Raw genomic sequence first — 53,213 nt, 5'->3', positions numbered from 1 at the left:
TCGTTTCCGCTCGACTTGCATGTGTTAGGCCTGCCGCCAGCGTTCAATCTGAGCCATGATCAAACTCTTCAATTTAAGATTTTGTCGGCTCAATGAATACTGACTTCAAAACTAATATTCATGTAAACATGAACATATAATTCTAAAGCTATTACCCCTCTCTTCTTAAATAAATAGGAACAGAATGGTAATGAATTGACTGTGCCGAATAATTTCTTTCTACAAGAGAAAGTAGTTATTCGTATTGGTCACTCAGTTCATTGAAACCAAAGTTGATTCCGAGGAATCTGTTTTACTTCTCTTTATAAAAAGGGAAAATAAAACGTTTTGATATTCATCAACGAGTGCCCACACAGATTGATAGGTTTAAATTGTTAAAGAGCTTTGCTTATCGAAACTTTCTTTTTACAAAGAAACCTTTGACAGCGGACGTGAATTCTAGCGATTTAATCTTAAGTGTCAAACACTTTTTAAAATTAATTTCTTTCGAACTTTCCGTCTTACTGATTACCGCTGAAGCCTTGTAGCGTCTGCCGTGTCAGTGAGGCGGCATTATAGAGATCATCGAAAACATGGCAACCCCTATTTTAATAAAAATTCAAAAAAGTTGCTTAAGCGGCTACTTTTACGTCAAAACCCTCTTTCACAGGTTAAAGCTCATACAATCAAGAGCATATAACTTAGAATTTTGCGACTAGATCTTTCGAAAATGCCTCTATATCCAGTTCGATACTCCACTTTTCACTTAGCTCCACTATGTTATCTAGCGATTGCTGAACCGTTTTTATCGTCAATGTATTGTTATCTAGGTCGTATACCTGTTTTTGCGTAGTGTAATAGAAGTAAAGGATCGTTAATGCTTCTCGATCACCCTGCTCAGCTTTTGGTTGAATACGCTTAAGCTTACGATAGATTTGATTGTGAACTTGTTTAAGGTTCCACACATAAAGTGCTTCTTTAAAGTAATCATGCCCTTTCACACGGCTCGCGATAAAGGCATTCAGTGCGACTGATAAAATCACGCCAAGTACATTCAAATGGAAATTACCTGTCGCTTCCCCAGTAACGGATCCAACTGAACCAAAAAGTTCAATCAGAATGCTACCGAATACGATGGCAAACAAGGCGAGCGACCCAACCAATGAAACCAACAGTAGGTTCATCTTCTTTCTATATTCTTCTTTATTAATCTTCTGTAACTTCATCACCTACTTCCTTATGTAAGTCACCTAATAATTTGCGCATACTATCTATGTAAACCTTGGTTCGCTTCAACCTTTACCATCTTGTAATGTGGTCACTCTCTATTTAATACGTAGAGTTATTCCGATCAGTACTATACATAACTCCATTTGACTTCATTAATAGAAAAGAGTTACATACCGCCATAATTTTGGTTATTCATCAATTCATGTTGATAAAGTCTGTTTCGTTTTATCACATACTGACAAGGTACATTCCATGCGTTCATTTGTATTACGCGCTCGCGCAGCCCCTACAGAGAGTAAACTTATCTTAGAAGGTGTTGGGCAAGACGCTCATACTGAGATTCTGGCTCATACTCTGATGAACACGATCTTCGTTGCTCAATCTCACCGTGAGAATGTCACCGTGCACCTTGTGCTAGAAAGTACTAAAGACTTTTCACGTACCATTACATTCGATTCAAATGAAATCACCAACATTGGCGGCTTTCATGAATCTGCACTGTTATCTGCGGTAGTAAGAGCGGTTGACGCTTCTCAAGGCATGACAAAAGAGCAAACACGTCAGGTAGAACCGGGCATCACTGTTCGTACCATGAGCTTTGAAAAATTGGTCAAAGAACTGGCCGAAGACCACCAGCTGTATATGATGGATAAAAAAGGCGACTTTATCCGTGATGCAGAGATTGCGGAAAACCCATGTTTCCTTCTCACTGACCATATCCCTATGCCGAAGAAAAGCTACAACAGCTTGAAACGTTTAGGGACAGAGAAAATCAGCTTAGGTCCAAACATGTTGTTTGCTTCTCAGTGTGTTGTGTTGATCAACAATGAGCTTGATATAAGGGGGTTCTAACCTCCGAACTAATAGTCTAGACAAAAAAAGAGCTCAACTATGTGAGCTCTTTTAATTGTCTATCTCTTGGTATCGATGGTGTTATCACACAATCAGGCCTGATTAACCAAAGATGAAGCTGTATAGGAAGCCTGCACCCATCGCCATGCTTAGGATAACGAATAGGAATGCTGCAATCATTTGGTTCTTGAAGATTGATTTAAGTAGGATAACTTCTGTCAAACTTGCACCTGCACTACCGATAATCAATGCCATTACTGAACCCAACGCCATACCTTTCTGAACTAGAGCAGCACTTAATGGGATTACCGCTTCAGCACGAATGTACAGTGGGATACCAATTACAGCGGCTACAGGAATCGCATACCACATACCTTCACCAGCGTACTGTGCAATTAAGTCTGTAGGAATGAAGCCGTAGATGAATGAACCAATCGCGATACCCATCATCAGGTAAGGGAAAACTTGTTTGAAGTCTTTCCAAGTTGAGAACCAAATTCTCATCCAACGGCTAGGTTCTTTCTTCTCTACGATTTCAGCTGTTACGCTTCCATCCGCTGAACAGCATGAAACAGTGACTTGTGGCTCTTCTTTTTTCGAATCGCAGCAAGATGTCTCCTTAGTCATTACTGGTGCAGGTTCGCCACATACACTTGTACCACATGAAGATTCCGCTTTAGCTGGCGCTGCTTTTCGAGGAGCAGAGTCACCACAGCTAGTACCACAGCTTGAAGCTGAACCTGTTGATTCATACGCTTCAGGTTTTACGTAACGCTCAAAGCCAAGCTTCTCAAGTGCGTAACCAGCCACTACAGACACCGTCATTGCTACAAGGAAGTAGAACACAGCAACTTGCCAGCCGAAGGTAATCACAAACAAACCAATGATCACTGGGTTCAATAGCGGGCTACCGAATAGGAACACCATCATTGGACCGAAACCCGCTCTTGCACGCAGCAATCCTTTTAAGAAAGGAATGGTCGAACATGAACAGAAAGGTGTAATTGCCCCCAGTAGTGCTGCTACTACATAACCCTTACCATTACGTGAGCTCAGGATAGATTGAATCTTTTCTGGTGTAAGGAACTCTTGAAGAATCCCAACAATGTAGCTGATCGCTAAGAAAAGGATAATTAGCTCTACTGCTAAGAAAGCGAACATATCAAGTGCGTCTTTTAGCATTGTTAACATTTCATTGCTCATAATTAACTCCAAACTGGATTGAAGGTCGGGCTCTATGAGAAAAGTAACCAACCCTTAATTTCGAATATTCTCGAATTATAGAAATAAACAGCTCCAGATCAAGCTTTATTTCGATAAAAATCGAAATGATTTTCTAAAACACATTTTTTCAATGACTTACACAGCCACCGTTTTTAAATTTGAATTCGACATACATTTCGACTAATATCGAAATTAAATCTTGAGGAGTTAATATGAACTTAGAAGTCGTTGCGAAAGCACTTAAAGAGTTGGGGCACCCTATTCGCCTAACCATTTATAAGAGTGTCGTTAAAGCTGGCTATCAAGGCATTGCAGTTGGCGGCCTACAAGAAGAACTAGGCATTCCCGGTTCTACCTTGTCTCACCACATATCAAGCTTGGCGTCTGCGGGCCTAATCAGCCAAAGACGAGAAGGAAGAACTCTATTCTGCGTGGCGGAGTATGAGTGTCTAGAAGGCGTGATTGATTTCTTACAAGACGAGTGTTGCGTAAATGAACAGTGCAACTGATGCACCTTTGAACGGGGCACCTTTGAATAAGGCACCTTTAAAGCTCGAACAAGTCTGGGCCGAATATCAGCAAGCATTAAAGTCATTCCTGCATTCAAAGATCAACAATTCAGCGGATGTAGACGACTTGCTCCAAGATATCTTGATTAAGACCTATCAGAACTTAGACAAGGTACAAGATGCGAGCAGTGTTAAGGCTTGGCTGTTCCAGTTAGCCAACAACACCATTATCGACTTCTACCGTAAGCATGCACGCCAACAACGCGATAGCCAAATTGATGCTGAAGATCTGTGGTTTACCGATTTAGACCACGACTCTGAATTTAAGCAGAAGCTCTCATTGTGTATTGAACCTTTTATTCAGGCACTGCCAGAACAAAGTTCATCGCTACTGCTTGCTGTCGATATCAAAGGCCAAAGCCAAAAAGAGATCGCAGAGGCTCAAAACATCAGCTACTCAACCGTTAAGTCTCGTGTTCAGAAAAGCCGCGGGGATCTTAAGAACTTGTTTGAAGAGTGCTGTAACTTGTCCCTTGATCAACAAGGCAATGTGATTGATTGCGAGCTTAAGCGGGACGCTAGCTGCGGCAAGTGTTAATCGCTACATCGAACCCGTTATTTCAATAGAACAAAGCCAGCAATTGATGCTGGCTTTGTTGTTTCATAATCTGCAAATCACGCTTTGTTTATGCGAATCGAGTGCTTAAGCGAACCTAGTGCTTGATCGAACCGAACTATGCTGCTTCCGCTTTTACCACAGGTTGATAGCGCCCCGGTTTATGATTCATTGCTAGAATCAAGTTGGTGACTATCGCACCAAGCACAGACAGGAGAACCAATGACACATCAACAATGAACAGAGAAAGCACAACAATCGTGCAGTCTAGTGCCATCTGAACCTTACCTGCTCGAATCCCAAAACGTTCTTGTAAGAACAACGCCAGAATGTTGAAGCCACCTAAGCTCATCTTATGACGGAAAATCACCAACATGCCGGTACCAATCAAGCCACCACCAATTAACGCTGCATACAATGCATGTATTTCGGCAATCTGAATCACGTGATACAAGTGATCCACAGCGAACGAAACAATCGAAACCGCGATAAAGGTATTGATGGTGAAGCGCCAGCCCATACGAGCAACCGACAAAATATAGAAAGGTAAGTTAAGTGCGAAGAACACTTGGCCAAAGCTTAGGTCTGTTACTTTGGTAATGAAGATCGCTAGACCAGCCGTGCCTCCGGTGAGCAAACCGACTTGGTTGAAAAAGATAACGCCGAGTGAAACCAGTGCGCTACCTAAGAGCAGTGCCAGTAAATTTTCGCGAAGGTTATGATCTTTATCCATGTGAATGACTCTCCCTGAATCTTTTAACATCGCGTTTCAGTAATTTTGAAACGATTTATGCCCAAATTTACGATGTTTGACAGATAAGTCGAGTGAATGGCCAATGTTGATTAGTGATTAGTTTGTATATTAGTTTTTACAGTTTTGTGAAATCTTCAATTAAACAGACAGTTACAATCTTGCATTTGAGCTTTCATTCTTAATTACATACTTCTATCTATTAACCAGTAAACTTCGAGTTTTCCTATTTATTGGTCACGTTTCGCCCCAATTCTAACGACGCATAAATCTATGCGTAAAACGCATAGACTAAATCACAAATGGTCATTTGATACATACCCTACTCGTCATTATGATGCGCGACTTCTTACAACATTGAGCGCATGTAAACACCTTATGTTTTCACAATCTCTTTTTGCCCAACTGGCCAGAATGACGCTATTTCTCGTCATTAGTTTGGTTATTGTGCATCACAGTCAGCCATTGATTGATCTCTTGGCTCAGCATGCCGTGAGCAGTGGCTGCCACCAGCAATCAGCGCATGAGCATTCTGGGCACGAACATCACCATGAGATGACTGACCAACATATGTCAGCGCAAGACCACTCACATCACCACCATTAATTTAAGAGTATTAGAATGAGCATTTTCCGTTTTCCTTTACTGGTATGGCTTGGGATAGGCACACTTATTATCAGTCTAGGGATCAGACAATCATTCGGCATTTTCATGATGCCAATTTCAGAACATTTCGGTACAGGTCGCGAGTTTTTCAGCTTCGCGATTGCGCTACAAAACCTATTGTTTGGCGTGTTCCAACCTTTTGTTGGTATGGCTGCTGACAAATGGGGAGCAAGACGCATCATTATTGCTGGCGCATGTGCTTACGGTTTGGGTTTACTTCTTACCTCTATTTCTACCGAATCAAGCATGCTTTACGTTTCACTAGGCGCGCTCGTTGGCCTTGGATTAAGTGCGACGAGCTATGTGATCGTATTAGGTGCCGTAGCAAAAGTAGTACCTGCAGAGCACGCAGCTAAGGCATTTGGTTTAACCACAGCAGCAGGTTCATTTGGTATGTTCGCGGTAATTCCGGGCGCGCAATACATGTTGAACGAATTTGACTGGCAGAGTGCGATGCAAGTCTTTGGCGTACTTTGTTGTTTCATGATCTCTTTTGCGCTGTTTATGCGAGCGCCTAAAGCAGCCTCAAACAAACAAGCGCAAGCTGAAGAGAACCAAACGCTAAAAGAAGCGCTGTCTGAGGCGTTTGCGAGCAAAAGTTACTGGTTAATTCACGCGGGCTTCTTCGTGTGTGGTTTCCACGTAATGTTCATTGCGACGCACCTACCAAGTTACTTAGCAGACAAAAACCTACCCGCGAGCAGCGCAGCAATGGCACTGGCTTACGTTGGCATCTTCAACATCTTCGGGTCTTACTTCTGGGGTGTGATGGGCGACAAGTTCAGCAAACGCCATGTAATGTCGGCACTGTACTTAGTGCGTACTGTGGTTATCGGTGCGTTTGTCACTTTGCCTGTGACTGAGTCAACCGCGGCTATCTTCGGCGCGGCGATTGGTTTTTGTTGGTTGGGTACAGTTCCGCTAACGTCTGGCTTAGTTCGTCAGATCTTCGGTGCCCGTTACCTATCAACGTTGTACGGTTTGGTGTTCTTTACTCACCAAGTGGGTAGCTTCTTAGGCGCTTGGGTTGGCGGTCGTATTTACGATTACTACGGTTCTTACGAGCCAATCTGGTGGTCAACCGTGGTACTTGCATTTGCGGCAGCGCTTATCCATTTACCAATCAATGACAAGCCGATTGAGCGACTGAAATTGGCAATGGCTTAACGTTTAACGCTGACTCCCCCACTAGCGTAAACAACAAGTCGTTCCAATAAAGCGAGTGAGTATTGAAGGAAAACATCCTGATATACTCACTCGCTTTTTTGTTAGTCACTATTTCACCAATTAAAACGGCCGATATTTGCATAAACCTCACTGAATAATAAGACTATCCTTTTCGTTTTAATTTATAGTATCCACTCGCTCCTTTAAAACTAATCCGCAGGCTTATGGAATACATAGATCAGACTGTCCTTATCGCAATGGCACTCATTTTTGCTGGCTCATTTGTGCAAACCGCAATCGGCTTTGGTTTGGCTATTGTTGCAGCCCCACTGCTGTTTTTGGTTTCACCAGACTATGTACCTGCGCCTATCTGCTTGGTTGGCCTGTTTATCTCTTTATTCAACGCCTTTAAACACCGTGCAAACATTTCTATTGGCGGGTTAAAAATCGCATTGCTGGGCCGCATTCCGGGCTCATTGGCAGGCGGAGCATTATTGGTGATGGTTTCAACGAGCGTGTTGTCATTATGGTTAGGCTTATTGGTGGTATTTGCCGTGATTGTTAGCCTACTGCCATTCAGACTCGAACCAACCCCAATCAAGATGGGTATTGCAGGGTTCTTCTCTGGGTTCTTTGGCACCAGTTCTGGTATTGGTGGTCCACCGATGGCACTGCTACTCCAACACCAAGATGCCAATCAGCTTCGTGGTAACCTTTCTGCGTTTTTCGTGTTTAGTTCGATCATTTCATTGGTTGTACAGATCCCAATTGGCTTCTTCACGCTACACCACTTGATCATCACTATACCTTTGCTGCCTGCTGCTTGGTTGGGTTACAAAGTGGCGTTAATGACGACACAAAGCATCCCTAAAGAGAAGATACGCATTGGTTCATTACTGCTATGTTCTCTCAGTGGCTTTACGGCAATCTGGCAGGGTTTAGCTGGCTAGTTATTGACGATAAAGACCGGAAAAGACATCTTAGAAAACCAACACAGATCAAACACCCAATAGATAAAAGGACGCTCTATGACTTACGACGAATTCAATGCATTCTGCAAGTCACTGCCTGCAACCAGTTATGTGATGCAGTGGAATAACTCGCACGTTTGGAAAGTGGGTGGCAAGGTGTTTGCGATTGGTGGTTGGGGACCGAAAGATGAGACTGCGTTTATCTTTAAGGCATCCGATCAGAACTTCGACTTTCTGAAAGAGGAACTTGGCTATAAACCCGCGCCCTACTTTGCTTCGCGCGGAATGAAGTGGATTCAGCTTTTTGAAAGCACATCAGAAAGGGATGAGGAGCTGAGATACTACCTCACTGAATCACACCGAATTGTTTCATTAGGGCTAACCAAAAAGAAACAAGCAGAACTAGGGCTCAATCAATAACGTTTATCACGTATTGCTAATCTGAGCCCTCTTTCGGAGTGAGGAAGGATCCCTAAGAAGTCCGTTTCAAAAATGCAGGTAAATAGCGTTCTATTTTTTGCTCTGAGATAAGCGGCACCAATAGATAGATAAGACCTGCAAAAGCGATAGATCCGGCTAAGTCTTCTGGGCGGTGCATGCCAAGCCAAACTCGGCTGTAAGCGACACCACCAGCCCAAACCAGTAAACCACCTACCAAATAAAAACGCTTCGCTTCTAAAAACAATCCACCGAAGAACGCCAAACACACACCGACGAAAATCATGTGTCCAGATGGGAAAGAATAGTCAGTCTCACCCAACCAGTGGCGCGTTCGCCACTCACTCACCTTATCTTGCACAGATGCAATCGCTGCGTTCTTTTCTACCAGTGGCAGTTCATAAAACACTTCTGGCATTTCGACAACTTCTTGCGTCACCAAATACTCAGAATAAGGTCGAGGGCTTTCTGTTGAATGCTTTAAGAAGGTTTTCGCTGCAAAGCTAAGAACCAACAACAGGCCAAGCTGCAGACACAGGCTGACTCGCTTAGCTTTGGAAAACTTCATCGTGAGCAATGCCAGAGACAAAACAGCTAGCGTTACCAAGAATCCTTGATTGCCTGCTGAGTACGTCACGAACGTCATGAAGGCACCATAGAAAGGCAAAACCGCACTTCCAAGGTCAAAGTTCGATCCAAAGATCAAAAAAGGTACGAGAGAATACAAACTTAGAACGAGAAGTAATAAGCCTTTGGATTTGTTAGAGAACAGAGAAGTCATGGCTAAGATCTTTTAGATAAAGTGTCCGAATGCTATCTCAGCTTAGCAGCGCTAATATCAATTTTATGTCAAAACGGTCAGTAAGACGTCATGGTGTAACAATATTGAATTATTAAGCCACGTTAGCATTCATTTGATAAACATTTGCTTTATCAACGATATGAATTGGACACACACTCATGTTCATAGACACATAAAAATCCTTTCAAACATCAAAAATCTACGCACAACTGTGTATGCAAACCAAGTGATGTCTGTTTCGTTGATAAAATGAGCACTTACCGCATTCAAAGAGCAGAATCTAAAAAACTTTGCTGTCAGTCCTTTAAATCCACTATTGAAAGGATTACCATCTGGTCTGCTTTCAAAGCAAAACAAATTATTAATTTTTATTCTCAGGGCGGGGCGAAATTCCCCACCGGCGGTATGTCCTTAGCAAAATCTAAAGATAAGCCCGCGAGCGCTCGATTCGTCGAGGTCAGCAGATCTGGTGAGATGCCAGAGCCGACGGTCATAGTCCGGATGAGAGAGAATGAAAACACACTCGTTTAAGTTGGAAAGGCATGCCCATTTATTGGGTTCATTCCTCCAACTTAGACGGGTGCATTTCGTTTTGGATAAAACCATAATGAGCTAAAGCCTCTTGTAATGAGTTAGCTTTGTCGTGCTCGGTTGAGATCCCTCATACAGCCCTGATTCTGGTGATATTTTAGGAGTTTAACCATGAATCAGTCTTCATTACTTGCCGAATTTGGCGAACCAATCACTCGCGTTGAAAACGCACTGCAAGCTCTACGCGAAGGTCGTGGCGTACTTTTACTTGACGATGAAGATCGCGAGAACGAAGGCGACATCATCTACTCAGTAGAACACCTAACCAATGCTCAAATGGCACTAATGATCCGTGAATGCAGCGGCATCGTGTGTCTGTGTCTAACCGACGAGCAAGCAAACCAACTTGAACTTCCACCTATGGTTGTAGATAACAACAGCGCAAACCAAACTGCGTTTACGGTGACTATCGAAGCAAAAATTGGCGTAACGACAGGTGTTTCTGCCGCTGATCGTGTAACAACGATCAAGACAGCTGCAAACCCAACAGCTAAGCCTACTGACCTTGCTCGCCCTGGCCACGTATTCCCATTACGCGCTCGTAAAGGTGGCGTACTTGCACGCCGCGGTCACACAGAAGGCACTGTGGATCTTATGCAAATGGCAGGTCTTCAATCAGCCGGTGTACTGTGTGAAGTAACAAACCCAGATGGCACGATGGCAAAAGCGCCAGAGATCGTTGCTTTCGGTAAAATGCACAACATGCCAGTTCTGACCATAGAAGATATGGTTATGTACCGTACTGAGTTCGACCTTAAGCTTGCATAACGCTTAATCGTCAGTGTCCAGCGCTGGCGATAATTGGATCGCTAATAAATATTGAAAGGCCTAATTCTTTAATGCTGTTTCTAGTTAATAGCATTAAAGAATTAGGCCTTTTTAATTTCCGTATTTTGAGACGAGACAGCGGTGGATCGCCGACGTATGTCTAGTTATCGGAACCTACTCAGCCAAATCACTTAGAAAAGCGTAACCTCTCAAAAAATCCTGCAAAATATGAGAAACACTCACCCAAATGGTGAGATCATGCACCAATGTTGACCATTTACAATCATCACAAAAACGTAAGCAATTGAAATATAACAATTATATATTTTGGCACGGTGTCTGCACTACCACTAAGTAGGTATACAGATGTTAGGAGTAGAATATGTTTGTAGTTATTTCAGTGGGTTTATCCCTATTAGTACTTTCCGCCCTGTATCATTTCTCAAGGAAGAGAGAAACAGCGCTATCACACCGGTTCGAAACCTTAGTTTTGCTTAGAGAGCTATTGCTGTTATCACGTAAACATCGCGCTGCAACGCATTACGCTCTGGCGTATAAATTGTCTAGCGACTCGATTCGCAAAGTGAATAAGATTTACGACAACATACTTGAGGTGTCTGAACTGCTTCAATCTCATGTGTCGTTTGATAGTCGCCCTATGTATCGCATCTACCATCTAAAACTCATCGCAATGCACAGCGACTGGCAAAACCGCAGCTTGGTGCGTAACCAATCGATTCATGGCAAAACAATTCGCCACAGCATGTTCTTGATGGATGAAGTGATGATCATCTGGCTGATCCAGTCTGAGCGAGAAGACATGAGCCGTGAGTACCACATGAACTGGCAACAGATCTTAGACTGCATGGAGATCTTGACCAAGCTGAGAATGTGCATACCTGATATGGAGAAGCCTGAGGAGTATGCGAGATTCAAATTCTACGCATCTCAGACACACCGCAAACTCAACCAATTATCGATTATTTGCCCTATCAGCAGTGGGTCACCCATTTGTACACGTGCGATGCATGCACTTACCGAGATCGCATCAAGCACTGAAGCGACCCAACCAGCAGATAGCATGTACGAGTTAACCAGTGATATCTCTACTGTGGTATCGCAAGTCTACGACCAAGTATTATCAGACATTACCAAAAGCTTGTATCAGCCTTTACCTAGCATCAACGATAAGGCGATAAACACCCGATTATCCGTACATCATTACATGTAAAGACTTCGTGAGAGGAGAGCGTGCTGGAACTCTGAATTATTGAGTTCAAATCCGATATCACCTTTGATATCGGATTTTTGTATTTATGGGCTTATATATTTATTTGGTTCTATTTTAGGACGAGACAAGTTATGAGCGATGTAAGCTTAAACGTCTCCAGATTTGATATCGCTAGACCAAGCTTCTGCTGCAAAATCAATGAACTGACGAACAACAGGCAGCTGATAACTACGGGACAAGTACACCGCCCAAAGCACACTACTCGGTGAAACAAAATCATCCAAAATTCGTTTCAGCTTCCCTTCAGCAATCAACGGATTCGCTAAATCACAAGGTAATCGAACAACCCCTTTGCCATGCTGTGCGGCGCGAGCTAACACCCCAACATCATTGGCCTTAATAGTCCCCGACACCTCAACCGAATAATGTTGGTTATCCTTAACAAAATCCCACTTAGAGACACTCAAATGACGAAAACAATTGTGTTGTCTAAGCGCTTCAACCGTTTCAGGTTCACCGTGTTTGTCTAGGTAGTCTTGTGAGGCACACACCACCGAATCAATTTCCATTAGCTTTCGAGCAATCAAACTATCGTCAGGTTGATCGGTATAGCGCAGCGCAATATCGATTCTGTCGTCCACCAGCTGAGCAAAATGGTCAGAAGCAAAAAGCTCTACTGTGATACTGGGATGAAGCTCTGTGAACTGTTCAACCACACTCAACAGCATATGTTGAGTCAAGCCAATGGGTGCAGCTATGCGAATCACACCTGAAAGAGCATCGGTTTGATTAAGTGCAGTGACTTCTAGCTCCGCCGTTTCATGGAGTATTTTTTCGCAACGTTGTAACGCAATCTCCCCCGCTGTCGTCAAACTTACCTTACGAGTCGTTCTGTGCAGAAGCCTTTGTTTTAACCACCCTTCGATCTCTTGAACATGCCGTGAAACCTGTAAACGGCTCATGTCCAAATGCTCTGCTGCTTGAGTAAAACTGGCGCAATTTGCGACTTCAACAAAGCTACGCATCGCCGTCAACCTGTCCATCACACTCTCCCTTACCGACTTAACCAAGCCTATTAGATAACTGTATAGATACAATCTACATCATTTCGCGATATTTATCGCAATCTAGTGAGCTATTAGACTGCAATGGCTGTCGAGAAACAGACTCAATAAATTAGATAATTGGAGAGACATTATGAAAATTGCAGTATTAGGCGCATCAGGTTGGATTGGTAGTCACATCGCTCAAGAAGCTCAATCTCGCGGACACGAAGTTGTTGCTGTTGTAAGAGATGCAAGCCGCGTAGAAATCAGCGATGTTGAAGTTCGTTCATTTGATTTACAAGATGAAGCGGCAAGTCTAGCGACCGCTTTCTCAGGCGTTGATGCGGTAATTGCTTCGATTGGTGGACGCGCTCTAGGCAATCACGACATCGTAAAAAACACAGCAGCTAAGTTGCTTGATACATTGCCAAGCATTGGCATCGAACGTCTACTTTGGGTAGGAGGTGCAGGCTCATTAGAAGTGGCGCCAAACGTACCGTTAGTTACCGTTCCTGACTTCCCTGCGGACTACAAAAACGAAGCGCTAGCACAGGGTGAAGCGCTTGAAGTGTTCAAACAATCTAATGACAAGGTTAACTGGACATTCGTTAGCCCTGCTGCGGAAATCTTCCCGGGCGATAAGCTATCAACCTACCGCACAGGTGGTGATCAACTGCTCACTGACGAAGATGGCAACAGCAAAATATCCGTCAGCGACTACGCTATCGCGATGATTGATGAACTCGAAGCTGGCAAGTTCCCACGCCAACGCATTGGTGTCGCTTACTAGTCAGCTCATATATAAAAACTAAAAAAGCCGCTTGTTCAAAACAATGCGGCTTTCTCATCTTTATATGGAGCATTCCTTTAACCCAATGGCAAGTGACCCGTTTTCACTAGGATAACCGTCTCTTCTTCCACATAAGGGAAATGCTCGCTCATATGAGGGCTACGCATCCATGTGTGTTTTGGATACTCACCATGTTCATCTTTAAAAGTACCTGACAACACAAAAATCTCTTCACCACCAAAGTGACGGTGCGGCTGAAAACGTTCGCCAACAGGCCACTTCACTAAAGCGACATGCTCGTGCTCGAATTCATGCAGTGGCATCACTTGTAAACCACCAATACCCGGAAGCCACTCTGTTTCTAGAGTATTAATGCGAACTTGAGTTAAGTCTCTCGCATCAAACTGGTTGAGCTTCACCAAGATCGTGCAGCCATTTTTGCTTGATGGAGAATGCGCACTGCCCGGGGGATTACGGATATAAGTACCGGCAGGGAAATCTCCAGTTTCATCAGAGAAAACACCGTCTAACACGAAGATTTCTTCGCCTTGCGGATGCGGGTGCTCAGAAAACGAAGATTCCGGTTCGTACTTCACAACACTGGTCGTGTGACCTGATTCTTTCTCTTCTCTTTCAAGCGGCTTACGCCATACCCCTTTGGCAGGGCTCGCGATCCAATCTAATATCTCGGTTTCTATAACCAGCTTTTTTGAAAAGTCCATGTTGAACATAATGGCGACCTTACTCTTGTTATCGTTTTAATTATTATTGTTGTCTTTCTCGTTTCTATTCTACGCGAATACTCATCAAGGAGGCCATCTCGCTGCTATTTGCCTACGCGACAGCCTCCTGAAAAGAAGCCTAATTAATTGCGGCCAGCGATCACACCGCCATCAACATCCCAGATTGCACCCGTGACCCAATCAGCACTGTCTGACAGTAAGAAAGAGATGCTATTGGCGATGTCTTTCGGCAAACCAACTCGACCAATCGGATGGAATGCGTTGAAACCTTCTAACGCTTGATCCACTTCTTCAGGTTTGATGAAAGATTCGTAAATCGGTGTTTTAACCACAGCCGGGGAAACCGCATTCACACGAATGTTATGCTCAGCCAGTTCCATTGCCATGTGTTGTGTTAATGCGTGCAGGCCAGCTTTAGCCATTGAATAGGCAGAAGATGGCGTCGCTTTGATTGCTTGCTTACCCCACATAGAACCAACGTTAACCACACTGCCACCGCCGTTCTTGATCATCAATTTACTTATCGCTTGAGTGATGAAGAAGGTTGCTTTATTAAGCTGCATGTATTGCTCGTAATCAGATTCTTGGTGCTCAATAAACGCTTTAGGGTTGAAGTAACCTGCAGCATTAACAAGGTAACCAATACCTTCTTCGAGCGACTCTAAATGCGCAATAAGGCGAGACACACTCGCATCATCATAAAGGTTAGCTTGCCAACCAGAAGCGTGGCCTAGTGATTGAAGTTCTGACACCGCTTTATCTAACTTAGTTGGGTTATTGCCGACAACCAACACATGGATGTTTTGAGCGACTAACTGCTTCGCTGTTTCAAAGCCCATACCGCTCGTGCCACCGATTACTACTGCAATACCATTTTTAGTGAAGTTCATTTTGTTATCTCCTAAGTCATGTGAACGTGGTAATCTTAGGCCTTGAACTAACACTATGAATAGTAAGTACAAATCGGTTAGGTAGGTACTTATTGGTACATCTTTATGAAAAATCAGGAAAACTTTTTTTCAAGAAAATCAGCACCAGAGCGCTCAGCTCGCATGGTAGAAACCATCTACGGCTGTAAATGGTCGCTAACGGTCTACCAATTGCTGGCAAATGGCATTAATCGCCCTGGTGAAATGGTGCGCTCGGTCGAAGGGTTATCGACCAAGGTATTGAATGAATGTTTGAAGCGAAATGTAGAATTTGGGATTTTAGATAAGCAAATGTTCAACGAACTGCCACCAAGAGTTGAATACCAAGTGACTCCGTTCGGCGAGAAGTTCTTGTTGATTCTAGAGCAGTTGGAAAACCTACAAAACGAAATCGACGAGATGTAAGCCCACGCGAATCTGCTCTATTCCAAATAATGGTCAGCAAGCACTATTTAGCTGACTGGCATTTGCTCAAAACGGCCTTTCACAAAATCAATGAAGGTTCGAATTCGGCTTGGTTGATAGCGGTCTCGATGGTAGATCGCTGAAAAGTCGACCTTAGGCACCACCCATTCTTCAAACACTTGCAGCAATTGCCCGTCGTTGAGTTCTTGTAAGCAATAGATGGTTGGTACACGAATAATTCCGTTGCCCGACTTCGCGCCCTGCACCAACACTCGGCCATTTTTACATTGCAGTCTGCCCGTCACATGCACATCGACCGTTTTCTTGGTGTCATCTAGCGCTTGAAAGCTCCACTTACGCACCGATCCCGTTAAGCAGTCATGGTGGATCAGATCTTTAGGATGACTTGGCTTTCCTTTACGAGCGAAATACTCAGGGCTCGCGAGCGTTCCCATCTCGATGTCTAATAGCTTTCTAGCGATAAAGCCCGCGTCTTCTAAGCTTCCCATGCGAAAAGCAATATCAAACGCGTCTTCAATCAAGTCGACTCGGTTACTACTGAAATCAAGACTGATGCTGATGTCTGGGTAAAGCTGCATAAACTCATTGACTAGATCCGCGATGATCACCTCACCAAGATAACCGCCAACACAGTTTACTTTTATATCGCCGCGCACCTCTTCGACATCGTCCACCGCAGCAATCAAGGCTTGGTCTATATTATCTAAGGCTTGTTCACATCTCGCGTATAGATCTTGCCCTGCGTGCGTCAGCCTTAAAGTTCGAGTGGTGCGGATAAACAGGGTCACTCCCATCTGTTTTTCTAGGCTACTCACTTGGCGTGATACGTGGGAACGAGACACATCCAACTCCTCAGCCGCTTTGGTGAAATTACCTAAACGAGCGATAAGCACGAAAGAGCGAATATCAGACAGGTTAATTTGATTGAGCATAGTCGCCAGCTTACTAATGAAGTTATGAGATAGACGCTTTTATTGTTGCACCACAGCAACAGTGTTTCAAGTAAAGAGCTATATATCAACAATGTTATTTTCCTTAATATACCTCCATCGCAACGAAGCAAGGCAACAAGCACTTGATTCGAATGCACTTAAACAACACGTCGTAGCCAACCGACGCAATAAAAGTACAGAGGAAATAAAATGAAAGAACTAATCGTAATTACAGGTGCAAGCTCTGGTATTGGTGAAGCAATCGCTCGTCGTCTAAGCGATGAAGGTCACCCTCTGCTACTTTTAGCTCGTCGTGTTGACCGCCTTGAAGCGTTGAACCTACCAAACTCACTATCAGTGAAAGTAGACGTAACAGACAAAGCGTCTTTTGATGCAGCAATCGCACAAGGTGAAGAGAAATTTGGTCCTGTAGATGCGCTTATCAACAACGCTGGCGCGATGCTTCTTGGTCAAATCGATACTCAAGACGCACAAGAGTGGAAGACAATGTTCGACGTGAACGTAATTGGTCTTCTAAACGGCATGCAATCTGTACTTGCTCCGATGATGGAACGCAATACAGGCACTATCATCAACATCAGCTCTATCGCGGGTAAGAAAACTTTCCCAAGCCATGCTGCTTACTGTGGTACTAAATTCGCAGTACACGCGATTTCTGAGAACGTTCGTGAAGAAGTTGCTGCTTCAAATGTTCGTGTTACCACTATCGCACCGGGTGCTGTAGAGACTGAGCTTCTGTCTCACACAACATCTCAAGAGATCAAAGACGGTTACGATTCTTGGAAAGAAGACATGGGCGGCGTATTGGCAGCTGACGATATTGCTCGCGCAGTATCATTCGCTTACCAACAACCGCAAAACGTATGTATCCGTGAGATTGCTCTAGCACCAACTAAGCAACAGCCATAGGCTTTACGCAATAACAAACATCACGTCATAATTGACATTAAATAAAGAAGGGACCTGTAACTAGAAATAGATTGCAGGTCCCTTCTTTATTTGCTGCTTGTTCGCTGAAAACACGTTTTTGTATCTCTGTCAGAACTGCTCTCTACCCTGTCTCTACCATTGCGTTTCGCTTGATACAAACAGTCGTCGACTTCAAAAATGACTTTTCAGTTTTTGAGACACTTTTAGCAAGCGCCTTTTTGAAACGGTCGGGTTAATAAACCTTGTAAGTAATCGCCAGTAAAAATTAATGTTGTCCCATTTCCGTCGTGGAATTAAGTGAATATGAGCATGAGGAATATGCTGTCCTGAATATGTTCCATTGTTTACCACCAATGTATAATCATTGACATCATCAAATGCCTCGATAACTCTCAGCCCCAACTTCTTAGCGAACAAGAACAACTCCTTGTATTCATCATCATTTAGCTCTTCAAGATGAGAAACGTGACTTCTACTGAGAATAAGTAAGTGACCTTCCGTTATCGGATGTATGTCAAGTACAGCTCTCAAACTGTTAGACTTCGCAATGAGGAAATGAGCAGATTGATCACGATTAATCTGACAAAAAATACATGATTGAGTAGCGTTAAAAACTTTATTCATTGGCTTTCAACAGCTCCATAATGGCTCTACGATCTAACTTTCCACTACTGTTTGTAGGAATCTTATCTAAAAAAACGATGGTATCGGGCACCATATATGTAGGTAGCGACGAACGACAAAGCTCAACTAGATCCTCTGCACTAAAGCCAAGCTCGTTATGACACAAAGTTAAACCAGTACACACCTTTTCTCCATAAGGGTACGGAACGACTACGATCCTATCTGAAGCAGTAAAACGACGAATCAATGATTCAATTTCTTGTATCTCTATGCGATAGCCTCTGAGCTTGACTTGATGATCGACACGTCCATGGAAGTACATTACGCCACTAGAGTCATAGCTCGCCAGATCTCCGGTCTTATAAAGCCGTTGAACAACGCTATCATTCCATGGTGACCATTCTATAAAAACTTGGTTTGTTTTATCACTATCTGTCCAGTACCCGTCTACAACCTGAGGGCCAGTCAAATAAAGTTGCCCCACTTCACCAAACTCGGCAGGGAGCAGCTCATCATTCAAAATAACGCAGCTGTTTTGGCCAAAAGGCTTTCCAATTGGGACTATTGGATGCGCTGCTTCATCGTCTCTATTAACCCTAAACAAAGTAAACGCAATTGTTGCTTCTGTTGGCCCATACAGATTGTCCAATGTTGAGTTTTCAGCCAAACAACTCCAGTCTTCAACAACACTGTCCGTTAAAGCCTCACCGCAAAAAAGGCTGTGTTTCAATGTTGGCATCTTTTCAAACTGAAAACGTTCTCCCATTGCCTGCTTCGCAAATGTCACCATTGATGGCGTGGAAAACCAGACTGTTAACTTGTGGGTGTTAACAAACTTAGTCGGAAGCAATTTATCAAACTCAGTGGCTGCATATAGGCACCCACCAGTGGTCAAACATACAAAAATGTCATGAACCGATAGATCAAACGTAAAATCGAAAAACTGACTATGTCTATCTAGATGATCGAAGTTGTACAGTGAAGTAATGCCATCTAAATAACTAAGTAAGTTCTGCTCATTAACTGGTACGCCTTTTGGTAATCCTGTACTACCTGAAGTGAACATTAGATAAACATAAGAACTCTGCAAATTATCAAACTTTTGTTCATTGCAACCTGAAGTAAGATCACTACGCCTAGAACCTATTTTGAAAATCTTATCCTCATGGATATCTATCGCTAAATCATATGAACGAATAATTTTCAGCTTCCTATCACACAAAGGTAATAGAGACTCTAGTAAGTCAATGCTTTCTTCATCGACTAATAAAGTACTGCATCCGCTCGTACGAATAATCGAGGCAATTTTTTCAACAGGAAATGTATTGTTGAGAGGAATGTAAGTTATTTTAGATAACGTGCAAGCAAGTATAGAAGCATAACCGTCGAACGATTTTCCAACCAATAGTAGAGCATTGGGTTGCTCTAGCTGGAGTAAAGATCGCGCCAACTGACTGGCGCGATCTTCAAGCTGCTCATAGGTATATGTTACATTTTTTACCCATAATGCAGGTCGTTCTCGGTGTGCTTGAAAAGCTTGCTTAAGTCGAAGACTAAGCTGGAACACCTTCTTGCTCCTTTTTAAATTGCGCGATAAATTGGATGATCGACTCCGCAAGCGAGCTGTCATAGTAATGAGCAAAATGACCACTATCTTCTAACATTAACAATCGACCATTACTCAAAGACCTCGACAGCTCAACAGCAGATTCAGGATGTGTAATTTCATCGTTCTGACAACCAACAACTAACATTGGTTGATGAGCATCACTTGTATATGCATCGTCTCGTTCATTAAATAAGTTGTTCATCATATTGGCATATCGGTACAACGTTTCACTGTTTTGATAAGGTAGGCTTGTCATTGCCATTAATCTCGGGTCAGTGCTACTTATTACCGAATTGATTGCTCTTTTATCGTCAGCATCTCCTTGGATGTTTCCATATATCAACTGACAATATAGTTCTGCATTTCTTCTAGACGAGCTAATTTTGGGGAGAAGACTCTTCAAACTTTGTTCGAATTCACTTACTGGTAACTTCCTTTTCTGCAATGAAATTCCTCCATTTAAGAGTACTGCTGAAGAAAAACGAGAAGGAAATGCACTCAAGGCTCGCAGTGTAACTTGGACACCACTGCTCCAACCTATCATTGAAGCTTGTTTAACGTCGAAGGAATCGAGTAGGCTTATCGCATCCCTTGCATGCGTTAATGAGTGACACTTTTCTAATTCAAAACCTTGAGTAACTCCAGGCACCCAACGGGTATCCCAAGTGATAACGTGATAATCTCGCGACAAGCGAGAGGCGAGAGGTTGCATAAAATCAACTGGCATCCCATATGCGTTAGCAATAATGATCGTCTCTTTTTTAGGTGACCCCATTGTGTATACAGTTAGTAAGTTACCATCCCAAGTCTTTACTTGATGACGTTCAAACGAATCATCGCTACCTTCAAGAACAAGTTCTTCTTGAAACATACGAATATAGTTATCCATAACATTTAGTGACATTGGCTTATGATGAGGCAGTGAACGTTCAAAAGATTTCAACGTGCCATAATACCCTTCATAGAACTCTGTTCTTCCATCAAACATTGATTCAAGTGTTGTCGTTTCACTATCTCTAGAATCAACAATGTTAATACAGTCAGTCCCTATGTGTTGTTCACATTGTTGAATTACGTCAAAGACCCTTAAGTTTGAGGGGTTTACAGAATGATAAATAGGTTGTGAACCAAAGTTAATCGACCGTAGATATAGTAAGTCTGCTACTACCTGATCGACAGGAATAAAATTGCCAACAGCTTCGGGATCGCCTACGAGTCGAATTTTATGGTTTAACTGAGATAACGTTGATTTGATCTGATACATCTCATTAAAAAACCCATACAAACCAAATCGAGTTCCTCCACTGCGCTGAGTCAATACTGGCCCCAAAACAATGGAAGGTCTAACTATCGTGGAAGCAATCCCCATAGATGCAGTATATTGTGAAACTAACTTTTCCGCATAGCACTTACTCTGTTCGTAATAGTTAGTAAATTCTGTATCCTCGCTATGCAGTTGCTCCTTTATTGACCCGCTAGTTTTACCTGCGGTATATGCTGTTGAGATATAAATAAATCGCTTAACTTTCAACTTTTCTGAAACATCCAGTAAGTTTTGAGTACCTATTAAGTTTGTCGCATCAATTTTATTTTGGTCTTCCCAACGATAAGATAAACTTGCTGCAAAATGCCATATTTCGGTTATATTTGCTTGTTGTAACTGTATTATCTGCTTTTGACTGAGTCCTAATCCTTGTGACTTGAGGTCTCCTCGAACACACACGAGCTTCCGCTCTAACTCATCTTCTGGGATATCCGGCAGATCATAACTTTGAGCACAGGATTTCAAGTTATTTTTAATACGCGAAAGTGCCTCTTGCTCAGAATCGCCTCTGGATAGAACAAATATTTTTCCTGGAGTATGTAACTTCCAGTAAAGGTAGTTACCTCCTAGAAAGCCCGTCGCTCCAGTTATAAAAATAGATTCTTGACTATCATAAAGAGGTTGTTTAATAAGTTCGAGCAAATTGATCTGTTGGCTTTTATTAGACATATTGATTTTCATCCTCAAAGAAGTGTTTTTTTACCGAAGCTAGGGTTTTTACTTTATCATGAAGAGTTTCATCGACTTCAATAATCAAGCCTGTTGACTGTTCAAGAACCATTAAGAACTCAACAAAAACAAGAGAATCTACGATCTTGTTTTTAATTAAATCAATATCGTGTTCAATTGGTGAATTTAATTTTGTTCGTTTTTGTAACCATTCACACAACTCCAAGAATCCTTTTTCCATTTTATTACTCATTGATAAGCTTCCTCCAAAGGTATACCGCACCTGATGAGCAATCGAGTGACATGTTTCAATAATTTTTCTCGATGGAATTCGATGCGCATTGGATTATTCATTAGTTCAGTTCTCAGTGCCAGTGGTTCTAATATCCCAGCATCACGATATGCAGATGTGTTATAGAGTGCTCCAATATTAATATCTATCGATGTTTGTAGCTGCTTCGCTAACATTTGAGGGCTTCCCTCACTTTCAAGCGCCGCAGGAGCCAAGTATTCAAGAAGTTGACGACCGTATGCTATATGTCTTGATTCGTCTTTGTAGTGCTCTTCATTTATTTCTCTTACAAAAGGGTGAACACGCTCATCTTTAGCATTAACAACATTATAGTGGTGGCCAATCTCTTCAAAAATCAATATTCTCGCGAATATTAAAAACTGCTCTTCAGAAGGAGTTAATACTGGATTTTCCAATTGAAACTTTCTATTAGGATAAACAGTATTGGTATAATCTTTACAAAACTTATGGAAATACCACATATGCTGGTTTTCTTCATCAATCAAATGAAAAAGATATTCTCTAGCATCTTTTAGTGTAACTTTATTCAGTATCCGGCTTACCTCATGTATCAACTCCAACTCTCCGGTATAATTGAGGCTAAAAGTATTAACGCACTCCCATTTAGATAATTTTTTAAGTTGTTCTTCAGAAAAAGTTTCGAATTTTTCAGTAAGGCTAACACTTAAAATATCAGGAGATTGCCACCATGAGTCCTCTTCAATATGTTGGGGCCAATTAAAAAAACTAAATGCATAGTTGTGCTTATTCACAGACAACTTAGATAAGTTGTCTGTCCTTCTTAATAGCTGTGACATTGTTAGTTCCGTCTAATTTAGATTATTTATGCGCTTGCAGACACTCGTTTAGAGTAAGCAGTGTTAGAAGACTTATCTTTCTCTGTTAATTTACTTTCAATGATGACCTCATAAGGTAAATTCAAGTTAAGTAAGTGTTCATAACGCTCTTCAATTTTATCCCTTTTGAGCTTTAATGTAGGCGTTAGCAAGCCATTCTCAATACTCCAGGGCAGCTCAACTAAAATCAGGTGATCTAGCCGCTCATGAGCTTCTAATTCTCTGTTTACTTTCCTTAAAGTAGCTTTAAGTTCTTTTCGTACATGCGCAGCGGTACTAGGTGTGCCTTCGCCTAAAACAATTAATGCAATCGGTTGTTTTCTACCAATTCCCATAACACACACTTGTTCAATATCTGGATTCCTACCTAAGCTGCTTTCAATGGGTACAGGTGAAACGTATTTTCCTTTACTCGTCTTAAACTGTTCTTTTACTCGTCCAATAATTCGCCACGAGCCATTAGCATTAAGCTCGGCTTTATCACCCGTCTTAAACCAACCCTCTTCAAAAGCGGCTTTGGTGGCTTCTTCATTTGCGTAATATCCCGAGAAGACAGCATCCCCTTTGATCAGAACTTCACCTTCTTCAGATAATTTCATTTCGACACACGGTTGAGGCGTTCCAATTGTTCCAAGGTGCTCGAAATCAAAAGGGACATTGCTACACGATAGGCCTGACGTTTCTGTCATCCCCCAACCTTCACCGATACTAATACCGATCTTATGGAACCACAGAAGCACTTCTGGGGAAATAGGTGCACTACCAGACCCAAATAAAACCGTGTCTTGAAGTCCTAGATTTTCACGTATTTTACGCGCAACAATTTGGCCAATAAACGGGATTTTTAGTAGTAGCTGTAAACGATTATTTGGCATCTTCGCCAAGATTTTAGACTGGAACTTAGTCCATAGTCTTGGTACTGAGAGGAAAGCAGTTGGGCGAGCATATTTAACATCTTCAATGAAGGTATCAATTGATTCAGTAAAAAACACTTCAGCTGGATTATAAATCGATGGAAGTTCAACCACACAACGCTCAGTGATATGAGCTAATGGCAGATAAGACATAACGCGAGTTTCCCCCGGTTGAAAAAATATCTCACTGCCAGATGTTGCTGACGACGCAACGTTTAAATAACTAAGTTCAACTCCCTTTGCCAAACCAGTGCTACCAGAGGTGTAGATGATCGAAAACGTATCGTTAAGGCTGGGGATGTTAATATTTTCAAGTGGCGTTAACATCGGCAACCAAGCACGCCAATCAAGCTTGCAATCAACTTTAGCACTAGGCATTGCTATGGTAATTAATGAATCAGGTAAAGCTTTGCTGAGCTCTTTGGAATCATCAAGTTTGCCAATAAACATCGCTTTAGCGCCACTATGTTCCAACACGTACTTTATGTTGTCTGAACTTGCTGTTGGGTAAATCGGGACACTAATCAGACCAGCCATCATTATTGCTAAGTCACATATGTACCACTCTGCCGAATTTTTAGCGATGATGGAGACTTTGTCCCCCTCGACTAGTCCATTGTCAACTAAACCTTTTGCGACTTTCCGTGCCGCGATATCTGCCTCACACCATGTATAAGTATGCCACTTACGATCAACAGGTTGATGAAGCCACACTTTGTCAGGGTGCTTTTTAACATTAGCTTTCAACTGTTCTAACGGCGTACAGTAAGTTGTCATAGTTTAACTTTCCTTAGTTATTAAACGGTTTCAGACCTTAAATTCAACAACGCTACAGCACTTCGATAAATTTAAGCTCCCCAAAAAAGGTGTAAATTTAACCACCACTTGGTCAGACCACATTAATTTTTATTAACATTTGAGCAACAAATACTTATCATCTAGTTATTAAACTGAGATATGAGACAGCAACACTTAGCCCGATAAATGATTATTTTATAAATTAGAAAGGTCATTTACAAAATGGTGAGGTAACTTCGGAGTACATTTGTTGCCCGAATATATTACTGTTAATTCAACAACCGTAAGCGCTAAATCTATAGGGTGCCTATTTTTATCAACACGTCTGTCGTATATCACGGTAGTCTTTGCAATCGTGAACTTACCTATGATGAATTAACTTGATCTCCCCCATTTAACTGATGGGGAAACAGTTGAAATCGACGTTTACCTACTTCTTTAAAAGTGTGTCATTGAATAGATGTCGTTTGACAAACATATTTATTACGCAGCAGAAAAAGCAAGCTTTCTATATAAGCGCTAGAGGAACTTTTGATACCACTAAGCGAGCATGGCTGAAGAGACGTTACTATGTTAAACCTTCCCAAAATGAAGGTATGAAATTTTTTCATCAAAACGTTTGCTCTTCTCTGATTGTTGTTCGGCGACTAAACCCTACAACTTACTATCGTTTATTTTAGTTTCAGCAAGCCATCAATAAACTAAAAAGCGCCACTACTTATTCAGTAGTGGCGCTTTTGTTTTTATTAAGTCTAGCTACAAGCAGTAACCGTGATTAAAACTCAACGCGATAAACTGATGTGCTACCACTTACTTCGTTCCCAACCGCAATAAAGTGGTTGCCAGAACGAGTGAAATACTTGATCGACTCTGGGCCTAGGTCACCGGCTTTCGAGTTGTAAATATCGTTATCGCAATCACCGTCTTCATCAACCTTAGTGCATACAGGCTGAGTAAAATCGCGGTTATTTAGATAGCTGATGAAACTTGCACTCTTAGGCTGCGTTACGTCGTAAACCATGATGCCACCTTGGCGCTCAAGTCCAACAAAGGCATAGTGCTTGCCGTTGATCTCAGCCACTTCGATAGCTTCAGGCTCTACGCCTTTATCATCACTACGATCGTCACCGCTTTGGTTGTTATCATTGGTGCTGTTGAAGTTTGCAGGATCTTGCTCCAGCACAATTCGAGCGAAATCATCGCCACTATCAAACACGAGCTCACCTGACTCATCCCAGATAGAGAAAGAGCGGCTACCGAATGCTTGAACCTTTTGGTCAGCAGCGAGTGTCCCTCGTGGCTTAATCACTTTAAGACGTGCAAGTTGCTTGTTGTCTTTCAATGCACCAGCTAATGGATGGTTAGCATCAACGTCTAACTTCTTGCCACGCACTTCATCGACATAAGCGATACAAAAGTCTTTTTCTGTTGTGTAGTTTTCGGTGCCTTTATAGTCATCACCATCCCACTCAAAACCTTTCTCGTCACACATTTCTTGCGTGGTTTTGATGCCATACTCACGACCATCACCTTCATTCGCAGTCACAATGTAGGTGTTGCCATCAACACTGTAGCTGGTGATGCTGTCTGGCATGTAAAGGCCTTCCAACATTGCGTAGCTTTGTAGGTTACCGATGTTTTTATCTTTATTTGACGCATCTAGCTTAGCGTTATCCCAAGGCTTCCCGCCTAATCCAAGAATCGCATCCACTTGTGCACTCGCCACATCAATCGCTGCCAACGCATTGTTCTCTTGAAGGGCAACGTAGAGTTTTCCGTTATCAGCAAACGTTAGGTATTCCGGTTCAAGGTCTTGAGCGACAGTTGCATTCGGCGCAGAGAGTCGAACCTTGTCGGCCAGCTCTGCATGGCGGGGCTGACCTTGGTTGAATGCCTTGAAATCAATCTGAGTGACTGTCGCTTGCAAAGGACCACTGCTTAAATCCACCAGCGTTACTGAGCCTTCAGGGTCAATGCTGTAATCCGCATTCGGCTCACCTTCATTTGCAGAGGCAATGTAGCGACCATCTTTCGAGAAGCTCACCATGTCCGGTAATGCACCAGCCGTATAAGTAGTGATCAGCTCTAGCGTGTCTGAACGATAAAGTGCAATGATGCCGTTCTGTTGCTTGTCAGCATTTTCAATCGCGACAGCAACTAATCCTTGATGAGTAGACACACTGTTCGCTGCACCAATATCAATACCAGCAGCTGCAGCCGCTGATTGAAGATTAATCGAACCCGAAGATGTTGGTTCGCTAGCCGAGTTCATTGATAACACATCAACCTTCTGAGCTTGAGCGTTCACAACATAAAGCTTGTCGGTACATGAATCGTAGCTGACGATTTCGGCTGCTGAGGTATCAAACGGGGCATCGGCAATAGCACGACCAACCAGACTGATTCCGGTTACCTCAGCATTGGAAGCGCTTGGCTGCTCGATGGATTTACATTGAAGGCTAAAAGCATCAAGTGACGTTTGAGATGGCGTAGCAACCGTTGGTGATGTTGACGTTGATTGAGAACAGCCTACTAGAGCAGAACTTACCGCGATAGGCAGTAATAATGTCAGCTTATTAAATTTACGATTCATATATCCTCCATAATTTGAATCGCGATCATAGAGGGCTGTTATGACAGTTATCTTTCTCTTTTATTAACAATAAATGACGACAATAGGTTTCTTTTACTCATAACAACAGAAGCTAAGGTGAGCACCTTATTAACAAACAAGCAAAAAAAAAGCGCCCAAGCTGGCTGATGCTTGAGCGCCTTTAGTAAACTGAATCGGTGGGTTAGAAGTTGTAACCACCACCGATCATGAATACCCATGGGTCGATATCAACGTCTGTTGAGTAATCAGTGCCGCCCAAATTATATTTAGCCGTCGTATCAATATCTATATACCAAACTGACGCATTCAAGAACCAATCGTCGTTGATCATGTAATCCATACCGATGTTAGCCGCCAAGCCCCAAGAGTCATCAAGTGATACATCGCTCAATCCATCGATCTTCGAACCTTCGTCAAAGAATACAGTGTAGTTTATGCCGCCGCCTACATAAGGACGGAAGTCACTCTCTGCGGTGCCAAAGTAATACTGAACCATAAACGTTGGTGGTAAATGTTTGGTATCAGCTATTTCACCAAGACCAGTCGCAGAAATATTGTGAGAAAATGGGGTTGCAGCTAATACTTCAAAGCTGATGTTATCTGTAAACATATAACCAAATGTTAAGCCAAGCTGTGTATTCGAATCTAAAGAGAACTTAGTGCTTGAACTACCAGCAACAGGGCCACTGCTTTCGTTTGGAGATACTGTTGCTGCACCTGCACGGATGATGAAATCACCTTCTTTATGAGCAAGAACATTGGTCGATATAAGAGCCGCAATAACCGCAATACCACATACTGTTTTTTTCATTATAATTTCCTTTTGAGGGCTTAATTTTTATTGGTGAATGAGTAATCATTTCTTATTTTGCGTGCAAGGTAGCATATAATAACCCTACTTTATTGATGGAAATCAATTTGTGAAAAGTTGTGATTATTTATGTAAATTTATATCGACCCGATCACTTTATTCCTTCATTTTATTGACAGTTTTGTAATGCAACTTTCCCGTGCGTCATCTTGTTAATTCACCACCCTCACTTTGCCCAGGTCTCTTCGGATCAAAATAGAGCAAGCCAACATCTCGTACGCATCAATTTGGTGCAGGTCTACAAGAATCAGCCTCACCTCATTTAATATTCAATGAGTTACATTTGGCTTAGTGCTTGCAAGTCTATGTTCATAATCATAAATACATTGAGGTTCTGACCATGCAAGACACTCTAACAATCGTTCTGGCCGGCGGTGTTGGCTCTCGGCTTTCTCCCCTCACCGATAACCGTGCAAAACCTGCGGTGCCCTTTGGTGGCAAATATCGAATCATCGATTTCACTCTCGCGAACTGCCTGCATTCTGGGCTTCGCCAAATTCTGGTACTGACTCAGTACAAGTCTCACTCTTTGCAAAAACATTTAAGGGATGGTTGGTCGGTACTTAACCCCGAGCTCGGCGAATACATCACCAATGTTCCCCCACAAATGCGAACGGGTGATAGCTGGTACAGCGGTACTGCCGATGCGATTTATCAAAACTTGTATCTACTTTCTCGTAGTGAAGCTAAGCATGTGGTGGTGTTATCAGGCGACCATATCTATCGCATGGATTACGCGCCAATGCTCAAGCAACACAAAACGAACGAGGCCGACTTAACCGTGGCGTGCATGGAAGTTTCAATTGATGAAGCCAAAGAGTTTGGTGTGATGGAGATAGACGAATCTCTCGAGATCAATAACTTTACCGAAAAGCCACGTTACCCAGCATGTGTACCCGGTAGGCCGACTCGAAGCATGGCTTCAATGGGTATTTACGTTTTTGATAAAGAGGTGTTAACACAAGCGCTACTGGCGGATGCCGAAGACCCGAACTCAAGCCACGATTTTGGTAAAGACATCATTCCTAAGTTGGTCGGCAACAACCGTGTTTACGCATATAAATTTGGGGATGAGGAAGGTCGTGTAACCCAAGATGCGTACTGGAGAGATGTGGGTACTATCGATTCTTACTACCAATCCAATATGGATCTGTTGAAACCGGCCTCGCCTATCGATTTATACCAACCGGATTGGGCGATTCGCACCTATGATCCGCAACTTCCACCTGCGCGAACCATTGCTTCTGTAGAAGGAAACCAAGGGATATTCATCAACTCGATGATCGCGAATGGAGTGGTGATTGAAGGGGGTTCGGCGCAAAACTCTATCTTCTTCCCTAAGGTCAAAGTCAGCAATGCCGCGATTGTGATTGATAGTATTCTGTTTGAAGACGTTGAGATTGGGCGAAACTGCCACATTCAGAACTGCATCATCGACAAAAACGTTAAGGTGCCAGATGGAACCCAAATAGGCATTGATAGACTTGCAGACGCTAAACGCTTTCACATATCGAAAAAAGGCGTCATTGTCGTGCCCTCTTCTTACCAATTTGAAGAGTAATCTTGGTCATTGTAATAGCTTTTCTTTAAACGAAAAAAGGCAGCGAATTCGCTGCCTTCTTATTAGTTCACACGGCTTCAGTTAAGCCTTAACTGTCCATGCATTCGATTAAACAGAAACCCTTAGAAAGGCCCTAGCTCGATCATTTGAGCAATCACAACTGAAATCAAAGCGCCCACTGACCAGAACAAGAACAGCGGTAAGAAGAAACGAACCCACTTGGTGTAAGGCACTTTTGCAATAGCCAATACCGCTAACAAGCCACCGTTGGTTGGGTAAATATAATTAGAAATACCATCACCCAATTGAGAAGCAAGTGCTGCTACTTGGCGAGTCACTTGACCAATATCTGCCAATGGAATGATGATTGGCATAGTGATCACCGCTTGGCCACTGCCAGACGGAATAAATAAGTTGATCGCAGCCTGCGAGAAGTAGATTCCTGCTGCTGCCACAAGTTTAGAGCTACCAGAAATGATCTGTGCAAGATAGAAGATAATAGAATCAACAATCTTCGCGTCTTCCATAATGGTCAACACTGAGCGAGCGAAGAAGATGATCAGTACTGCCACCAATACATCGCTAACACCTTTGGTCCAATACTCACAAATCTTGTTCGGAGATAAACCCGCCACCAAACCCGGAATGATCGCCATTGCCACAAATGCACCCGCAATCTCGGTAAAGCCGAACCCCATCGTCAACGTGCCGAAGATCATGTATGCGAATACGCCCAAGAACGCGATGCCCGCAAGCTTTTCACGAGTAGTCAGTGTTTTCGCTTCAACGCTAGATTCGTAGTGGTAACCCGTACCATGCAACAAACCTTTGGTTGGATCTTGCTTAACTTTGCGCGCGTAGTTAAGTACATACCAAGCACCCGTTAGCAACATGAACATGCCAACAATAAAGCGGTACCACATGCCTGAATACATAGGCAGTTCAGCAATAGTGTGTGCGATACCTGTGAAGAATGGGTTAGCTAGCGCAGCTGCAAAACCAGCGCAACTTGCCAGTAAAACAACACCAAGTGCCGTTATCGCGTCATAGCCAAGTTTGATACAGATAGGGATCATCAAAGAGATAAAAATGACATCAAGCTCACGCATACCGGTGAAGGTGACGTTGAAGAAGATCGCAGTCATGATCACAGGTGCAATCACGTACAAGCCTTGCTTCTTTAGCTTAGTCGTTAACGCAACGACGGATGCGTCTAACAAACCCATGTGTTTGATAATGCCGAAAGCACCACCCACAAATACCACAACACCCATCACACCAGAAGCGGATTTGAAGCCTTTAAAAAATGATTCGAAAAAAGAGGCTAATGTTGTTGGGTTACTGGCTAATAGTGTGTAACTGTCTGGGTCGATAACCGTGCGGCCATTCATGACCACTCGTTCAAACTCACCAGCAGGGATGAAGTAAGTTGCGATTGCAGCAACAATCACCATGATAACCAAAGAGAGAAACGGGTGGTTTACTTCTTTCTCTGTCGGAGCTGTGTTACCAGCTTGAGATGTAGGTACGGACGTAGATACCGTAGTCGTCATATAGACTCCTTACTTGTCAGCAACTAAGGAGTACTTAGCTACCGAGAGGGATTTTTGGAAAAACGAAACCCTTCACGCAGAACTAAGCTCGCGCTAATTTAGGCTGTTTCAAAAAGGCCTTTGATAGATGGTGCTCTCAAATGTACATAGTGAAGTAGTGAGTACTACTCTCTTTGCGTCCGAGCAAAATGCAGATGTTCAGCCAAGTCAGGCCAAACTGAATGAGGTCATTACGGGCAGATAAACAAAGAAATCCGCTGAGTAATATGTTTTTTATCAATTACAAAGACAAGCCGCGCATGCTAACACAACGAGCGGTAAATTGTCAGAAAAGTGTGAGTTTCGTCATGTTTGGGTGGGCTTTAAAAAAGCGCCTAGCAAAAGTTGGGCGCTTTTCTTACATTGAACTGAATTACTTAGGCGCTAGCTCATAGTTTTCTTGCATCTCATGAGGGGCAATCCCGTACTCATAATCCGCTAAGTAACCATCCTTATAGACCTTCATTCCCTTCTCATCCCAGCTCACTTTGATCATCGCCGTGCTGCCATCTTCACTGCCTAACAGCTCAAGCATTTCAGCATCGATCTTAATCGCTTTAATGGTTTTAATACGCTTAAAGGGCTTAAATTCAGTGGTCGAGGTTGGCAAAGATCCGTAGCTGCTGATCCATGTCTCTTTAGGTACTAGCCATTGGTTGAAAACATCACCCACAATCGCTTTCGGCATGCTTGCGATAACAACAGAATCTGTCATTACGTTATTTGTCTCGATGCTGTAACCGCCCTCACCGTCTGAAACATAGGTCGGGAAATCAATGCCAATTTCAGACTCGGCTGGTAAACGACCTAAGGTGACCGACTTCTTAACGTACAGTTCTGCAGTTTCAAACTGCTGCATGATCTCTGGAATTTTCTGAAACTCAACAGGGGCAGCAAAGGCATTGAAAGCGAAAGAAAGGGAAGCTGCGATTACAGCGAATTTAACAGGCATTTTCATGTTAATAAATCCAAGTTTAACGAAGCCGTTAGAGTATCCCGTACTAAAATTCATCTCAATATCTCATTGTTCTTTATATCAGTAATTGTGATATCAACAGAGCAAGTATGTTTTGTTCACTAAAATGGATGTGGATTTATAAAAGCAGACTAGAATAAGTATTTGGAGTGATGCGTGATTAGGGCGATAAAAACTAAGTTGAAAGAGTGAATTGGAGCAATACTTCAAAGGTGAGGGATTTTTAAACACGTTTGAAATTCACGAAACATAATATGCGACCAGTTAACCGGACTTTCAAGGGAGTAATGGGAGATTATTTGATAACACGGAAGTGAATCACACATGTGCTATTTCGCAGTTGGTTAAACTCACCGATGTTTGCTACGTTTAAATGACACAGTCATTGGAAAGGTATGATTTATGAAAATAAATGTTCAAACACATCACGTATCAATTAACGACGAGTCACGCAAAGACATCGAAAGTAAATTCGAGAAGATATCGAACCATTTCCCATCACTGATCAGTTGCGACATCATCATTACTAAAGAACACGGTCAACATCAGGTAGAAGTATTCACCAACTACGAAGGTGTACGAGTAACAGCAAAATCTACAGACGATGTTATGTACCCAGCTATCGCTGCAGCACTCAAGAAACTTGAAGCAGGCCTAAGTAACCGTAAGGGACAATTGAAAGCAGACCTACACGAGAAACCAACGAGCACGAAGCCAGAAATCGCTTCGGACATCATCCAAGAGATGAAACTGGTATAACTCGATAAGTAGTTAAAGCGAACTAACGAATAGAAGCGCACAAGAATTTCAAAGCCAGCACATGTTGCTGGCTTTTTCGATCCCCCCTCAATCTCTTTATCAATCTATTACTTTGATTTTGACTATCGCGATGGCCTAACCCCTTCACTTCTCATCTTCGAACCAAGTCCAACTCTATATCGTTTTTAGCAAACTTATGTCACTGGCTGCTATAACAATCTCTAGTCGTATTTGGTACAGTTATAAGCAGAAATTTAGAGAATAAAGGAATGTTTATTATGAAAAAAATCGCGCTAATTCTATTTCTATCGACTCAACTGATGGCTTGTACAGAAGTGGGCAGTGAAGCTTGGTGTACAGATATGAAAGAAAAGCCGAAAGGCGACTGGACTGCCAATGAAGCCGGTGATTTTGCTAAACATTGTGTTTTCTAAACACGGTTAAGCGTTAATTAACGACACTTAGTAGCACTGAGTGAAAAACGTTTAACGACGAACAGAGCACTCCACGTAACACAATAAACCCGAATAAGTGAGTTTGAGGATGGAACACCAACTAGGTAATGACTGGCAACACATCAACTGGGTATTAACCGACGTCGATGACACGCTCACTTGGCAAGGTTCACTCCCTCCAGAAACCCTGATTGCGTTACAAAAGCTGAGAGACAATGGAATCAAAGTGGTCGCTGTAACGGGAGCCTGTGCTGGTTGGTGTGACCATATTGCGCAGCTTTGGCCTGTCGATGCCGTGCTTGGAGAGAACGGCGCCTTCTTACTAGAGAAGCAAGATGGTGCATTACAACTCTCATCTGAAACACCGCTAGAACAAGTGCGTAAGAACCAAGCTAAGCTAAAACAAGAAGTTGAAGCGATCTTGTTGAGTTACCCCGACCTATCGCTAACTTTGGATCAATCTTACCGCTTGTGTGAGGTCGCGATTGATATCGGCCAAAACCGTAAGCCTGTTGATCCTGAAACTGTTCAAGCGGTACTCGAAAGAATACACGCTTTAGGCGCACACGCGACGGCAAGTTCGATTCATATCAATGCTTGGTATGGCGAACACTCAAAGAAAAACGCTGTGCACCGTTTCCTTACTAATAAAGGCTTATCGCTTGAGCAAATCCACAATCAAGCCTGCTATGTCGGCGATTCAATGAACGATCAACAGATGTTCGAATCACTACCACTCACCGTTGGCGTGGCAAACATTAAGCATTATTGGGATAAGTTAGATCATCATCCAAGTAAGGTGATGTCGCAGCCGGGTGGCTATGGGTTTGCAGAATTTGTGGATGCGCTGCTGGCAGTTAAAAGCTAGACACTTAAAAACGAGTCACGCCCTTCGACTTCTAACAAGGTCTTAGGTCACTCAATAGACATAAAAAAACGACCGCTAGGTAGACCGAAGTACCTAGGGTCGTTTGAGCTTCAAAATGCTAGATAAGCTCTTAACTTTGACACATCACACAAAACACGCTGCATTGCACCATATGTTTATATGAGTTTGTTACGTATGTGGATCACTACGGCTTCCGCAACGATAACCACTGCGAAGATACTCACTAATACCATCGAAACTTTTTGCCACTCGAAAAGATTCTGCGCATCGTTTAGCACCACGCCAATACCACCAGCGCCCACTAACCCTAATACCGCAGATTCACGCACATTGATGTCCCAACGGAACAACACGATGGAGTAGAATGCGGGCATAACTTGTGGCCAATACCCTTTAAGCAAGATGCTCATCCAAGAAGCGCCAGTTGCGCGCAGAGCTTCGATAGGCCCCATGTTCACTTCGGCAATCGCTTCCGCTAACAGCTTCCCTACAAAGCCGATACTGCGAATGGCAATTGCCATAATGCCTGCGAGAACACCGGGGCCAAATAGTGCGATAAACAACAAAGCCCAAACCAATGAGTTCACAGAACGTGAAGACACCAGAAAGAATTGAGCCACCCAGTTCAGCGCTTTATTAGGTGTGATATTTGGCGCGTTCAACAACGCCAATGGAATCGCAAATATCAAGGTAAACAAGGTACCTAACGTCGCAATGTGCAGTGTTTCAATCATCGCTGCGTGGATTGATTCAGGATAGAAAGCGTAGTCCACTGGCACCATACGCTCGAACATGTCAGCAAACTGCGCTGGCGCGTCGTATAGGAACTCAGGAATCACTTCAACCGTCTGCCAAGACCAAACAATCGCACACACTAAGCTAAGGTAAACGGCAAATCGAGCCACGCGTTCGTTTGGTGTAAAGCGCTGCCACTCTTTATCGATAGATGCAGTTGTCATTAGAAGATTCTCCTAACAATGTTGGAAAGAAATTCACCCACAAGAATCAATGCGATAATGGTGATCAAAATAGCGGCGACAAAGTCGTAGTCAAAACGTTGGAATGCCGAAAATAACGTGCCGCCAAGGCCGCCCGCACCCACAATGCCAACCATGGTTGAATTACGTAGATTGGAATCAAGCTGGTAACTAGCAAAGCCAATAAAACGAGTAAATACTTGAGGCATTACCGCATACAAAATGACGCTGATAAAACTGGCACCGGTTGCTTTAATCGCTTCAACCGGTTTAAAAGAGATCTCTTCAATCGCTTCTGCAAAAAGCTTGGCAATAAAACCAATCGATGCGAAGACCAAAGTCAGGATCCCAGCAAGGGCACCGAAGCCCACCGCTTTCACAAATAGGATTGCGATGATCACCGGGTGAAAAGAGCGACATAGTGCGATGAAACAACGTATTGGCGTCGATACGATTGAAGGCATCATATTTCTCGCAGCTAACAAGCCCAGAAACAATGAAATAACGATGCCAAAGAAGCTTGAGATAATCGCAATCTGTAAGCTTTCCGCTAAACCGCTCAATAAAAGGTTAGTACGCGAAAAATCAGGCGGAAACATTCTTGATAGTAACCGCTCACTTTCACCAAAACCGATGACCAAACGATCAAAAGTCAATCCTAACGTCGCAAAGCTGTAAAACAGGTAGCCAATGATTGCAGCGATGATTGCTCGGTTAGTCCATGAGGTTTTGAACGGGTTTTCATGCTTCGCTGGCGACTGGTTTGACGGTACGCTTGGCGATGAACTTGGGGTTAATCCAGCCATGACTCACCCCCGTAAATGATTTTTAGATCTTCTTCTGAAATCCCTTCAGGGCTACCGTCATAATGAACTTTACCGTTACACATGCCGATGATGCGCTTGGCATAACGCTTGGCTAAGTTCACATCGTGGATGTTAACCAACACGGGAATGTTTTTCTGTTCTGCGAATGTCTCCATCAACTCCATGATCTCAACCGCGGTTTTCGGGTCGAGTGATGAAGTCGGTTCATCCGCCAATAAGATATATGGGTCTTGCATTACTGCGCGAGCGATACCGACACGCTGTCTTTGGCCGCCCGATAAACTGTCGGCACGTTGGTTAGCAAAGTCTTGCAGGCCAACAAATTCAAGTAACTCGAACGCTTTGGCGAGGTCTTGCGCAGAGTAGTTACGACGCCATGCATTCCAAGCAGTCATGTAACCCAAACGGCCACTCAACACGTTCTCGATAACCGTTAAACGTTCCACGAGGTTATATTCTTGAAACACCATGCCGATATGTCGACGCTGTTTACGTAGCGCTTGGCCTTTTAATTGAGTCAGGTCTGCGCCATCAAATATGATCTCACCTTGACTTGGATCGTTGAGTCGGTTGATACAGCGCAGAAGCGTACTTTTACCGGTACCGGATGGGCCGATAATCGCGATGATACCCGGCTCATCGATATCAATATTGATGCCTTTAAGGATTGGCTTGCCTGCCACGTATTCGTGGAAAAGGTTGTTTATCTTTATTCCTTCATAGCTTGCTACGGCCATACTGCATTTCCTTGTGCGAATTTTCGAATGATCTATGCCCTACCCGCGAGGGCATAGATATTTAGTTGAAGTAGGTGTTTTTTAAAGGGCTAAGTCTTTCTAAAACTTAGCCTTCCAACAGAGCTAAGAACTAGCCGTTGTTTGCTTGTTTTGCTAGCTCAGCGGCTTTTTTCTTTGCGCGTTTAGCCGCATCTTTTTCAGCCAGTTTCTTCAAGCCAGTTTTGGTGTAAGCCGTACCTGTCGCATGAGCGATATCACGAATCACATCCCATTCTTCTTTGTAGCTGATTGGAGAGAAACGGTCAGCACCTTTAAACGATGCGCTCATTTCTGGTGTAAAGCGGTAGCTAAAGAAAGCCTCGTTGATCTTCTCAACTAACTCTGGTTTTAGGTTGTAAGCGTAACCAAACGCAGACGTTGGGAAGCGTGGGCTACGGTAGATGATCTTCAGTTCAGAATCGTCAACACGACCTGCTGCTACCATACGATCGTACACGTCCGATGCCACAGGTGCTGCGTCATAATCTCCATTGAAGACACCTAGAATCGATTGGTCATGCTTACCTGAGTAAAGCACCTTGTAATCTTCATCTGGCACTAGGCCTTTCGCTGGGAATAACGCACGTGGAGCTAGGTTGCCAGAGTTGGAAGATGCAGAAGTGTGTGCAACCTTTTTGCCTTTCAGATCAGACATTTTGTTAATGCCGCTGTCTTTACGCACAATCGTGATTAGGTTGTAACCTTGGAAGCCAGACTCATCGCCCTTCACCGCAATTGGAACGTAACCTGCTAAGTTAACTGCGTAGCCTGTTGGGCCCGTAGAGAAACCTGCAACGTGCAGTCGACCAGAACGCATCGCTTCTACTTGCGCAGAGTTCGAGTGAACTGTGTAGTAAATCACTCGCTTACCCGTGATTTTACTTAGGTGAGCTTGGAAATCCGCAAACGCATCTTTGTACAGCGCAGGGTCTTCTACTGGCGTGTAAGTAAACACAAGCGTACTTGGGTCATTCCACTCATCTGGGTTCTTTGGTGAGTCGGCCACCAAATCTTGGTTTTCATCACAGTATCGATCGTCTAACACACCACGGCTAGAGCAGTCGCTTGCCATAGCCATTGAAGGAAGTAGTAATGAGCTAGCGATTAACAGTCCTTTAACACTGATTTTCATATTCAAACCTTACTTTTACTTATTGTTGAAAGTCACCTTCACTGTTGCAGCCTTTGTGCCACCTTTTTATATCTTTAATTTCAGTCACTTAAATAAAAACCCACACTTTCAAATTACTTTTGAGTCATTCGTGTCCAACTCAAAACCCATCATTTGGGTCATTTCTGTCCCGCCGATTTCAGTGGTAAAAAAAGAGCCCGAAGGCTCTTTGGTTCACTGCTTTTTCTCTTATTATTCTTTGGCTAAGCGCTCTCTATACAAACGCTATAATTAGCGACGTAACAGCGCTCTCAGAATCGCCTATGCGTCGCTGTCCATGCAGTTAGCGTAATAAGTTACCGTTGCAGGCCAATCGCTGAATACGCCCATCACACCAACATCTTGTGCCAACACATCAAGCATTTTCATCATATCGCCATCATTGTTGATGCCATCTTTCACGCTCTTGTAATACCAACCACCGCCTTGCGCTAGCGGGCCAGAACGTTCCAGTGTCCATGCGATAATGTCGAGGTCTGCATCCTTAGCCAGTTTCGCGTAGTTAGACGCCACTAATTCGTTGTTCTTATCAAGTTCAACCAAAGCAAACAGAGGTGGTGCGATGATATTCACACCCGCATCGTGTAGCTCTTTCATGTTTTCAACAGACGCGACAAAGTCCGCTTGTTCGTAAACACGGTCATCAAGATAAACCGCTTGTTTGCCGAACTCCGGTGTTTCATTGATCCAATACTTCACATCATCCAAGTTGAATGACTGTAGGTAAGTCTCAGAAGGCTTGAAACCCGCTTCTTTCAGTTCATCCACCAACTTCTGCGCATACATCTCTTGGCTAAATCCATTGAAAGGCATATCTACCGCTGCTGATTTCAATTCAGGAGTGACCTTCACGCCGTGCTCTTTAAAGAGTACTGCACTTTCTGCGTGTGTCATCAGTGTGCCACTTTGGCTGTAAAGATCGGTTCTCCAACCTGGAGTCCCGTTCATGTACTCTTCAACCGTGGTGGCTTTTGGGTTCGCACCATCCATTTTACCTTTGAGCGTCTTAAACTCAGCCAGCGTGAAATCAGAAGTACGGCACTCAACCTGAGCATCTTCGCCTGTCGCTGGATTAGCTGGTGTAAACGGGGTTGAGCACTTCTTCGCAAGATCTGGGTGTGCTAATACATCGGTCGTCGTGTGCAGATCACTTTGCGAGTGACGGCATACCAACGCCTTATCTTTGGTGAAGGTCACATCACACTCGACAACGCCTGCGCCCATTTGAATCGCCGCTAAATAAGATTCCTTAGTGTGCTCAGGAAACTGCATCGCAGCTCCGCGATGCCCAATAGAAAAATCACTACGATGAAAAGGTCCTTCGCTGCAACTCAACAGCTTAGTTTTCAAAGGGCTCTCATCCATATTGTTGACTAAAAAGAGGGGACGAGGTCCTAAGTTTGCTGGTTCTGCAGCGGCCCATGCCGTTATTGAACTCATGCCTAATATCAGAGCAATCGAACCTTTCAGTATTTGCTTCATGTTTGTATCTCCTTGCAACAAGCAATTATTTTTCTAATGTCCTTTATTCGATCATTCAATGTTGGATAGCTGTCATATATAGATAGCTGTCATATGTTTTTTGACTCAACACCGAATAACCTCGTGTGGGCTGACGCCACAATGTAAGGGTTGCACGCTTTGTGCCAGATGTTAAAGCTCTTTTATTACAATCACTTGAAACAGTTAGCCATTCGACTAAAAACCAAATGGGTCATTGTTGTCTTGTGCTTTTTCTTTTGGCTTTGGTTTTGCTTTTGATTTTGGTTTTCCATTTAACAAACACCTGAACGAATTAAGCTTTGAAACTCTCTTTATCCAATTGATGTTTCTTCATTTTTCGATAAAGCGTTTTGCGTGGTAGGTTCAGCTTGCTAGAGACCTCATTGATATTGCCTGCGCTCTCAATCAACGCTTCAGTCAGTACATTCCTTTCGTACTGCTCCATCTGCTTTTCAAAAGCGAAATCTTCTCCGGACGCTTCACAAATTGGCGATTGAAGATCGAAGCCATCGCCGACGATACCCAACACAAATCGATCAGCGACATTACGTAGTTCACGAACGTTACCCGGCCATTCATGCCGACATAGCTGCTGTATCTGCTCAGGGTAAATCGTTGATGGGCGCGTCTTATATTTGTGGCTCGCTTGAATCACAAAATGGCGAAACAACACCTGAATGTCTTCTTTTCGTTGGCGCAGTGCCGGAAGGTTTAAGCTCGCAATGTTCAATCGATAGAAGAGATCGGCTCTGAATTCCCCAGACTCACTCAAGCTCACGAGATCGGCTTTACTGGCTGCGACCACGACGATGTCGACAGGTATCAACTCATTACCACCAACACGCTCAATCATTCGCTCTTGAATCACGCGCAGCAGTTTTATTTGTACCGCAATCGGCATGCTCTCAATTTCATCGAGAAACAGAGTGCCGCCATTGGCTTGTTCTATTTTGCCAATACGCTTCTTGTTCGCGCTAGTAAACGAACCCGCTTCATGGCCAAACAACTCACTCTCAATAATGCTCTCTGTCATACCGCCACAGTTGATCGCGACAAATGGCTTAGTCTTACGACGACTGAATTGATGCAGAGCTTGAGCTATCACCTCTTTGCCCGTTCCCGTTTCTCCGTTGATGATGGTATCTACGCCGGTATGTGCCAAAGCGAGCACTTGTTTACGTATGGTATCCATCGCTTTTGATTGGCCAATAACCACAGATTCAATCGGTAAATCCTCTTGCTCATCACCATCCGAGGTTGACGGGCAGCTGTGCTGACACTGGGTAATCGCCAAATCAAGCTTCTCCACCAGCTCACTCGAATTAAGCGGTTTTTCCAGAAAGTCGAAAGCGCCCAACTTCATCGCTTCGATCGCCATTGGAATATCGCCATGGCCACTCATCAATAAAACGGGCACATTCGGGGCACGGTGTTGGATTGAGCTCAACAACGTCAAACCGTCCACTTTCGGCATGCGCACGTCACACAGCACAACCGACTGACTGTTCGCCTTAAGCGACTTTAGGCCAAGGTTGGGATCAGTAAAGGTGGTGACACTAAACCCTTCTAGCTCTAACATTTCGCTCACGGCTTCGACGACATCTATTTCATCGTCGATAAGAACTATGTGTTTTTCTGAAATCATGAACCTGTGCCTTTTGGTAGAGTGACGATAAAGGTGGTACCTTGGTGTTCAACCGATTCCACGTGAATCGAGCCGCCAAAATCTTTTATTATGTTGTATGCGATAGACAAGCCTAGCCCAAGCCCCTTACCTGTTGTTTTTCTGGAATAAAATGGGTCAAACAAATACGGGATATCTTCTTCAGGTATGCCCAGTCCGTTGTCCTTGACCAAAATCTGCATGGTGTTCGAAAGCTCTTGCGTAGCAATACTAAGTTGAGGCTGCTCTTTATGCTCAATGGCATCCAGAGCATTGCTTATGAGATTCACCAGCACTTGTTCCAAGCGTATGCTGTTGGCTCGAACCGTCAGGCAGCTTTGCGGTAAATACTGAATCGATACTGAGCTTTGTCTGGTTTCGAACAGATCAATCGCATCACCGACGACCTTATCCAATTCAACATTATCAATCTTGCCATCGCTCTTACGTGAGAAGGCCTTTAGGTGACGAGTAATCGCAGCCACTTTGTCTAACAAGATCTCGATCTTTTTTAGGTTCTCTTCTGCCCTGTCTGGCCTTTGCTTGCCTAACCAAAGCTGCGCGCTTCGAACGTGACTGTTTACTGCCGTCAGAGGTTGATTGATCTCGTGCGTGATCCCGACACTCAATTGCCCTAGCGCGGCCAATTTTCCGGCTTGGATTAGCTCGTCTTGGGTTACTCGTAGTTTGGCTTCGGCTAAGGTGCGCTCTTCAACCTCAGCCTCTAATTTTCGATTAGTTTGCTTAACGACTTTGGCCGTGGTCTGGAATACCTTTAGGTACTTGGCCATTTGCGTCACTTCGTCTTTGCCACGAATAGAAACTTCGGTATCTAGATGACCGGTAGAAATCGCGAACATGTTGTCTTTGAGCTGTAAAAGCCTTTCTAAAATACTCTTACGCACGTAGAACCACGAAATGGCAGCGGCAGCCAACACGCTAAACAGAGAAAGAAAAAGAGAGAGTTGTTGGTTCGATTGTAAAGACAGCTGCGCCTGCTGAATCGATTGGTCAATATTGCTATTCACCTTGCTGGTGTTGCTTTCGATCTGCACGGTTAATTGGTTCAAATGCTCGCGGCTGTTTTGCAGGAAGTATTGCTCTTGATAAAGATGATCGAGCGCTTTGTTTTTCATCCCATACAAGCTGCTATCGCTTGAGGCAAGGTTATAAATCACCGTGAGTTGATGATCTAATTGAGGATAATCACTTCTTAAATCACCACTGACCCAGAGCTTCCACCACTCTTCCCCTACCTGCTCTAATCGCAAACTGGTGTAATCCAGTTCATTAAAACTGGAGTCGTTATACAGCTTTTCAACCAAGCCTAATTGGTAATAAAGCAGAGACTTGAGCTGTGTGTACTGGATTTGATCTTTGGCAGACTCTGGCAAGTTATCGAGTGAGTCACTAGCTTGCTGCAATAGCGGATAAAAACCTTCGAGCAAATTACGAAGCTCTTGGTTGAGCTGTTCTGACTCAATTTCACTTTGATACAACAAGCTAAGGCTGTTATTAACTTGGGCGATAAGATCTTTAAAATAGGAGTGATAGTCCGGGAACTGAACCATAACGCTATTCATCACGGAAATAGCGTCTTCGATTTTTAGCATCGCCTGTTTGCGCTCTAAATTCGATTCAGCGTCACTGAGCTGAGAAGAGGTTGTAATAATCACTCGCACCATATCATTGAGGCGTGCGGCATTATCTAAGGCCGGGATTTCACTCTCCTTTAGATCAACAAGACGTTGGTTTAAATCATCGAAGGTAAAGCTAGAGACAACCGAGAGGAAGATAGTGGTCATCGATAGCATGGCCAACGCAAGCACCAAGCGCAGCTCAATACCTTTCCAACCAAACCACTTACGACGTGGGATTTTGATCGAGAACGGGCGCTCGAAACTATCCTTATTTTCTACAACCTCGGAGACATGACTACTCACTCGCCCCACCTTCTTCTCATCAAATAATCAACAGGAACTGTCAATGATTCAATCAGTTAGGGTGTGAGCCTTACTTAGGTTTGCATCGAATAGCTTTAGTGAAGCTATTAAATGAAGAGTAATCATTAACATTTCACATAAGATATCATAACAATTGTTTTATAAAGCTTGAGCTGTCGGTTTTGCGATAATAGAAAGTGACCGCACCGACAGAAACGTGATTACTTTATCAATACGCCCGTAAATCATACGAATAGCGCGCTCAATCAAGCAGTAAAAACCTTTGATTATTTAATAAGTTAAGGACTATAGATCTAAAAAATCGCACAAGCTTTCACTCATGCGATTTCATTTATGTCATGTCCATCGACTAACCCGAGGCTCAGCGAACTTAGAGAATAATCATCCCATCTCGATAAGTCAGCGCAGGCGAAACATCTTGGCCAAGTAAGACTGGGCCATCAAGGTCGACGATTTCAGATTGAACGGCGATAGGCAGAGCTGCACGCATCGCTAATGATGTACCAAGCATACAACCAGACATCAGCGTAAATCCTAGCCTTTTGGCTTCTTCTGCAAGAACCAATGCTTCAGTCAAACCGCCCGTCTTATCGAGTTTGATGTTGACCATTTCATACTTACCCAACAGCGATGAGAGCTGTGAAGTAGTATGACAGCTTTCATCAGCACACAGTGGGATCGGGTGATTGATGTGTGCCAGTGACGCATCGTGCTGCTGTGGAAGAGGTTGTTCGATCATCGCAATATCAAACTCTGTTAGTTGATTAAACAACTCTTCGAGATTCAGGCCCGTCCACGCTTCATTGGCATCCAGTACAATCTGAATATCTGCCGCAGCTTCTCGTACCGCGCGAACACGCTCTATCACTTGCTCGCCATCAAGCTTCACTTTTAAGAGTTTTGCTCCATTTACGACATAGTCTCGAGCCTGAGTCGCCATCGCTTCTGGAGTGCCAATCGAGACGGTCATTGCTGTCACGATTTGATTCGGTAACTCAAACAGGCTATTTGGGAAGACCTGGTCATGTTGTTTGGCTTCAAGCTCCCAAAGCGCACAATCGACCGCATTTCGCGCTGCCCCTCCGGTCAATAAAGACTGAAGATGATCTCTTAGCTCTGCCGGATCGGTAACGCCTCGCTCAAACATACCTTCAAGTGCGCTAGACGCTTGTTGGATTTGCGCTAACACAGACTCCGATGACTCGCCGTATCGTGGGTAAGGGGTGCACTCTCCCTGGGCTTGTTTGCCATCATGTTCAATATAAACACGAACAACGTGACACTCAGTTCGACTGCCACGAGAGATGCGAAAAGCCGTTTGCATCGCGATAGTAATGGGTTCTGCTGTAATCTTCATAATTTCACTCGGTTGATGTTCGCTTTAACAAATGGAAACGTAGAAATGATGAAGTCGTTAAAGTGAATGTCGCAAATGATCAGTAATGTGTTGTACACCAAAACGCACAGGGTCCGTCACGGGCACTTGATAGAGTGTGGTCCATTCTTGGCATAATGTCTCAGCGTCTTCAATGCTAATTGCCGACGTGTTCAAGCAGATGCCAACCAATTTCACATCTGGATTCGTCAGTCGTGCAGCTTGTAAGTTGGCTTCAATCGTCTGTTCTATGCTTGGTAATTGAACATGAGGAAGGTTACGAATATGTGGTCGCCCGACTTCATGGCACAACACCAAAGCATCGGCTTGTGCGCCATGTAATAACCCCAAACTCACGCCTGCAAACGAAGGGTTGAACAAAGAACCCTGCCCTTCAATGATGTCCCACTCGTGGTCGGTAAATTCGGGGCTAATCGCTTCAACCGCGCCGGAAATAAAATCCGCAACCACAGCATCAATCGAAATTCCGCTGCCTTCAATCAAAATACCCGTCTGCCCCGTCGCTTTAAACTGAGCTGACGTTCCCGCTTGTTTAAGCGATTTTTTAATGGCCAACGCCGAGAACATTTTACCTACTGAGCAATCTGTTCCGACAGTAAGCAGGCGCTTACCCTGACGAGGCTTACCGTTACCAACATTAAGAACACCGTCAAAATGGCGTACATCATGAAGCTTAGTCAATCCTTGGTGCTGCATGTCAGCAAGCGGTGAAAATTCGCTCAATCGTTGGTGCATTCCAGATGCAATCTCAAATCCCATTTCTGCAGCGGCCATAATGGTTGACTGCCAAGATTCGGGAATAACGCCACCCGGATTTGCGGTGCCAATCACCAGCGTCTTCGCCCCCTGCGCTTGCGCCTCTTGCAAGGTCATGTCCGTTAAGCCCAGTGAAACGGTATCACCCGTTAAACGCAGTTGGCCGAGGCAGATTTCTGGTCGCCATTGATGAATACCACGGGCTGTTTTTGCGGCAAGTGGGTCGGTAACATCCCCAAGAAAAAGAAGGTAAGGTTGAGCGATAGACATGAGCATTCCTAATTAATAAGTCCTTGTATGGATTTACTTTAATTAGGAATTAGATAGCTGCCGAATACCTATTTATGGCGAGCCTATAACCTTAAGTTATAGGGTGGGTATGGCTCTTCAATGAAGCGATAAATTGCTTAACGGAAATCGACTGAGGGGTGTGCTCTGCGCAAAGCATCGATACCGAGAATTGGATATCTGGTTGAAGTGGCAACACACAAACCGCATCGTCATTTTGATACTGCTCTGCCGTCCACGGGTCAACGATCGCAAACCCAGCTTGGTGCTTCACCAGTTCCGCCGCAGCGCTGTATCCACGTACCGATATAGGGTGGTGATAATGCTCATCGCGTGCAATAAGGCTTTGATGTAACAGGAGGCCTAATGGATCGCGGCTATCGAGCCCGATGATTGGTAAGGGATAATTGATCAGATCATCAAGGGTTAATTCAGTAGGTAGCTGTTCAACGGTGCTGGAAGGAACCAGAACCTTGAGTGATTCAGTTAAGAGTGTTTCACTTAATATCGCAGGTGGTGCTTCATCGCCAAACGCGATAGCAATATCAAGCTCATGCTTTAACAACCCAGCACACAGTTCATCACGGTTTGCTGTCAGCAACTCAAAAGAGAGCTCTTGTTCGCGAGACATTTGAGCAATCACTTGCGTCAGCAACTTGGTCGCCAGAATCGGTGGCGCGCCAATGCGTAAATGCTGATGGCCATGCTTCACCTTATTCGTCAAAGAACGAAACTGACCCAGTTGCTGATACACTTTTTCTGCTTCAGGTAACAAGGTTTTCGCTTCAACCGTTGGTACCAATCGTCCTTTAACTCTTTCAAATAAACCAAACCCGAGTTGTTGCTCTGTGTGCGCCAGAATACGCGTCACGTTAGGTTGTGACACATGCAGATTACGTGCGGCTCCAGATACGGTGCCGGTTTGCATGATGGCGTAAAAGACTTCCAACTGTCTTAGGTTCACATTGATGTCCTTATGGTTCGCGAAACAAATCTAGGGGTTAGCTTTTTGCGTGAGTCTATTTTAGTAGCTCAGCTACCGTAGGTTGAAGTACCTCAGCCCAAACTTGATAAGCCTTCGCATTCAAATGCAAATCATCACATGAGTACTCATTCGACAAAAGCTGATTAGGTGACAATACAGAATTCACATCTAAAAACGCAATGCCTTGCTGAGAACAGTACTCGCTTATCTTGCTATTGAGCAGTTCCACTGAAGGGTTCAAACCTTGCAGTTTAGAGCCAACATAAAGCGTTGATTGCACCAAGATTCGAATATCGTTTTCTTGCCACACCTTAAGCATATCAATGTAGTTCTGGTAGATATATTCGACATCATAACCCTGAGCTAAATCGTTTACCCCTGCCATAAAACATACAAGCTTTGGTTTCACATTCAACGTGGTATCAATGCGGCGCAACATGCCTGTTGTGGTATCTCCTGCTAGGCCACGATTGACCATTGAGACATCGCGGAAAATATCCGCCCACGGGGCCCACTCGGTGATCGAATCACCAAACATCACTAGGTCTGCATTTGGAGAAAAATGACGGTGATTGTCTGATGTCATGATGTAACGGCTCATGCTGTGGCCTCGTTGTTGAATCTCAGACTGAAGAGCAACTGCCTTGAGGATATCACTATCCGGCGTAGTGCCATCAAATTGAGTCAGTAACCCTTCGATGTGTGGCTTAAAAGGGCTAAGACGAGTACTCAGTTGGTGGTGTTCTTTAAGGGAAGATAACCTCTCTAATAGTGCGTATAGAGAGCTATTTTGACCAACTTCTTGGAATAACTGATACAGATCGAGGACAGGGTGTTGTTGCAGCGCGGCAAGTAATTGCTTGTCTTCCATGGTGTTATCTAACCCTTCAATTATCTAATGATGAACCAAAGATAATATCCGATTGCTTACGGGATAGATAACACTAGAAGCAGATCGTTACTTTTACTAGAAGTAAATAGTTACTTTTCTTTGATTAATAGATGATTACGATTATCACGGCTCTTTTTAATAAGCTCGTTGCTCTCATCCATTTCATCTGACTTTGCAAGGCGATCATAAAGCAGCACGTTAACCGTCGCAGCCAAGTTCATACAGCCAACCGTTGGTACATACACAACGTGATCAGCTCTATCCGCAACATCTTGAGAAATAGAGCCGTCTTCAGGGCCAAAGATATAGATAGCGTTTTCAGGGTGTTTAAAACGAGGCAGTGGTGTCGCACCTTCTGCTAGTTCTACACACACAATCTGAGTTTCCGCGTCAAGATTATCTAAAAATGACTCAGCGGCAGTAAGCGGGATCGTGCGCGCTGCGCTCTTCGTATCAGTGTGGAATTTAGCGGCTTTTTCGTAGCGTTGCCCTGTGTATTTAACTTCGTCGACTTGGTAACAACCAGCCGCACGCATAACAGCGCCAACATTCGTCGGGCTCTTTGGGTTAGTTAAACCAATAATCACATGGCTTTTGTTCATGAATATTTCTCACTTAACGAATAAACATAGCAAGGTGCTACAAAGGGCCGCATTCTACCAAAACAACGTCGAATTCAAAAGCATCGATACAAACTCGCTTTTTCGCTCTTAAGCCTTTAATTGCAAGGCTTCTCACATTAAAAACTTAACCGCCATCATGTTTATCAAACAAAAATATTCTAGGGTAACAATTAGACAACAAGCCCATTTACATTTTGAAACCACATTAATAATGTGTTGAAAATTGTATGAGAAAATCACACAGGAAGCGTGAAATGACCCTAACCATCAAAAACCGCCTTTATATTCTCTCTTTCATTCCTTTGCTACTAATGGCAATTGGCATGATGAGCGTGACGTATATGAAGAGCACCGAGCTAACCGCACAGCAAGTAGAATCGACGCGTAGCAATATGATGGCGATGAAAGAAAAGGAACTCAAAGCGTACCTGCAAATGGCCTACTCTTCGATCAGCCCATTTTTAGATAAAGGGGCAACACTAGAAGAGGCTTTACCAACATTGAAAACCCTAAAATATGGCGAATCGGGCTATATTTTTGGTTACGACTCTAAAGGTGTCCGAGTTGTGGTTGGGCAAAGTAACGATGGTATTGGTAAAAATTACTATGACCTTCAAGACAAGCAAGGTAATTACCTAATCCGAGACCTGATCAAGAACTCAAAACTGGGTGAATTTACGACTTACTATTTCCCGAAACCGGGCCAATCTGTCGCGTTACCAAAACTCAGCTACTCAGTATTTGTTCCGCAATGGGACTTAATGCTTGGTACTGGCTTCTACACCGATGACATCGACGCTGTTATTGCCGAGATGAAAGAAAGTTCGAATGTCGCGCTACAAAGTTCCCTGACTGCTATCGCGATTTTCTGCGGATTGATTGCACTAGTAGTCGCCGTTTTCGCTGTTGCAGTGAACCGTACCATCATGCAACCTCTTGAGCAGTTCGACCGTTCAATTAGTGCCTTTGCAAGTGGCGAGGCCGATTTAACCGCTCGAATGGAAAAATTCAAAGCCCCTGAGTTCACTAAGCTCAGCGAGAACTTCAACGCCTTCGTTGCTAGCCTACAAACCATCATCCGCAGCGTGAGTGATGTTGGCCAGCAAGTCGTCGCTGAAACCAGCAGTATGTCTTCTCGCGCCGCTCAGGTTGATGAAATTGCCACTGGTCAGCGTGAAGAGACTGAACAAGTTGCAACAGCAATGACCGAAATGACAACAACAGCACAAGAGATCTCCAGTAACGCAAGTCAGGCGGCTGACTCAGCGAAGCTTGCAGAGGGTAATGCCAAAGAAGCTCAACAAATAGTGAACGCTGCTGCCAACTCTGTTGCTGGTCTTGCTAGCGAAGTATCCGAAGCCAACACAGTGGTATCTAGATTAGAAGGTGATGTACAAAACATTTCGTCGTCACTGACGGTCATTCAAGATATTGCCGAACAAACAAACTTATTAGCACTGAATGCAGCAATTGAAGCCGCTCGTGCAGGTGAGCAAGGGCGTGGATTTGCAGTGGTTGCGGACGAGGTGCGTAAACTGGCAAGCCGAACTCAAGAAAGCACTGGTGACATTCATAAAATGATTCAGCAGCTAAAAGCCGCCTCAGATGCTGCCGTAAAAGCAATGGATTCGAGCCAAAATAAAAGTGCTCAAACGGTGGAAGAAGCGAATGCCGCAGCCGCAGCACTGGCGAAAATCCAAGAGTCGATTGATACGATCATGGACATGAACTCATTGATTGCTACCGCGACAGAGCAGCAAAACATTGTTGGCCAAGAGATATCTCAACGCATTGTGGTGATTTCCGATCAAAGCTCACAATCAGCATCATTAGCGAATCAAAACCGTGCGGGTAGCCAGAACCTCAACAGCCGCGCAAATGAGCTGTACCACTTGGTTGATCGCTTCACGGTCTAGGACATTTACGGTCTATTAAATAGTAAGTAAACGCTGCTTATAAATAACAAGTAAGCGCTACTTAACGTTAAGACTTTTACACTAAATATGAACGGGCTTCAGAATCTCTACTCTGAAGCCCGTTTTTAATTAGATGGGGTATTGATGTAAGGGAGCATATTGCACGGCTCTAAGACCCAAATTCAGCCTCAACACAACTTTGATTCAGAGGACAATGTTCACACTTGGGATTAGGGTTACAAAACTGCTGACCATGTTCGACTAGCAAACCATGATAGTGGCCGTACTTTTTAGTATCTAGAGGGATCACGCTTTCCATCAAGGTTCGAAATTTTTCATACGATTTAGGCACATCGAGCCCATTGCGAGTGAAGATCCTTCTTGCGTACGCATCAATCACAAAAGATGGTTTACCTATCGCATACACCAGAATCGCGTCAGCCGTTTCACCACCGATTCCTTTGACTTCCAATAGCTCATTTCGCAGCTTATCTTTGTCCTGTTCTCGCACCACAGACATATCGTATTGATACTTCGAAAACCACTCTGTCACGGCCTTCAACTTAATGGCTTTTTGATTGTAGTAGCCACTCGAACGAATCTTTTCGGCAAGATCATCAAGACCCATCTCGGCTACTGAGCTTGGATCGCACTTATCGCCTAAGTTGGTGAGTGCTTTCTCTGCGTTCTTCCAGTTGGTGTTCTGAACCAGAATAGCGCCTAACACTATCTCGTAAGGATCTTCCCTTTGCCACCAATCAAAATAGCCATAGTGCTGCTCAAGGGTGTCGAACACGCTAAGGATCAGCTCGGCTTGAGCCTTTGAATTGTTGTGGCTTTGGGTCATAGAACTAATCCAATTGCTCAGACAGGAAGTCCACCAGCAAGCGAACCTTTGAAGACAGGTTACGGTTCTGAGGATAAAGCGCCCAGATCCCTTCTTTGTCGTCTCGATAATCGGATAACACTTCGACCAACTCTCCCGACTCTAGATCTTCACTCACGTAATATTCTGGCAGTTGAACCAAGCCAATGCTCTGTTTAGCGGCGTCCAATAAGGCTAAGCCACTATTACACCTAATTCGTCCATTAACACGAACCGAGCGAGGGCGTTTATTCTCTTTGAAGCGCCAATGTTCAAAGCCACCGACCAAACATTGATGGTGACTCAATTCAGAGAGCGTATGCGGCTCACCATAGCGTTTAATGTATTCAGGGCTTGCACATACATAAAGCTGTCGCTGCGATAACTTCTTTGCGACCAAGCTTGAATCTTCTAAGCGGCCAAGACGAATCGCCACATCAACACCAGAATCGATAAGATCGAGCTTTTGATTGGTCAGCATCAGCTCAAGTTCTACTTGTGGGTAAAGCTTTAAAAATTGATGAAGTATTGGGGCGAGCTGGCGCTCACCATAAGTCACAGGCGCAGTGACTTTCAGTAAGCCTTTTGGTGTGGATTGCATCTGCGTGACCGCAAGCTCAGCAATTTCTAAGCCTTCAACCAGCAACTTACACTGCTGATAATAGAGTTGCCCAGCCTCTGTTAGAGAAACCTTACGCGTCGTTCGATTGAGCAGTTTCACCGCGAGTCGTTCTTCGAGGTTTGCTACTCTACGACTGATTTGAGCCACCGACGTAGCGAGCTTCTGCGCCGCACCGGTAAAGCTTTCACGCTCTGCCACTGCAACAAACTCACTTACCCCTTCCCAATTGGCCATGTTTTTACCTTATGCTGAACGATGGTTACCCAGACAGTGTATTGAAGATAGATATCAGTGTCACCTTGCTTGATATGCACTGCGCATAAATGGTCTGCATCTACAATCGTTCAAAATCAATACAACCAACACCTGACATTTCTCCATATTCCTTACCTAATACTAACAAAATCGGCTTTTCTCCTGACACTCATCTTACCACTTCATTGGTATGTTGGTTCTGTACCGGAACACAGGTATTCCAACAAAGTAAGGTAATCCTATGAAGAAATTAATCATACTTGCATCAACTCTTGTTCTCAGCACCACAGCGTTTGCAGCAACTAAAACAACGATTCAAGAAACAACGCTAAAGTCTGATACATTTGTTACTGAAGCGGAAGCATACGATGCAGGCACAAACCTTATGGATGAGTTAAGCGCAAAAACACCTTTTGAGCTTTCAAGAGAACTGCCACAGTTCCAACAGACAACCAAATACGATTCGTTCAAGATTGATGACGCGAATATGGAAGTGAAGAAAATCACTAACATGAGCGGTGACATTCATTACCAAGCGAACGTAAAAGTTGACTACCGTTACACATACAAAGACGGTCGCAGCAGCTAACACCGAATGATTGATCAGGTCTAAAAACTGATCACGTATTCAAACAACTGATCACCTAGTCAAAAAGAAAGCCCGCACTCATAGAATGCGGGCTTTTTTGTCGTTCAGCTATGATTAATGGAATTCAAAACGAGTAACCATTATCAGATCATGCTTATCTGCTTATCTGCTTATCTGCTTATCTTTAAAGATTAAACCTCAAACTGAGACACAAGGCTATCAAGCGCTTCACACTGTTCGGCCAATGCCATGCAAGCATTCTCAGCGCTGCTCGCCATTTCAACCATTTGCATAGTGCTTTCTGCGATGCGTTGAACATTCTTGTTCACTTCTTCAGACACTTGAGACTGCTGAGAAGCTGCCGTCGCGATTTGTGTGTTCATGTCATTCATCTTGCCGATTGAGTTACGAATCTCACTCAGTGAAGACGCCGCCGTTCCTGCCTGAACAATGGTTTTCTCGCCACTCACTTTGCTTTCAGTCATCACGCCAACCGCGTGTTTAGCACCCACTTCTAAGCGTTCAATCATTGATTGGATTTCGCCAGTACTGTCTTGGGTTTTACTCGCCAACGCTCTTACTTCATCTGCGACTACGGCAAAACCACGGCCTTGCTCACCGGCACGAGCTGCTTCAATCGCTGCATTCAATGCAAGCAGGTTGGTTTGCTCTGCAATGCCTTTGATCACGCCAAGAATTGAAGCAATGTTCTTCACATCGGTATCCAGC

General features: G+C 43.7%; 51 protein-coding genes, 1 rRNA gene and 1 riboswitch (1 of these 53 only partly in view). Of the genes, 18 read left to right on the top strand and 34 right to left on the bottom strand.

The window, feature by feature from the left end:
- Both NX845_RS17510 and NX845_RS17505 read right to left on the bottom strand, forming a co-directional pair.
- Positions 1 to 75, bottom strand: a 16S ribosomal RNA gene (locus NX845_RS17510); the annotation flags it as partial.
- A gap of 605 nt (positions 76 to 680) precedes the next feature.
- Positions 681 to 1,205: a DUF3087 family protein gene (locus NX845_RS17505; RefSeq protein ID WP_102576316.1), complete on the bottom strand. Its 525-nt coding sequence runs from the start codon at positions 1,203 to 1,205 to the stop codon at positions 681 to 683.
- Positions 1,206 to 1,461: 256 nt separating this feature from the next.
- On the opposite strand from NX845_RS17505, the gene trmY reads away from it, so the two are divergent.
- Positions 1,462 to 2,061, top strand: coding sequence for a tRNA (pseudouridine(54)-N(1))-methyltransferase TrmY (gene trmY, locus NX845_RS17500; protein WP_004733046.1), 600 nt, complete (start codon positions 1,462 to 1,464; stop codon positions 2,059 to 2,061).
- A gap of 102 nt (positions 2,062 to 2,163) precedes the next feature.
- Here trmY and NX845_RS17495 read toward each other — a convergent pair whose 3' ends face one another.
- The gene (locus tag NX845_RS17495; RefSeq protein ID WP_065681115.1) at positions 2,164 to 3,264 is read right to left on the bottom strand and encodes a permease; all 1,101 of its coding nucleotides are present in this window, start codon (positions 3,262 to 3,264) and stop codon (positions 2,164 to 2,166) included.
- Between the two features lie 233 nt (positions 3,265 to 3,497).
- On the opposite strand from NX845_RS17495, the gene NX845_RS17490 reads away from it, so the two are divergent.
- Both NX845_RS17490 and sigZ read left to right on the top strand, forming a co-directional pair.
- On the top strand, positions 3,498 to 3,794 hold the full coding sequence (locus NX845_RS17490) for a helix-turn-helix transcriptional regulator (protein ID WP_004733042.1): 297 nt from the start codon (positions 3,498 to 3,500) through the stop codon (positions 3,792 to 3,794).
- The gene (gene sigZ / locus NX845_RS17485) at positions 3,778 to 4,392 is read left to right on the top strand and encodes an RNA polymerase sigma factor SigZ (RefSeq protein WP_054541540.1); all 615 of its coding nucleotides are present in this window, start codon (positions 3,778 to 3,780) and stop codon (positions 4,390 to 4,392) included. The genes NX845_RS17490 and sigZ overlap by 17 nt, the downstream gene beginning before the upstream one ends.
- A 136-nt stretch (positions 4,393 to 4,528) precedes the next feature.
- On the opposite strand, the gene NX845_RS17480 is transcribed toward sigZ, so the two are convergent.
- Positions 4,529 to 5,143, bottom strand: a complete 615-nt coding sequence (locus NX845_RS17480; protein WP_029222369.1) for a YitT family protein — start codon at positions 5,141 to 5,143, stop codon at positions 4,529 to 4,531.
- A gap of 396 nt (positions 5,144 to 5,539) precedes the next feature.
- Here NX845_RS17480 and NX845_RS17475 point away from each other — a divergent pair, with 396 nt between their 5' ends.
- From NX845_RS17475 to NX845_RS17460, 4 genes are all read left to right on the top strand, one after another.
- Complete coding sequence (locus NX845_RS17475) at positions 5,540 to 5,767, top strand: hypothetical protein (RefSeq protein WP_076644891.1); 228 nt, start codon at positions 5,540 to 5,542, stop codon at positions 5,765 to 5,767.
- A gap of 15 nt (positions 5,768 to 5,782) precedes the next feature.
- On the top strand, positions 5,783 to 6,994 hold the full coding sequence (locus NX845_RS17470) for an MFS transporter (protein WP_017092195.1): 1,212 nt from the start codon (positions 5,783 to 5,785) through the stop codon (positions 6,992 to 6,994).
- Positions 6,995 to 7,218: 224 nt separating this feature from the next.
- Complete coding sequence (locus tag NX845_RS17465) at positions 7,219 to 7,944, top strand: sulfite exporter TauE/SafE family protein (protein WP_017083156.1); 726 nt, start codon at positions 7,219 to 7,221, stop codon at positions 7,942 to 7,944.
- A gap of 78 nt (positions 7,945 to 8,022) precedes the next feature.
- Positions 8,023 to 8,385 (top strand): MmcQ/YjbR family DNA-binding protein, encoded by a 363-nt coding sequence (locus NX845_RS17460; protein WP_260257031.1) that lies wholly within the window; start codon positions 8,023 to 8,025, stop codon positions 8,383 to 8,385.
- Between the two features lie 52 nt (positions 8,386 to 8,437).
- Here NX845_RS17460 and NX845_RS17455 read toward each other — a convergent pair whose 3' ends face one another.
- Positions 8,438 to 9,184 carry a phosphatase PAP2 family protein gene (locus NX845_RS17455; RefSeq protein WP_260257030.1) on the bottom strand — a complete coding sequence of 249 codons (747 nt, stop codon included), beginning with the start codon at positions 9,182 to 9,184 and terminating at the stop codon, positions 8,438 to 8,440.
- Positions 9,185 to 9,571: 387 nt separating this feature from the next.
- A riboswitch (FMN riboswitch) is annotated at positions 9,572 to 9,722 on the top strand.
- A 185-nt stretch (positions 9,723 to 9,907) separates the two neighbouring features.
- On the opposite strand from NX845_RS17455, the gene ribB reads away from it, so the two are divergent.
- Together ribB and NX845_RS17445 are read left to right on the top strand one after the other, a co-directional pair.
- Positions 9,908 to 10,564 carry a 3,4-dihydroxy-2-butanone-4-phosphate synthase gene (gene ribB / locus NX845_RS17450; RefSeq protein ID WP_054546292.1) on the top strand — a complete coding sequence of 219 codons (657 nt, stop codon included), beginning with the start codon at positions 9,908 to 9,910 and terminating at the stop codon, positions 10,562 to 10,564.
- 382 nt (positions 10,565 to 10,946) lie between these two features.
- Positions 10,947 to 11,795 (top strand): hypothetical protein, encoded by an 849-nt coding sequence (locus NX845_RS17445; RefSeq protein ID WP_260257029.1) that lies wholly within the window; start codon positions 10,947 to 10,949, stop codon positions 11,793 to 11,795.
- A gap of 146 nt (positions 11,796 to 11,941) precedes the next feature.
- On the opposite strand, the gene NX845_RS17440 is transcribed toward NX845_RS17445, so the two are convergent.
- Positions 11,942 to 12,838 (bottom strand): LysR family transcriptional regulator, encoded by an 897-nt coding sequence (locus tag NX845_RS17440; RefSeq protein WP_102576272.1) that lies wholly within the window; start codon positions 12,836 to 12,838, stop codon positions 11,942 to 11,944.
- Positions 12,839 to 12,992: 154 nt separating this feature from the next.
- On the opposite strand from NX845_RS17440, the gene NX845_RS17435 reads away from it, so the two are divergent.
- Positions 12,993 to 13,631, top strand: a complete 639-nt coding sequence (locus tag NX845_RS17435) for an NAD(P)-dependent oxidoreductase (protein ID WP_017087102.1) — start codon at positions 12,993 to 12,995, stop codon at positions 13,629 to 13,631.
- A 77-nt stretch (positions 13,632 to 13,708) separates the two neighbouring features.
- On the opposite strand, the gene NX845_RS17430 is transcribed toward NX845_RS17435, so the two are convergent.
- Entirely contained in the window at positions 13,709 to 14,362 is a 654-nt protein-coding gene (locus tag NX845_RS17430; RefSeq protein ID WP_102576273.1) for a cupin domain-containing protein, read from the bottom strand.
- A 134-nt stretch (positions 14,363 to 14,496) separates the two neighbouring features.
- On the bottom strand, positions 14,497 to 15,264 hold the full coding sequence (locus tag NX845_RS17425) for an SDR family NAD(P)-dependent oxidoreductase (RefSeq protein ID WP_009846265.1): 768 nt from the start codon (positions 15,262 to 15,264) through the stop codon (positions 14,497 to 14,499).
- A gap of 105 nt (positions 15,265 to 15,369) precedes the next feature.
- Between NX845_RS17425 and NX845_RS17420 the strand changes: the two genes are divergently transcribed.
- Positions 15,370 to 15,708 (top strand): helix-turn-helix domain-containing protein, encoded by a 339-nt coding sequence (locus NX845_RS17420; RefSeq protein ID WP_017103534.1) that lies wholly within the window; start codon positions 15,370 to 15,372, stop codon positions 15,706 to 15,708.
- Positions 15,709 to 15,755: 47 nt separating this feature from the next.
- On the opposite strand, the gene NX845_RS17415 is transcribed toward NX845_RS17420, so the two are convergent.
- Positions 15,756 to 16,661 (bottom strand): LysR family transcriptional regulator, encoded by a 906-nt coding sequence (locus tag NX845_RS17415; protein ID WP_004733015.1) that lies wholly within the window; start codon positions 16,659 to 16,661, stop codon positions 15,756 to 15,758.
- A 210-nt stretch (positions 16,662 to 16,871) separates the two neighbouring features.
- Between NX845_RS17415 and NX845_RS17410 the strand changes: the two genes are divergently transcribed.
- Complete coding sequence (locus NX845_RS17410) at positions 16,872 to 17,591, top strand: SDR family oxidoreductase (protein ID WP_108162599.1); 720 nt, start codon at positions 16,872 to 16,874, stop codon at positions 17,589 to 17,591.
- A gap of 192 nt (positions 17,592 to 17,783) precedes the next feature.
- Here NX845_RS17410 and NX845_RS23455 read toward each other — a convergent pair whose 3' ends face one another.
- From NX845_RS23455 to ompW, 8 genes are all read right to left on the bottom strand, one after another.
- Positions 17,784 to 18,236 carry an HIT family protein gene (locus NX845_RS23455; RefSeq protein WP_017094498.1) on the bottom strand — a complete coding sequence of 151 codons (453 nt, stop codon included), beginning with the start codon at positions 18,234 to 18,236 and terminating at the stop codon, positions 17,784 to 17,786.
- Positions 18,229 to 19,803 carry an AMP-binding protein gene (locus NX845_RS17405; RefSeq protein WP_017094499.1) on the bottom strand — a complete coding sequence of 525 codons (1,575 nt, stop codon included), beginning with the start codon at positions 19,801 to 19,803 and terminating at the stop codon, positions 18,229 to 18,231. The genes NX845_RS23455 and NX845_RS17405 overlap by 8 nt, the downstream gene beginning before the upstream one ends.
- Entirely contained in the window at positions 19,790 to 21,838 is a 2,049-nt protein-coding gene (locus tag NX845_RS17400) for an alpha/beta fold hydrolase (protein WP_017094500.1), read from the bottom strand. The genes NX845_RS17405 and NX845_RS17400 overlap by 14 nt, the downstream gene beginning before the upstream one ends.
- Positions 21,831 to 22,091 carry a hypothetical protein gene (locus NX845_RS17395; protein WP_032555445.1) on the bottom strand — a complete coding sequence of 87 codons (261 nt, stop codon included), beginning with the start codon at positions 22,089 to 22,091 and terminating at the stop codon, positions 21,831 to 21,833. Before NX845_RS17395 ends, NX845_RS17400 begins: the two co-directional genes overlap by 8 nt.
- The gene (locus NX845_RS17390; protein ID WP_017094502.1) at positions 22,088 to 22,948 is read right to left on the bottom strand and encodes a diiron oxygenase; all 861 of its coding nucleotides are present in this window, start codon (positions 22,946 to 22,948) and stop codon (positions 22,088 to 22,090) included. Before NX845_RS17390 ends, NX845_RS17395 begins: the two co-directional genes overlap by 4 nt.
- A 26-nt stretch (positions 22,949 to 22,974) precedes the next feature.
- Positions 22,975 to 24,678 (bottom strand): AMP-binding protein, encoded by a 1,704-nt coding sequence (locus NX845_RS17385; protein WP_017094503.1) that lies wholly within the window; start codon positions 24,676 to 24,678, stop codon positions 22,975 to 22,977.
- 796 nt (positions 24,679 to 25,474) lie between these two features.
- Positions 25,475 to 27,292, bottom strand: a complete 1,818-nt coding sequence (locus NX845_RS17380) for a choice-of-anchor I family protein (RefSeq protein WP_065681109.1) — start codon at positions 27,290 to 27,292, stop codon at positions 25,475 to 25,477.
- Positions 27,293 to 27,494: 202 nt separating this feature from the next.
- Complete coding sequence (gene ompW, locus NX845_RS17375; protein WP_065681108.1) at positions 27,495 to 28,124, bottom strand: outer membrane protein OmpW; 630 nt, start codon at positions 28,122 to 28,124, stop codon at positions 27,495 to 27,497.
- A gap of 400 nt (positions 28,125 to 28,524) precedes the next feature.
- Here ompW and glgC point away from each other — a divergent pair, with 400 nt between their 5' ends.
- Complete coding sequence (gene glgC, locus NX845_RS17370) at positions 28,525 to 29,745, top strand: glucose-1-phosphate adenylyltransferase (RefSeq protein ID WP_017095139.1); 1,221 nt, start codon at positions 28,525 to 28,527, stop codon at positions 29,743 to 29,745.
- Between the two features lie 122 nt (positions 29,746 to 29,867).
- On the opposite strand, the gene NX845_RS17365 is transcribed toward glgC, so the two are convergent.
- Positions 29,868 to 31,298, bottom strand: coding sequence for a YfcC family protein (locus NX845_RS17365; protein ID WP_065681107.1), 1,431 nt, complete (start codon positions 31,296 to 31,298; stop codon positions 29,868 to 29,870).
- A 412-nt stretch (positions 31,299 to 31,710) separates the two neighbouring features.
- A complete protein-coding gene (locus tag NX845_RS17360) occupies positions 31,711 to 32,295 on the bottom strand; it encodes a hypothetical protein (protein WP_065681127.1) in 585 nt (194 codons plus the stop codon).
- A gap of 420 nt (positions 32,296 to 32,715) precedes the next feature.
- On the opposite strand from NX845_RS17360, the gene hpf reads away from it, so the two are divergent.
- The 3 genes from hpf (at position 32,716) to NX845_RS17345 (ending at position 34,395) form a co-directional block, all read left to right on the top strand.
- Positions 32,716 to 33,072 (top strand): ribosome hibernation-promoting factor, HPF/YfiA family, encoded by a 357-nt coding sequence (gene hpf / locus NX845_RS17355; protein WP_004733000.1) that lies wholly within the window; start codon positions 32,716 to 32,718, stop codon positions 33,070 to 33,072.
- A gap of 278 nt (positions 33,073 to 33,350) precedes the next feature.
- The gene (locus NX845_RS17350; protein WP_017076890.1) at positions 33,351 to 33,506 is read left to right on the top strand and encodes a DUF3012 domain-containing protein; all 156 of its coding nucleotides are present in this window, start codon (positions 33,351 to 33,353) and stop codon (positions 33,504 to 33,506) included.
- A 109-nt stretch (positions 33,507 to 33,615) separates the two neighbouring features.
- Positions 33,616 to 34,395: an HAD-IIB family hydrolase gene (locus tag NX845_RS17345; protein WP_061021483.1), complete on the top strand. Its 780-nt coding sequence runs from the start codon at positions 33,616 to 33,618 to the stop codon at positions 34,393 to 34,395.
- Positions 34,396 to 34,571: 176 nt separating this feature from the next.
- Here the strand turns inward: NX845_RS17345 and phnE (NX845_RS17340) are convergent, their stop codons facing one another.
- The 12 genes from phnE (NX845_RS17340) to NX845_RS17285 all read right to left on the bottom strand — a co-directional run bounded on the left by phnE (NX845_RS17340) (position 34,572) and on the right by NX845_RS17285 (position 48,216).
- Entirely contained in the window at positions 34,572 to 35,375 is an 804-nt protein-coding gene (gene phnE, locus NX845_RS17340; RefSeq protein WP_004732994.1) for a phosphonate ABC transporter, permease protein PhnE, read from the bottom strand.
- Complete coding sequence (phnE, locus tag NX845_RS17335; RefSeq protein WP_004732992.1) at positions 35,375 to 36,199, bottom strand: phosphonate ABC transporter, permease protein PhnE; 825 nt, start codon at positions 36,197 to 36,199, stop codon at positions 35,375 to 35,377. Before phnE (NX845_RS17335) ends, phnE (NX845_RS17340) begins: the two co-directional genes overlap by 1 nt.
- Positions 36,187 to 36,957: a phosphonate ABC transporter ATP-binding protein gene (gene phnC / locus NX845_RS17330; protein WP_004732991.1), complete on the bottom strand. Its 771-nt coding sequence runs from the start codon at positions 36,955 to 36,957 to the stop codon at positions 36,187 to 36,189. Before phnC ends, phnE (NX845_RS17335) begins: the two co-directional genes overlap by 13 nt.
- Positions 36,958 to 37,087: 130 nt before the next feature.
- Complete coding sequence (gene phnD, locus NX845_RS17325; protein WP_004732989.1) at positions 37,088 to 38,128, bottom strand: phosphate/phosphite/phosphonate ABC transporter substrate-binding protein; 1,041 nt, start codon at positions 38,126 to 38,128, stop codon at positions 37,088 to 37,090.
- A 300-nt stretch (positions 38,129 to 38,428) separates the two neighbouring features.
- Complete coding sequence (locus NX845_RS17320) at positions 38,429 to 39,649, bottom strand: glycerophosphodiester phosphodiesterase family protein (protein WP_065681106.1); 1,221 nt, start codon at positions 39,647 to 39,649, stop codon at positions 38,429 to 38,431.
- Between the two features lie 313 nt (positions 39,650 to 39,962).
- Entirely contained in the window at positions 39,963 to 41,315 is a 1,353-nt protein-coding gene (locus NX845_RS17315; protein WP_017076895.1) for a sigma-54 dependent transcriptional regulator, read from the bottom strand.
- Complete coding sequence (locus NX845_RS17310) at positions 41,312 to 43,285, bottom strand: ATP-binding protein (protein ID WP_065681105.1); 1,974 nt, start codon at positions 43,283 to 43,285, stop codon at positions 41,312 to 41,314. The genes NX845_RS17315 and NX845_RS17310 overlap by 4 nt, the downstream gene beginning before the upstream one ends.
- Positions 43,286 to 43,667: 382 nt before the next feature.
- Complete coding sequence (dgcA, locus tag NX845_RS17305; RefSeq protein WP_065681104.1) at positions 43,668 to 44,654, bottom strand: N-acetyl-D-Glu racemase DgcA; 987 nt, start codon at positions 44,652 to 44,654, stop codon at positions 43,668 to 43,670.
- Between the two features lie 57 nt (positions 44,655 to 44,711).
- Positions 44,712 to 45,719 (bottom strand): N-acetyltransferase DgcN, encoded by a 1,008-nt coding sequence (gene dgcN / locus NX845_RS17300; RefSeq protein ID WP_256799116.1) that lies wholly within the window; start codon positions 45,717 to 45,719, stop codon positions 44,712 to 44,714.
- Positions 45,720 to 45,810: 91 nt separating this feature from the next.
- The gene (locus tag NX845_RS17295) at positions 45,811 to 46,701 is read right to left on the bottom strand and encodes a LysR family transcriptional regulator (RefSeq protein WP_260257028.1); all 891 of its coding nucleotides are present in this window, start codon (positions 46,699 to 46,701) and stop codon (positions 45,811 to 45,813) included.
- A gap of 55 nt (positions 46,702 to 46,756) precedes the next feature.
- Positions 46,757 to 47,593, bottom strand: a complete 837-nt coding sequence (locus tag NX845_RS17290; RefSeq protein WP_260257027.1) for an SGNH/GDSL hydrolase family protein — start codon at positions 47,591 to 47,593, stop codon at positions 46,757 to 46,759.
- A 110-nt stretch (positions 47,594 to 47,703) separates the two neighbouring features.
- Entirely contained in the window at positions 47,704 to 48,216 is a 513-nt protein-coding gene (locus NX845_RS17285; protein WP_017076901.1) for an RNA methyltransferase, read from the bottom strand.
- Between the two features lie 275 nt (positions 48,217 to 48,491).
- On the opposite strand from NX845_RS17285, the gene NX845_RS17280 reads away from it, so the two are divergent.
- A complete protein-coding gene (locus NX845_RS17280) occupies positions 48,492 to 50,153 on the top strand; it encodes a methyl-accepting chemotaxis protein (protein WP_260257026.1) in 1,662 nt (553 codons plus the stop codon).
- A gap of 169 nt (positions 50,154 to 50,322) precedes the next feature.
- Here the strand turns inward: NX845_RS17280 and NX845_RS17275 are convergent, their stop codons facing one another.
- Positions 50,323 to 51,000 carry an endonuclease III domain-containing protein gene (locus NX845_RS17275; protein WP_260257025.1) on the bottom strand — a complete coding sequence of 226 codons (678 nt, stop codon included), beginning with the start codon at positions 50,998 to 51,000 and terminating at the stop codon, positions 50,323 to 50,325.
- A gap of 4 nt (positions 51,001 to 51,004) precedes the next feature.
- Positions 51,005 to 51,874, bottom strand: coding sequence for a LysR family transcriptional regulator (locus NX845_RS17270; protein ID WP_260257024.1), 870 nt, complete (start codon positions 51,872 to 51,874; stop codon positions 51,005 to 51,007).
- A 262-nt stretch (positions 51,875 to 52,136) separates the two neighbouring features.
- On the opposite strand from NX845_RS17270, the gene NX845_RS17265 reads away from it, so the two are divergent.
- On the top strand, positions 52,137 to 52,484 hold the full coding sequence (locus NX845_RS17265; protein ID WP_017076504.1) for a DUF3316 domain-containing protein: 348 nt from the start codon (positions 52,137 to 52,139) through the stop codon (positions 52,482 to 52,484).
- A 191-nt stretch (positions 52,485 to 52,675) separates the two neighbouring features.
- On the opposite strand, the gene NX845_RS17260 is transcribed toward NX845_RS17265, so the two are convergent.
- Positions 52,676 to 53,213, bottom strand: partial view of a methyl-accepting chemotaxis protein gene (locus NX845_RS17260; RefSeq protein ID WP_260257023.1) — the 3' portion only. 1,100 nt of this gene lie beyond the right edge of the window; only the last 538 of its 1,638 coding nucleotides appear in the window; its start codon lies beyond the right edge, outside the window — the gene reads right to left on this strand; its stop codon occupies positions 52,676 to 52,678.

This window comes from Vibrio sp. NC2, from assembly GCF_025195005.1.
Lineage (GTDB): Bacteria > Pseudomonadota > Gammaproteobacteria > Enterobacterales > Vibrionaceae > Vibrio > Vibrio splendidus.
Note: the sequence above shows the minus strand (reverse complement) of the source record. Positions and strands in the feature narration are given on the sequence as shown.

What these genes read in the sequence shown, in the direction of transcription:
- NX845_RS17505 (WP_102576316.1), bottom strand. Translation starts at nt 1,205, where the DNA reads ATGAAGTTACAGAAGATTAATAAAGAAGAATATAGAAAGAAGATGAAC.
- trmY (WP_004733046.1), top strand. Translation starts at nt 1,462, where the DNA reads ATGCGTTCATTTGTATTACGCGCTCGCGCAGCCCCTACAGAGAGTAAA.
- NX845_RS17495 (WP_065681115.1), bottom strand. Translation starts at nt 3,264, where the DNA reads ATGAGCAATGAAATGTTAACAATGCTAAAAGACGCACTTGATATGTTC.
- NX845_RS17490 (WP_004733042.1), top strand. Translation starts at nt 3,498, where the DNA reads ATGAACTTAGAAGTCGTTGCGAAAGCACTTAAAGAGTTGGGGCACCCT.
- sigZ (WP_054541540.1), top strand. Translation starts at nt 3,778, where the DNA reads ATGAACAGTGCAACTGATGCACCTTTGAACGGGGCACCTTTGAATAAG.
- NX845_RS17480 (WP_029222369.1), bottom strand. Translation starts at nt 5,143, where the DNA reads ATGGATAAAGATCATAACCTTCGCGAAAATTTACTGGCACTGCTCTTA.
- NX845_RS17475 (WP_076644891.1), top strand. Translation starts at nt 5,540, where the DNA reads ATGTTTTCACAATCTCTTTTTGCCCAACTGGCCAGAATGACGCTATTT.
- NX845_RS17470 (WP_017092195.1), top strand. Translation starts at nt 5,783, where the DNA reads ATGAGCATTTTCCGTTTTCCTTTACTGGTATGGCTTGGGATAGGCACA.
- NX845_RS17465 (WP_017083156.1), top strand. Translation starts at nt 7,219, where the DNA reads ATGGAATACATAGATCAGACTGTCCTTATCGCAATGGCACTCATTTTT.
- NX845_RS17460 (WP_260257031.1), top strand. Translation starts at nt 8,023, where the DNA reads ATGACTTACGACGAATTCAATGCATTCTGCAAGTCACTGCCTGCAACC.
- NX845_RS17455 (WP_260257030.1), bottom strand. Translation starts at nt 9,184, where the DNA reads ATGACTTCTCTGTTCTCTAACAAATCCAAAGGCTTATTACTTCTCGTT.
- ribB (WP_054546292.1), top strand. Translation starts at nt 9,908, where the DNA reads ATGAATCAGTCTTCATTACTTGCCGAATTTGGCGAACCAATCACTCGC.
- NX845_RS17445 (WP_260257029.1), top strand. Translation starts at nt 10,947, where the DNA reads ATGTTTGTAGTTATTTCAGTGGGTTTATCCCTATTAGTACTTTCCGCC.
- NX845_RS17440 (WP_102576272.1), bottom strand. Translation starts at nt 12,838, where the DNA reads ATGGACAGGTTGACGGCGATGCGTAGCTTTGTTGAAGTCGCAAATTGC.
- NX845_RS17435 (WP_017087102.1), top strand. Translation starts at nt 12,993, where the DNA reads ATGAAAATTGCAGTATTAGGCGCATCAGGTTGGATTGGTAGTCACATC.
- NX845_RS17430 (WP_102576273.1), bottom strand. Translation starts at nt 14,362, where the DNA reads ATGTTCAACATGGACTTTTCAAAAAAGCTGGTTATAGAAACCGAGATA.
- NX845_RS17425 (WP_009846265.1), bottom strand. Translation starts at nt 15,264, where the DNA reads ATGAACTTCACTAAAAATGGTATTGCAGTAGTAATCGGTGGCACGAGC.
- NX845_RS17420 (WP_017103534.1), top strand. Translation starts at nt 15,370, where the DNA reads ATGAAAAATCAGGAAAACTTTTTTTCAAGAAAATCAGCACCAGAGCGC.
- NX845_RS17415 (WP_004733015.1), bottom strand. Translation starts at nt 16,661, where the DNA reads ATGCTCAATCAAATTAACCTGTCTGATATTCGCTCTTTCGTGCTTATC.
- NX845_RS17410 (WP_108162599.1), top strand. Translation starts at nt 16,872, where the DNA reads ATGAAAGAACTAATCGTAATTACAGGTGCAAGCTCTGGTATTGGTGAA.
- NX845_RS23455 (WP_017094498.1), bottom strand. Translation starts at nt 18,236, where the DNA reads ATGAATAAAGTTTTTAACGCTACTCAATCATGTATTTTTTGTCAGATT.
- NX845_RS17400 (WP_017094500.1), bottom strand. Translation starts at nt 21,838, where the DNA reads ATGTCTAATAAAAGCCAACAGATCAATTTGCTCGAACTTATTAAACAA.
- NX845_RS17395 (WP_032555445.1), bottom strand. Translation starts at nt 22,091, where the DNA reads ATGAGTAATAAAATGGAAAAAGGATTCTTGGAGTTGTGTGAATGGTTA.
- NX845_RS17390 (WP_017094502.1), bottom strand. Translation starts at nt 22,948, where the DNA reads ATGTCACAGCTATTAAGAAGGACAGACAACTTATCTAAGTTGTCTGTG.
- NX845_RS17385 (WP_017094503.1), bottom strand. Translation starts at nt 24,678, where the DNA reads ATGACAACTTACTGTACGCCGTTAGAACAGTTGAAAGCTAATGTTAAA.
- NX845_RS17380 (WP_065681109.1), bottom strand. Translation starts at nt 27,292, where the DNA reads ATGAATCGTAAATTTAATAAGCTGACATTATTACTGCCTATCGCGGTA.
- ompW (WP_065681108.1), bottom strand. Translation starts at nt 28,124, where the DNA reads ATGAAAAAAACAGTATGTGGTATTGCGGTTATTGCGGCTCTTATATCG.
- glgC (WP_017095139.1), top strand. Translation starts at nt 28,525, where the DNA reads ATGCAAGACACTCTAACAATCGTTCTGGCCGGCGGTGTTGGCTCTCGG.
- NX845_RS17365 (WP_065681107.1), bottom strand. Translation starts at nt 31,298, where the DNA reads ATGACGACTACGGTATCTACGTCCGTACCTACATCTCAAGCTGGTAAC.
- NX845_RS17360 (WP_065681127.1), bottom strand. Translation starts at nt 32,295, where the DNA reads ATGAAAATGCCTGTTAAATTCGCTGTAATCGCAGCTTCCCTTTCTTTC.
- hpf (WP_004733000.1), top strand. Translation starts at nt 32,716, where the DNA reads ATGAAAATAAATGTTCAAACACATCACGTATCAATTAACGACGAGTCA.
- NX845_RS17350 (WP_017076890.1), top strand. Translation starts at nt 33,351, where the DNA reads ATGAAAAAAATCGCGCTAATTCTATTTCTATCGACTCAACTGATGGCT.
- NX845_RS17345 (WP_061021483.1), top strand. Translation starts at nt 33,616, where the DNA reads ATGGAACACCAACTAGGTAATGACTGGCAACACATCAACTGGGTATTA.
- phnE (WP_004732994.1), bottom strand. Translation starts at nt 35,375, where the DNA reads ATGACAACTGCATCTATCGATAAAGAGTGGCAGCGCTTTACACCAAAC.
- phnE (WP_004732992.1), bottom strand. Translation starts at nt 36,199, where the DNA reads ATGGCTGGATTAACCCCAAGTTCATCGCCAAGCGTACCGTCAAACCAG.
- phnC (WP_004732991.1), bottom strand. Translation starts at nt 36,957, where the DNA reads ATGGCCGTAGCAAGCTATGAAGGAATAAAGATAAACAACCTTTTCCAC.
- phnD (WP_004732989.1), bottom strand. Translation starts at nt 38,128, where the DNA reads ATGAAAATCAGTGTTAAAGGACTGTTAATCGCTAGCTCATTACTACTT.
- NX845_RS17320 (WP_065681106.1), bottom strand. Translation starts at nt 39,649, where the DNA reads ATGAAGCAAATACTGAAAGGTTCGATTGCTCTGATATTAGGCATGAGT.
- NX845_RS17315 (WP_017076895.1), bottom strand. Translation starts at nt 41,315, where the DNA reads ATGATTTCAGAAAAACACATAGTTCTTATCGACGATGAAATAGATGTC.
- dgcA (WP_065681104.1), bottom strand. Translation starts at nt 44,654, where the DNA reads ATGAAGATTACAGCAGAACCCATTACTATCGCGATGCAAACGGCTTTT.
- dgcN (WP_256799116.1), bottom strand. Translation starts at nt 45,719, where the DNA reads ATGTCTATCGCTCAACCTTACCTTCTTTTTCTTGGGGATGTTACCGAC.
- NX845_RS17290 (WP_260257027.1), bottom strand. Translation starts at nt 47,593, where the DNA reads ATGGAAGACAAGCAATTACTTGCCGCGCTGCAACAACACCCTGTCCTC.
- NX845_RS17285 (WP_017076901.1), bottom strand. Translation starts at nt 48,216, where the DNA reads ATGAACAAAAGCCATGTGATTATTGGTTTAACTAACCCAAAGAGCCCG.
- NX845_RS17280 (WP_260257026.1), top strand. Translation starts at nt 48,492, where the DNA reads ATGACCCTAACCATCAAAAACCGCCTTTATATTCTCTCTTTCATTCCT.
- NX845_RS17275 (WP_260257025.1), bottom strand. Translation starts at nt 51,000, where the DNA reads ATGACCCAAAGCCACAACAATTCAAAGGCTCAAGCCGAGCTGATCCTT.
- NX845_RS17270 (WP_260257024.1), bottom strand. Translation starts at nt 51,874, where the DNA reads ATGGCCAATTGGGAAGGGGTAAGTGAGTTTGTTGCAGTGGCAGAGCGT.
- NX845_RS17265 (WP_017076504.1), top strand. Translation starts at nt 52,137, where the DNA reads ATGAAGAAATTAATCATACTTGCATCAACTCTTGTTCTCAGCACCACA.